The 40,900-nt window shown below is 50.6% G+C and carries 56 protein-coding genes and 2 pseudogenes; 44 read left to right on the forward strand and 14 right to left on the reverse strand.

All coding sequences use genetic code 11. The features are described 5' to 3' along the window. Positions 1-19 precede the first annotated feature (19 nt). The 12 genes from MELB17_RS26575 to MELB17_RS19835 all read left to right on the forward strand — a co-directional run bounded on the left by MELB17_RS26575 (position 20) and on the right by MELB17_RS19835 (position 4,374). Positions 20-250, forward strand: a complete 231-nt coding sequence (locus tag MELB17_RS26575) for a DUF202 domain-containing protein (RefSeq protein ID WP_007352122.1) — start codon at positions 20-22, stop codon at positions 248-250. Between the two features lie 280 nt (positions 251-530). Then, positions 531-758, forward strand: a complete 228-nt coding sequence (locus MELB17_RS19780) for a hypothetical protein (protein ID WP_007352123.1) — start codon at positions 531-533, stop codon at positions 756-758. A gap of 48 nt (positions 759-806) precedes the next feature. Beyond that, the gene (locus tag MELB17_RS19785) at positions 807-1,046 is read left to right on the forward strand and encodes a hypothetical protein (protein ID WP_007352124.1); all 240 of its coding nucleotides are present in this window, start codon (positions 807-809) and stop codon (positions 1,044-1,046) included. Positions 1,047-1,068: 22 nt separating this feature from the next. After that, positions 1,069-1,329 (forward strand): hypothetical protein, encoded by a 261-nt coding sequence (locus tag MELB17_RS19790; protein ID WP_007352125.1) that lies wholly within the window; start codon positions 1,069-1,071, stop codon positions 1,327-1,329. Positions 1,330-1,348: 19 nt separating this feature from the next. After that, positions 1,349-1,630, forward strand: a complete 282-nt coding sequence (locus MELB17_RS19795) for a hypothetical protein (RefSeq protein WP_007352126.1) — start codon at positions 1,349-1,351, stop codon at positions 1,628-1,630. Between the two features lie 38 nt (positions 1,631-1,668). Further along, positions 1,669-1,896, forward strand: coding sequence for a hypothetical protein (locus MELB17_RS19800; protein ID WP_007352127.1), 228 nt, complete (start codon positions 1,669-1,671; stop codon positions 1,894-1,896). A 304-nt stretch (positions 1,897-2,200) separates the two neighbouring features. Next, the gene (locus tag MELB17_RS19810) at positions 2,201-2,473 is read left to right on the forward strand and encodes a hypothetical protein (RefSeq protein ID WP_007352129.1); all 273 of its coding nucleotides are present in this window, start codon (positions 2,201-2,203) and stop codon (positions 2,471-2,473) included. Between the two features lie 240 nt (positions 2,474-2,713). Further along, a complete protein-coding gene (locus MELB17_RS19815; protein WP_007352130.1) occupies positions 2,714-2,902 on the forward strand; it encodes a hypothetical protein in 189 nt (62 codons plus the stop codon). 19 nt (positions 2,903-2,921) lie between these two features. Continuing rightward, positions 2,922-3,308: a hypothetical protein gene (locus tag MELB17_RS19820; RefSeq protein WP_007352131.1), complete on the forward strand. Its 387-nt coding sequence runs from the start codon at positions 2,922-2,924 to the stop codon at positions 3,306-3,308. A 161-nt stretch (positions 3,309-3,469) separates the two neighbouring features. Next, a complete protein-coding gene (locus MELB17_RS19825) occupies positions 3,470-3,715 on the forward strand; it encodes an AbrB/MazE/SpoVT family DNA-binding domain-containing protein (protein ID WP_007352132.1) in 246 nt (81 codons plus the stop codon). After that, the gene (locus MELB17_RS19830; protein WP_007352133.1) at positions 3,712-4,119 is read left to right on the forward strand and encodes a PIN domain-containing protein; all 408 of its coding nucleotides are present in this window, start codon (positions 3,712-3,714) and stop codon (positions 4,117-4,119) included. Before MELB17_RS19825 ends, MELB17_RS19830 begins: the two co-directional genes overlap by 4 nt. A 33-nt stretch (positions 4,120-4,152) precedes the next feature. Next, positions 4,153-4,374: a hypothetical protein gene (locus MELB17_RS19835; protein ID WP_007352134.1), complete on the forward strand. Its 222-nt coding sequence runs from the start codon at positions 4,153-4,155 to the stop codon at positions 4,372-4,374. 322 nt (positions 4,375-4,696) lie between these two features. Here the strand turns inward: MELB17_RS19835 and istB (MELB17_RS19840) are convergent, their stop codons facing one another. The 5 genes and pseudogenes from istB (MELB17_RS19840) to istA (MELB17_RS19860) form a co-directional block, all read right to left on the reverse strand. Then, positions 4,697-5,452 (reverse strand): IS21-like element helper ATPase IstB, encoded by a 756-nt coding sequence (gene istB, locus MELB17_RS19840; RefSeq protein ID WP_007352135.1) that lies wholly within the window; start codon positions 5,450-5,452, stop codon positions 4,697-4,699. 11 nt (positions 5,453-5,463) lie between these two features. After that, positions 5,464-5,925, reverse strand: a pseudogene (locus MELB17_RS19845) (IS21 family transposase); the annotation flags it as partial. 58 nt (positions 5,926-5,983) lie between these two features. Further along, positions 5,984-6,739 carry an IS21-like element helper ATPase IstB gene (gene istB / locus MELB17_RS19850; protein WP_007348516.1) on the reverse strand — a complete coding sequence of 252 codons (756 nt, stop codon included), beginning with the start codon at positions 6,737-6,739 and terminating at the stop codon, positions 5,984-5,986. Next, the gene (istA, locus tag MELB17_RS19855) at positions 6,736-8,202 is read right to left on the reverse strand and encodes an IS21 family transposase (protein WP_007352137.1); all 1,467 of its coding nucleotides are present in this window, start codon (positions 8,200-8,202) and stop codon (positions 6,736-6,738) included. The genes istB (MELB17_RS19850) and istA (MELB17_RS19855) overlap by 4 nt, the downstream gene beginning before the upstream one ends. Before the next feature lie 134 nt (positions 8,203-8,336). Then, positions 8,337-9,425, reverse strand: a pseudogene (istA, locus tag MELB17_RS19860) (IS21 family transposase); the annotation flags it as partial. A 213-nt stretch (positions 9,426-9,638) separates the two neighbouring features. Here istA (MELB17_RS19860) and MELB17_RS19865 point away from each other — a divergent pair. The 30 genes from MELB17_RS19865 to MELB17_RS20015 all read left to right on the forward strand — a co-directional run bounded on the left by MELB17_RS19865 (position 9,639) and on the right by MELB17_RS20015 (position 23,896). Continuing rightward, positions 9,639-9,827: a hypothetical protein gene (locus MELB17_RS19865; protein WP_007352139.1), complete on the forward strand. Its 189-nt coding sequence runs from the start codon at positions 9,639-9,641 to the stop codon at positions 9,825-9,827. A gap of 711 nt (positions 9,828-10,538) precedes the next feature. Then, positions 10,539-10,766, forward strand: a complete 228-nt coding sequence (locus tag MELB17_RS19875; RefSeq protein WP_007352123.1) for a hypothetical protein — start codon at positions 10,539-10,541, stop codon at positions 10,764-10,766. A gap of 645 nt (positions 10,767-11,411) precedes the next feature. Beyond that, entirely contained in the window at positions 11,412-11,705 is a 294-nt protein-coding gene (locus tag MELB17_RS19880) for a hypothetical protein (protein ID WP_007352143.1), read from the forward strand. 187 nt (positions 11,706-11,892) lie between these two features. Continuing rightward, on the forward strand, positions 11,893-12,147 hold the full coding sequence (locus MELB17_RS19885) for a hypothetical protein (protein WP_007352144.1): 255 nt from the start codon (positions 11,893-11,895) through the stop codon (positions 12,145-12,147). A 92-nt stretch (positions 12,148-12,239) separates the two neighbouring features. Continuing rightward, a complete protein-coding gene (locus tag MELB17_RS19890; protein ID WP_007352145.1) occupies positions 12,240-12,518 on the forward strand; it encodes a hypothetical protein in 279 nt (92 codons plus the stop codon). Between the two features lie 60 nt (positions 12,519-12,578). Next, positions 12,579-12,854 (forward strand): helix-turn-helix domain-containing protein, encoded by a 276-nt coding sequence (locus tag MELB17_RS19895; protein ID WP_007352146.1) that lies wholly within the window; start codon positions 12,579-12,581, stop codon positions 12,852-12,854. A gap of 29 nt (positions 12,855-12,883) precedes the next feature. Beyond that, positions 12,884-13,339, forward strand: coding sequence for a hypothetical protein (locus MELB17_RS19900; protein ID WP_007352147.1), 456 nt, complete (start codon positions 12,884-12,886; stop codon positions 13,337-13,339). A 350-nt stretch (positions 13,340-13,689) separates the two neighbouring features. After that, positions 13,690-13,989 (forward strand): hypothetical protein, encoded by a 300-nt coding sequence (locus tag MELB17_RS19905; RefSeq protein WP_007352148.1) that lies wholly within the window; start codon positions 13,690-13,692, stop codon positions 13,987-13,989. Between the two features lie 24 nt (positions 13,990-14,013). Next, complete coding sequence (locus MELB17_RS19910; protein ID WP_007352149.1) at positions 14,014-14,268, forward strand: hypothetical protein; 255 nt, start codon at positions 14,014-14,016, stop codon at positions 14,266-14,268. A 26-nt stretch (positions 14,269-14,294) separates the two neighbouring features. Further along, the gene (locus tag MELB17_RS19915) at positions 14,295-14,498 is read left to right on the forward strand and encodes a hypothetical protein (RefSeq protein WP_157133361.1); all 204 of its coding nucleotides are present in this window, start codon (positions 14,295-14,297) and stop codon (positions 14,496-14,498) included. Positions 14,499-15,032: 534 nt separating this feature from the next. Continuing rightward, on the forward strand, positions 15,033-15,308 hold the full coding sequence (locus tag MELB17_RS19920) for a helix-turn-helix domain-containing protein (RefSeq protein ID WP_007352152.1): 276 nt from the start codon (positions 15,033-15,035) through the stop codon (positions 15,306-15,308). A gap of 310 nt (positions 15,309-15,618) precedes the next feature. Then, positions 15,619-15,903 (forward strand): hypothetical protein, encoded by a 285-nt coding sequence (locus MELB17_RS19930; protein WP_007352154.1) that lies wholly within the window; start codon positions 15,619-15,621, stop codon positions 15,901-15,903. 17 nt (positions 15,904-15,920) lie between these two features. Next, positions 15,921-16,130 carry a hypothetical protein gene (locus MELB17_RS19935; RefSeq protein WP_157133362.1) on the forward strand — a complete coding sequence of 70 codons (210 nt, stop codon included), beginning with the start codon at positions 15,921-15,923 and terminating at the stop codon, positions 16,128-16,130. Positions 16,131-16,948: 818 nt separating this feature from the next. Beyond that, on the forward strand, positions 16,949-17,176 hold the full coding sequence (locus tag MELB17_RS19945; RefSeq protein WP_007352123.1) for a hypothetical protein: 228 nt from the start codon (positions 16,949-16,951) through the stop codon (positions 17,174-17,176). 56 nt (positions 17,177-17,232) lie between these two features. Continuing rightward, positions 17,233-17,469 carry a hypothetical protein gene (locus MELB17_RS19950; RefSeq protein ID WP_157133363.1) on the forward strand — a complete coding sequence of 79 codons (237 nt, stop codon included), beginning with the start codon at positions 17,233-17,235 and terminating at the stop codon, positions 17,467-17,469. Positions 17,470-17,500: 31 nt separating this feature from the next. Next, a complete protein-coding gene (locus MELB17_RS19955; protein WP_007352158.1) occupies positions 17,501-17,947 on the forward strand; it encodes a hypothetical protein in 447 nt (148 codons plus the stop codon). A 180-nt stretch (positions 17,948-18,127) separates the two neighbouring features. After that, entirely contained in the window at positions 18,128-18,613 is a 486-nt protein-coding gene (locus MELB17_RS19960; protein ID WP_007352159.1) for a hypothetical protein, read from the forward strand. Between the two features lie 166 nt (positions 18,614-18,779). Further along, a complete protein-coding gene (locus MELB17_RS19965) occupies positions 18,780-19,052 on the forward strand; it encodes a hypothetical protein (protein WP_007352160.1) in 273 nt (90 codons plus the stop codon). 17 nt (positions 19,053-19,069) lie between these two features. Then, a complete protein-coding gene (locus tag MELB17_RS24740; RefSeq protein ID WP_007352161.1) occupies positions 19,070-19,219 on the forward strand; it encodes a hypothetical protein in 150 nt (49 codons plus the stop codon). Between the two features lie 26 nt (positions 19,220-19,245). Beyond that, on the forward strand, positions 19,246-19,578 hold the full coding sequence (locus MELB17_RS19970; protein WP_007352162.1) for a hypothetical protein: 333 nt from the start codon (positions 19,246-19,248) through the stop codon (positions 19,576-19,578). Between the two features lie 24 nt (positions 19,579-19,602). Further along, entirely contained in the window at positions 19,603-19,842 is a 240-nt protein-coding gene (locus MELB17_RS19975; protein WP_007352163.1) for a hypothetical protein, read from the forward strand. Between the two features lie 118 nt (positions 19,843-19,960). After that, a complete protein-coding gene (locus MELB17_RS19980) occupies positions 19,961-20,215 on the forward strand; it encodes a hypothetical protein (protein ID WP_007352144.1) in 255 nt (84 codons plus the stop codon). Between the two features lie 15 nt (positions 20,216-20,230). Continuing rightward, positions 20,231-20,428, forward strand: a complete 198-nt coding sequence (locus MELB17_RS19985; protein ID WP_007352164.1) for a hypothetical protein — start codon at positions 20,231-20,233, stop codon at positions 20,426-20,428. Between the two features lie 18 nt (positions 20,429-20,446). Continuing rightward, a complete protein-coding gene (locus MELB17_RS24745) occupies positions 20,447-20,836 on the forward strand; it encodes a hypothetical protein (RefSeq protein WP_157133364.1) in 390 nt (129 codons plus the stop codon). 244 nt (positions 20,837-21,080) lie between these two features. Next, positions 21,081-21,347, forward strand: a complete 267-nt coding sequence (locus MELB17_RS19990) for a hypothetical protein (protein WP_007352165.1) — start codon at positions 21,081-21,083, stop codon at positions 21,345-21,347. A gap of 30 nt (positions 21,348-21,377) precedes the next feature. Then, positions 21,378-21,662: a hypothetical protein gene (locus MELB17_RS19995; protein WP_007352166.1), complete on the forward strand. Its 285-nt coding sequence runs from the start codon at positions 21,378-21,380 to the stop codon at positions 21,660-21,662. Positions 21,663-21,702: 40 nt separating this feature from the next. Further along, a complete protein-coding gene (locus MELB17_RS20000; RefSeq protein WP_007352167.1) occupies positions 21,703-21,939 on the forward strand; it encodes a hypothetical protein in 237 nt (78 codons plus the stop codon). Positions 21,940-21,989: 50 nt separating this feature from the next. Then, on the forward strand, positions 21,990-22,526 hold the full coding sequence (abiEi, locus tag MELB17_RS26580) for a type IV toxin-antitoxin system AbiEi family antitoxin (protein ID WP_007352168.1): 537 nt from the start codon (positions 21,990-21,992) through the stop codon (positions 22,524-22,526). A 1-nt stretch (position 22,527) separates the two neighbouring features. After that, complete coding sequence (locus MELB17_RS20010; RefSeq protein ID WP_007352169.1) at positions 22,528-23,436, forward strand: nucleotidyl transferase AbiEii/AbiGii toxin family protein; 909 nt, start codon at positions 22,528-22,530, stop codon at positions 23,434-23,436. Positions 23,437-23,524: 88 nt separating this feature from the next. After that, a complete protein-coding gene (locus MELB17_RS20015) occupies positions 23,525-23,896 on the forward strand; it encodes a hypothetical protein (RefSeq protein WP_007352170.1) in 372 nt (123 codons plus the stop codon). A gap of 271 nt (positions 23,897-24,167) precedes the next feature. Here MELB17_RS20015 and MELB17_RS20020 read toward each other — a convergent pair whose 3' ends face one another. After that, on the reverse strand, positions 24,168-28,556 hold the full coding sequence (locus MELB17_RS20020; RefSeq protein ID WP_227498994.1) for an LPD23 domain-containing protein: 4,389 nt from the start codon (positions 28,554-28,556) through the stop codon (positions 24,168-24,170). A 294-nt stretch (positions 28,557-28,850) separates the two neighbouring features. On the opposite strand from MELB17_RS20020, the gene MELB17_RS20025 reads away from it, so the two are divergent. Then, on the forward strand, positions 28,851-29,321 hold the full coding sequence (locus MELB17_RS20025; RefSeq protein WP_007352172.1) for a hypothetical protein: 471 nt from the start codon (positions 28,851-28,853) through the stop codon (positions 29,319-29,321). Between the two features lie 46 nt (positions 29,322-29,367). On the opposite strand, the gene MELB17_RS20030 is transcribed toward MELB17_RS20025, so the two are convergent. The 7 genes from MELB17_RS20030 to MELB17_RS20065 form a co-directional block, all read right to left on the reverse strand. Next, positions 29,368-29,808 (reverse strand): hypothetical protein, encoded by a 441-nt coding sequence (locus MELB17_RS20030; protein ID WP_007352173.1) that lies wholly within the window; start codon positions 29,806-29,808, stop codon positions 29,368-29,370. A gap of 30 nt (positions 29,809-29,838) precedes the next feature. Beyond that, complete coding sequence (locus tag MELB17_RS20035; RefSeq protein WP_007352174.1) at positions 29,839-30,255, reverse strand: hypothetical protein; 417 nt, start codon at positions 30,253-30,255, stop codon at positions 29,839-29,841. 217 nt (positions 30,256-30,472) lie between these two features. Next, positions 30,473-35,488: a DEAD/DEAH box helicase gene (locus tag MELB17_RS20040; protein WP_036185691.1), complete on the reverse strand. Its 5,016-nt coding sequence runs from the start codon at positions 35,486-35,488 to the stop codon at positions 30,473-30,475. Positions 35,489-35,554: 66 nt separating this feature from the next. Next, entirely contained in the window at positions 35,555-36,121 is a 567-nt protein-coding gene (locus MELB17_RS20045; protein WP_007352176.1) for a hypothetical protein, read from the reverse strand. Positions 36,122-36,134: 13 nt separating this feature from the next. Further along, positions 36,135-37,397 (reverse strand): tyrosine-type recombinase/integrase, encoded by a 1,263-nt coding sequence (locus MELB17_RS20050; RefSeq protein WP_007352177.1) that lies wholly within the window; start codon positions 37,395-37,397, stop codon positions 36,135-36,137. Positions 37,398-37,464: 67 nt separating this feature from the next. Continuing rightward, the gene (locus MELB17_RS20055; protein WP_227498993.1) at positions 37,465-37,755 is read right to left on the reverse strand and encodes a hypothetical protein; all 291 of its coding nucleotides are present in this window, start codon (positions 37,753-37,755) and stop codon (positions 37,465-37,467) included. Between the two features lie 552 nt (positions 37,756-38,307). Beyond that, entirely contained in the window at positions 38,308-38,529 is a 222-nt protein-coding gene (locus MELB17_RS20065) for a hypothetical protein (protein ID WP_036185694.1), read from the reverse strand. Between the two features lie 234 nt (positions 38,530-38,763). On the opposite strand from MELB17_RS20065, the gene MELB17_RS20070 reads away from it, so the two are divergent. Then, positions 38,764-39,786, forward strand: a complete 1,023-nt coding sequence (locus MELB17_RS20070; RefSeq protein WP_007352180.1) for a hypothetical protein — start codon at positions 38,764-38,766, stop codon at positions 39,784-39,786. A 253-nt stretch (positions 39,787-40,039) separates the two neighbouring features. Here MELB17_RS20070 and istB (MELB17_RS20075) read toward each other — a convergent pair whose 3' ends face one another. Continuing rightward, positions 40,040-40,795: an IS21-like element helper ATPase IstB gene (istB, locus tag MELB17_RS20075; protein ID WP_007348516.1), complete on the reverse strand. Its 756-nt coding sequence runs from the start codon at positions 40,793-40,795 to the stop codon at positions 40,040-40,042. Positions 40,796-40,900 lie beyond the last annotated feature (105 nt).

Below are 40,900 nucleotides of genomic sequence, written 5' to 3' on the forward strand. Positions count from 1 at the left end.
ACTCGAATAGGTGATCGAAATGAGAGCAGATGATAAAGCAATAAGGACCCTGTCGGCCCACATGCGGACTGCATTAGCCATTTCTGTGGCAGGTACTGTACTTGCTGCACTTTTTGGGCTGACCAACTCCGAGGGGCCAACAGTGATTTCCTTATTAATCCTCGCGGGGGCAATCACCGCAACTGGAATCGTTATTTTCCGAGGTATTGCCAGATCAAAGAAAATTGCGAGAGGCGAGCGGCGAATCTGACCCTTAACACCATGGGAAACTGAGGTTTGTAATGACTAATAACACCCAAAAGATTAGAGGGCCGGGTGTACGACGAAGTTCATATTAAACTGGGCTACCCAGCTGCAAATGATCGAGATCGAATACTGGTTCGTCCGTGGCGAGGCTTTAAATCCCAGAATATCGAACACAAACACTTCGGACCTGGCGAAAAGCCGTATATGCGATCCGGGTCAACTAATGGGAGATCGTACAACGTGCCAATAATCGGATATCTAATAGTTAAATCGAGGGCGATGGCATGAGCTACGAAACCCAATATGCAGCACGAATGATGATGAAAGGGCAGCATGCTGAGGAATCCCCGGCTGCCAATGAACGGAGACGACTGGAAAATATTGCGCTGGATCTGGCCGAGGCTGACGTAAAAAGTGCCTTCTCATCCGGCATAACCCCTCATAACGCGAAAGAGATCTTAACGTATCAACGCAACCGGATTGCCATCCGAAAATCAGAACTGGGGTTTTGACCCCTTTATTTTGGGGGAGAGCCAACATGGGAAGCCGGAGAGTTGTATATGAAGAAGCGTAAATTTTATCCACGCCAGGTAGCCAAAAGCTTGACTGGCAAAAGTCCAGAATCACTCACATTCGGTGAGCGTGCCGCGCTCCGTTTTTTTAAGATGAAAGGTCGCAAGATGGGCGTCGGAATCCAGATCGCACAAACCGAACTCGCTGATTTAAAAAGTTCTGGCCCTAAAGAATCGGCGGCGATTCTCGACAACGCGAATTCGCGAATTTTGATGACCATTCGGTGATGTGAAACCGGAGAAATCAGGAATGACAAAAAAGAAGAAAGCACTACAAATGGCAGTTTTTGTCGGAGTGATGGTGCTTGTATTCACTTCATTCACGCTTTGGGAGCTATTCATTCGGATTGGCCTAACAGGGAATGACAATGAACTAATGGGCGCTATTCTACCTTTCACGCCGCTTGTGTTGTCCGGCGCATTCAGTCTAGTAGCTTTTAGTTTGGCTCATCAGATATTTCGAGGTCATGTAGAAAAGAAAACTGACCTCGAAACCAGCGACAACGATTGATTAGAAACCGGAGAATTGAATGAAACAGAATGACTTTGAGATAGGCAAGACCTACAAACTCGTTATCCATCGATCTGCCGTTGCGGGTGAAGTCATCCCATCGACAGAAATTCTGAGAAAGGTGCTTGAGCCTGCATCAAAGGATAATACTGGCTATGACGACGGATCGACGGTGCCCGATGAAACGTTGTCGCAATGGTCGCAAGAGTTGCGCGTTGAAAACCCTGAGACCGGGCAGCGTCATATCTTGGGGCTGAGATCCATCAGGTCAGCAACACCTGTTTATCAAGTGACAAAATAGCATTGGAATCCGAAGGTTCTGGAAAGAAGGAAACACGAATGGCGATTGATGATTTTTTTGCAGGCTCAGCGGAAACAGTCGAGATCCTTGAGAACTCTGATGAAGCAGTTAAAGCGTTCACAAAGCATCTCGATACACACGGCAACACCAAGGTGGAACTGACCCCCGCTCACATTGAGGCGCTTCAAAAGGGCAAGTGCATCGCGGTTTACGATGGTGAATTTTCGACGTTCTTAACAGCGAAGGTTCCAGAAATATCAGATTAGAATCCAGAAAATGAGTAATTTTCAAGGAACGATTCGATTAATACTCACTACGTTTGTCATTACGGTCGCAGCATCTATCGGCTTTTTAGGTTTTCAGGATGCCTTACCGGTTCTTTTGATAATGTCACTGATTTTTTTACCGATCGTGATTATTTGGGGGCGGCATTACGTGAAATTTAGGAAATCGAAATTCCGTACATTTGAGGCATTCTGGCAAGCCGAACAACTAAAGTAACTATAGTGGAACTCGGATGAGTGAACACCAAGATCAAAGCGACTAAAGTAACTACAGTGGAAACCGCCAATGATTGAATTAAAGATATTAGCGCTTGCCATAGCCTGTTTGCTGATGGTTTCACAGTTGCTGGGCAAGAAGAACCGTCCAGTTGCCTTGGCGGGAAATACTTTGTTCTGGATAGGTGGAGTCACTGCTGTTATCCAGCGTCCAGATCCCTCCAGTACCGTTGCCATCAACGTTGCATTAGGATTAGTGGTGGTTGGCCTGGCCTTGGGAATCTGCTGGACGGGCCTGAACCTATGGTCGCCTTTCAAATCCGGTAGCCAGCAACGCAACTGAACGTGGGAGTCCGACTATGACCGACGATAACTGCAATGTTGTCGAGATAGATCGACCCCGCTGTAGCAGATGCGGTGCTGATCGGATGCTTGACGAGCTGAGCGGCTATGACCCACTTGCGGCTGTTGGTCAGCGCTACCGTGAAGCGTACTGTCGGAAGTTGGCTGACTGTCAAAGCCCGGAGGCAGCAGCCTTCTTGGCTGATCTTGTTAAACACATTCGATAGCTGGAAACTGCGCAATGAGAACCAGGATCACCGAAGAATACATCGAGGAAAAGGTAGAGGCCTATAACGTGGCTATCGAAGCTCTTCGTGAACATGAGCCAATGTCAGATGGTGATCCGAAAATGGCAAAGAAATTGCGCGAACAGTTGGCGAACAAACTTGATCGGGAGATCTACCGGTGGCTTGCCGAACACGGCCGCTGAAACAGTATAGGGAACCGGTATGACAGAAAAAGTAGCAACCAATACTCCACCGCCCCACCCGCTTTTCATTGTGGGGCTTTTGGCGATACCTAGCAGCTTCCTCTGGGGTCCGCTGATCATCCTATCCCTCTGCTGCCTGGGGTGGTGGTGTCACAGCATCGAGAAGCCAAGACTGCTCGAACGCCATAAAACTGAGGCTGAAGGTGAAAGTATCGACTTAGGGAAGTACCAATACCCCCTCACCGATTGCTCGATGACGCGACCGATGTTCTCCTATTTCCAACATGGATTTCCGCAAGTGAGACAACTGGTCACCCTGCAACACATGGATAGTGGAACAGTTCAGCAGTTCTGGCTCATAACTAGAACAGCTGGGCCGACCACACTGCATCCGATTATCTTTTAAGAAGTTGCGCTACCGCTCAAAATGATGATCTGCGCTACAGGTGAGCAGCGTGTATGCCTGATCACCGGCTCGCTTATGTAGTCACTTACAGATTGTCTTACGATTAGTAAGACGGTATACTTTGAGTGTTGCATGAAATCATTCAGACAGGAGATTGCGAAATGATCAGGGGTGAATCAACAGTCAGTGAAAAAGGCCAGTTAGTCATCCCTCGGGAGATCCGACACGCACTCGATGTTCAGAGGGGGGACAAGCTGGCATGGGTAGTGGAGGATGACGGCACTCTAAGGGTAACGATAGCCAAGGGTGACCTGATGGCGCTCAAGGGTCGGATCAAGAGTGGTGGGCGTTCTGTATCTATAGAGGAAATGGACGACGCTATTAAGTCCGGAGTTGTCTGCGAATGAAGGCTTTGGATACCAATGTTTTGGTTCGGTTTCTGGTCGATGCTGAAGGCGACCCCGAGCAGCACATCATCGCTGCGGATTTCATCGAGACTCACTGCACCGCAGACTCCCCGTGCGCCGTTTCAACCATTGCGCTCTGTGAGTTGGCCTGGGTTCTGCAACGAGCATACAAAGTATCCAGAGCGGATATAGCCGACCAAATCGCCGCATTACTTGATGCGCAGCAATTGGCGGTAATGGACAGAGAGTTGGTGCGTCGTGCCGTAGTCGATTACCGAAAATCCAATGCCGACTTTCCGGACCATCTAATTGCTTGGTTCGGGAAAGCCGCCGGGGCAGATGAGACAGCTACGTTCGACAAGAAAGCCGGGAAAACACCGCTTTTCCAATACATCGGCAAGTGAGTAAAAGCAGGAAAACGATCACAGGATTAATACATGACACTTAAAAACGATTATGACTTTTACTTTACCACCTGGATGTTTCGGGCTTGCCTTGTTTTGGGCGTCATAGTTTTCGGCTACCTGATTTACGAGATTCTAGCCAACTCTATAGACCGTGTGATTATCGGGATGATCGGTATTGTCGTCATCGGTTTCTTTTGGGTAAGCGCAGCTTGCGGTAGTGCTGCAAGAAAAATCAGACGGAATAATCTTTGAGATATGGGAATTCGACTATGACCGACGATAACTGCAATGTTGTCGAGATAGATCGACCCCGCTGTAGCAGATGCGGTGCTGATCGGATGCTTGACGAGTTGAACGGCTATGACCCACTTGCGGCTGTTGGTCAGCGCTACCGTGAAGCGTACTGTCGGAAGTTGGCTGACTGTCAAAGCCCGGAGGCAGCAGCCTTCTTGGCTGATCTTGTTAAACACTGCGTAAACCGCTGAAGGTTGCCACCCATTCCACCTGAAGCCTGCCACCCGGACCGGAGCAAGGCTGCCACCCATCGGAGCTTAGCGACGCGGGGATTTCATTGTTACTCCGAAGCTGTGGTGCCCGTCAACTTTGCTTGTCGTTTTCGCATGGATTCACCCCTGAGGTTGATCTTGTAGGCGTTGTGAACCAGCCGATCCAGAATGGCATCCGCCAGAGTGGCGTCACCGATGACGTCATGCCATTCCTCGATAGGGAGTTGGCTGGTGGCGATGGTGGAACGACGGCCATACCGGTCTTCCAGCACTTCCAGCAAGTCTCTTCGGTTCTCTGCGCTCAGTTTCATGAGCCCCCAATCGTCCAGGATCAGCACATCGACTTTGGCGAGGTTGGTCAGGAGTTTGGGGTACTGGCCGTCTCCTTTGGCGATGGTCAGTTCTCGTAGCAGCCGGGTCAGGCGAACGTACTGTGCGGTGTAGCCTTCCCGACAGGCTTTGTGCGCCAGGGCACAGGCCAGCCAGGTTTTGCCAACGCCGGTGGGGCCGGTGATGAGCACATTCAGGTGTTCCTTCACCCATTGGCAGCTTGCCAGGGATTGGATTAATCCCTTATCCAGGCCGCGTGAGTTCCGGTAATCCAGGTCTTCGAGAACGGCGGTGTGTCGCAGTCCAGCCCGGCGCAGCCGGCTGGTCAGGCGTCGGTTATCTCGTTCGGTCATCTCCCGATCGACCAGCAGTCCAAGGCGTTCCTCGAAGCTCAGTTCCGTGATGTCAGTCGTGGCCGACTGATCAGCCAGTGCGGCGGCCATGCCGGTCAATTTGAGGGCATGGAGTTTGTCCAGAGTCGGATGTTTCAGCATGTCAGGTTCCCTCAGTGGTAGTAGGTTGGGCCGCGGATGTTGTCGTGGGTATCCGGTAAGGCCAGCTCTTGCTGTTCTTCCAGGGGCTTCTGGTCCAGGCGGTGTTTGAGAATGGATTCAATGCTTTTGTAGCGGCAGCTACCCAGCATTAAGGCGCGCTGGCAGGCGGCTTCCAATCGTGCCTCGCCGTAGCTCTTTCCCAGCCGGAGAATGCCCAGGCAGGAGCGGTAGGCCTGCTGCGGGTGTTTGCGGGCACCCAGTGCGGTGCGGATGAGCTTTTCCGTCGCGGGTCCGGTCTTGGCCGCCCAGGCAGTGAGCCGTTCCGGCGACCACTCACCCGCCTGCCGATGGGATTCGGGCATATGGGCGGCGATGGTGGTATGCCGCCCCTTCTGGTCAGAGCGACGGTGGCTGGCGATCCGGTTGCCCCGGTAAAAACACTCAATGGTGTTGTGGGTGATCCGAACCTCCATGTTCGGCGTCAACTATCCTGTCCGGTCCGCGACAACTATGATGGCCGGTTGGGTGGTCTTACTTCTTACTCTTTGCAGCCTGCTTGAGATGCTGCTGTCTTCGGTAACTTTCCCCCTCTAATTCGATAATAGTTGCGTGGTGTATCAGCCGGTCTATGGCCGCTACAGTCATCATGCTGTCTGGGAAGATTTGATCCCACTCACTAAATGGTTGGTTGGCTGTGACGATTAGACTGCCACTCTCATAGCGATGGGCGATGAACTCGAACAGTACCTGGGTTTCTGCATCCGTCTTTTTTACATAACCGATGTCATCGATGATGACGACCCTGTATTTATCCAGCCGTGTCATGGCTGTCATCAAGTCGAGATCGCGCTTGGCCTGTTGTAAGTGCTGAACCAGCGCTATGGCAGGGAACAGTTTGCAGCGTACCCCCTGTTCGGTGAGTTGATGACCCAGTGCATTAGCGATATGGGTTTTGCCAGTGCCGCTGGGGCCAATCAACAGCACATTGTCGGCATGGTGTGCCCAGTCACTGTCTTGTTGCAGCCTTGCCAGTGCGGTGTTGCAGGGGCGGCTGAACGCGCTTTGATCAAGCGCTGAGAAGGTCTTGTTGGCGGCAAGTTTTGCCTCGCGTACCCACTTCTGGGTCCGGCGCTGGTAGCGGTCTGAGAGCTCGTACTCACACAATGCCGCTAGGTAATCGGTGTGTGACCAGTTCTTCTCAATGGCGGTTTCCCAGAGCGATTGGTAATGACGGTGGAAGGCCGGCAGACGGAGTTCTTTTAACAGTAAAGCGACAGAGCCTGTCATATCTGTGCCTCCTGACTGTTGATCGAGGACAGTAGCTCGTCGTAGCTCACTAAGGTGTGTTGGCTTGATGCAGAGCACTTGAGGTCTGGGTTGCCGCGAAGGTAGCGTGACTGGATCTCGGTAATGGACGCGAACCGGCCTGCTTGGGCCTCAATCAGCAGATCCTCCCCCAGCGACTGTTCATCATCGTACTCGAAGGCCAGTCGCAATGTTGTCACGATCCATTTGCAGGCTTCTCGGGCTTCAAGGTGCGTATCCGCAAGCTGCCAGAGTTGACGGTAGTTGTCGTCCGGGAGTAAGTCATCACGCAACTGAGAGTAACGGAAGGCCTGCGGCTTCGAGGCCAGCGAGCGGATAACGTGCCGGTAATTGACGCTGCGGGCGCGATTCTCGCCAGGTTTGGGGTAAATGCGCGGTAATGTCAGTGCCGGCTGCTGTCCGACGAACAGCACCAGCTTGTCGTGGTGCAACCGGATTTGTACCGACTCTCCAATCAGCCGCGATGGCACGGTGTAAACAACGCGCCGGACTTCGATCGTTGAGCTGCGCGTCACCTTAAAGTGGAGGGTCTGATACTCGGCCGCCGTAAACTCCGGCAGAGGCTGCAAGGCCGCCTGCTCTTCAAGCGCGCGCGATCGGTTGCGCTGATTGAGCTTGTCGACAACGCGATCAATAAAAGCCTGATAGTGCGCAACACCGTCGAAGTCACTGTGACCGCGCAATAACAACTGTTGTGCCAAGCGTTTCTTGAGCGAGCCATTGGCGCACTCCACTACGCCGTTTTCATGGGACTGCCCCAGATTATTGCGAGTGGGTGTCATGCGGTAATGCTGGCACAGCTCGCTATAAGCCTCAGTCCACACGTTTTGACGGTTATTGCGTGCCGCGCTTAAGCTGTCGGTGCGGTGCTCAATGGGACTGCCACCCACCTGTTGTAAGGCTCGCTGCAAGCCCGCCGCCAGAGCCGCATAACTCTCACCACCTTGAACGACGGTAACCGAGCGCCAACCGCTGTAGGCCAATCGAAATTGATAGAGCAGGTGTGGAAAGGTCTTGGATTGAATCGTAACCGGGTTGTCGGGGTGGGTAAAATCAGAAAACCCCTGTTGCGCCACAACCGCCTGCTGGCGAAAAATGACCTCGCGTTCCGGCCCGTGTAGCGCCCGCCAGAGCTTCACACGGCGTTGCAGGGTGCGCAGAATGGTCTGATCGTAGTGCTCAGGGTAATGCTCTTGCAGATAATCAAGCAGAGTTGTACCGGTCAGCTTAGGCTCATTTTCTAACAGATGGAGCAACTCTGTTTCCCAAACCGCTTCCAGTGGATCTTCTCGGGTACGCCATTGCCGCTCGGTGTCAAGGCAGGGTTTTTGTGCTGATGTCTCGATGCGTCGCCCAGATCGGACAGAAACGCCTGCCTTGGCGGCAGCTACTTCTTGGCTTGCGCCATTTTGTCGGTGCTGCATGTACAGCTCCTCTTGTCGGTTGGTTATGTGTTGACCAGGCACCTTGTGCTCCACAGTGGAAAACAAAGTACCGATTGTTACACCCAACCGGCCAAGATAATTGTCGTTAACCGGTCATCCTAATTGTCGCCGAACACCTCCACTTCCTTCTTGATCAGGGTGTAGGGTACCGAGTAGTAATGCCCGTCAACGGCTATGTGGTAGTCGATGTTCACCCGAGCCTTCTTCCACTCTGCGTAGACATACGGCTCTGCCGGTAGCGGCTGTAGAACGGGCTTGTCCAGTTGTTCGAAGTGGTCACGCCGGCAGCCGGGTAACTTCCGGAAGGGGCGGTTGTTGAGTTTCTCCAGCAGCTCACGGAGGGTTGCATTGAGCTGCCCGAGCGAGAAGTGCTGACGGTGGCGCAGCGCCGCCAGGATCCAGCGTTCGACGATCAGCACACCGCCTTCCACCTTGGCTTTATCACGTGGCTTTCGGACCCTCGTAGGGACAACGGCCACGCCGTAATGGGCGGCCATGTCCTGGTAGGTCGGGTTGAGATCCGGCTCGTATCGGTGAGCTTTGGTCACACCGGATTTTAGGTTATCCGGAATTACCAGTTCAGGCACTCCCATGAGGAATTCGAAGACCCGGATGTGGGAGCCAATCCAGTCCGGCAGCTTCTGGCTCCAGGTGGCTTCGGCGTAGGTGTAATTGGAAGCGCCCATAACCGCCACAAAGATCTGCGCCTCGTGGATCTCTCCGGTGGTGCGGTCAATGACGGGCACGGTCTGGCCGGCGTAGTCCACAAACAGCTTCTCACCCGCTCTATGGTCTTGGCGCATCACCAGGTCCAACTTGCCCTGCCAGGCCCGGTAGCGCTCGCAGAACCAGCTGTACTGATACCCCTCTGGGTTTGCCTGCCGGTACTCCTGCCAGAGCAGGAACAGAGTGACGTATTTACCCTTCAGTTCATCGTGAATCTGCTTCCAGTCCGGTATGCCTCGGACCTGAGCCGGCAAGTCTGGGGGTGGCGGAAACAGCATTTGTTCTAGGCGAGCCTCCCCCAGATCCTCCGGCAATGGCCAGTTCAGACCGGCTTCGGCCAAACGCCGAAGATACTCGCTTACCGTGGGGCGGCTGACGCCGCAGGCCGCCGCAATCTGTCGGTTGCTTAGCCCTCGCTCCCATTTCAGGCGAAGGACTTCTTTGATCTTACGCATGGATAACCTCTTTGCTGGCATCTGATCTTCTCCGGATGAAAAGACTCAGAGTACCGTTAAGTTATCCCGCGTCGGACGGTTTCGATGGGGCGGACCAGGCAACCTGCCGGGGTGGCAGCTTTGCCGTGGAATCAGTGGCAGCTTTCGCGTGGAATGGGTGGCAGGCTTCGTCTGGAATCAGTGGCAACCTTGGTCTGGAATACGCAAACACATTCGATAGCTGGAAACTGCGCAATGAGAACCAGGATCACCGAAGAATACATCGAGGAAAAGGTAGAGGCCTATAACGTGGCTATCGAAGCTCTTCGTGAACATGAGCCAATGTCAGATGGTGATCCGAAAATGGCAAAGAAATTGCGCGAACAGTTGGCGAACAAACTTGATCGGGAGATCAACCGGTGGCTTGCCGAACACGGACGCTGAAACAGCATAGGGAACCGATCATGTCTGGATCTATTAATGTGAAGTGTCCGCATTGCGGTAAGTCAGCGCTATGCAGCCCGAGTAAAGGCATTTGGTGTTCTCATTGCAAAAACGGTCACGCCTAATTTCCATGGGAAAACGTTGCCGAGGCTTTGGTATGGGTCAGGTTGGGAGTGACGCTCTTGTCCTTTCGTCAACAGGATTTCACAGCAAGCAACACATCGGCAGCGTGGGTGTCGCGGTAATGCGCTTGTCGGCCACGGGCACTATTCGATGGGTGCTTCGCTTTTCATCAAGTCTACTTAGCAATGAAGAAGGTTTATACGATGACAATGAGCTGCAATGGATCTGAAATAGCAGTAGAACGTCATGCCAGTCCGTAAGCGGATTTTGCACCTTCCAGTAAAAGCCGAATACGATCAAATGAAGGACGGTGCCAAGCTCTTTGAGTACCGATTACAGACAGACTACTGGCGGAAAAGATTAGAGGGCCGGGTGTACGACGAAGTTCATATTAAACTGGGCTACCCAGCGGCAAATGATCGAGATCGAATACTGGTTCGTCCGTGGCGAGGCTTTAAATCCCAGAATATCGAACACAAACACTTCGGACCTGGCGAAAAAGCCGTATATGCGATCCGGGTCAACTAATGGGAGATCGTACAACGTGCCAATAATCGGATATCTAATAGTTAAATCGAGGGCGATGCCATGAGCTACGAAACCCAATATGCAGCACGAATGATGATGAAAGGGCAGCATGCTGAGGAATCCCCGGCTGCCAATGAACGGAGACGACTGGAAAATATTGCGCTGGATCTGGCCGAGGCTGACGTAAAAAGTGCCTTCTCATCCGGCATAACCCCTCATAACGCGAAAGAGATCTTAACGTATCAACGCAACCGGATTGCCATCCGAAAATCAGAACTGGGGTTTTGACCCCTTTATTTTGGGGGAGAGCCAACATGGGAAGCCGAGGTTTCCGAGCCGGCGACCCAAAAATCTGTCCTACTTTGTCGATCGATCGACTATGGCATACTGAGGGAAATCACGCAGACAAGGATTATAAACATGGAAATCGAAATGACTTTTGAAGAATTCAAGGCATCCGGCAATCTAGTGCATTTCAACGACCTTACTTACTGAAGAACAGAAGGACTGGGCCGTTAATTATGATGGCTGCGAGGTGATCTTATACCTGAACGGGAGCGGGCCAGCGTTGTGTAAAGAAGGCGACGTGTACTGGTTCGAGGACTATAAAGAGCGGTTCACAGGAAGCAAGGAAGATATGGAACGCAAGTATTTCGATTTCTGCCGGGAAATGATTGTCTCCGACACGGAGTAGCGTTTCAAGCAAGCCTGATTCAGCGGCCCGACTGGCCTGAATAGTTAACGAAAATGCCAAACCGATCCTAAGCCATTTAGCTTAATTGTGGCGGGATTTTTTCCAGCCTCAGCATTTCCGTGAGGGTAGATATCGCATTCTTTCAGATACTGAAAACTTATATAATGGGCATGTAATGTAATAGAAAGATAAAGAGCCAGTTGGCTGGGAAAAATCTAAACCTTATAGTGAGAGTGATTATGACAATTGATCGTAAGTTTGAAATTGCAGCTAAAAATCCAGTTAATGGAAAGACGTACACCCATAAGGATTCCTTGTTGCTTTGCGCTAAAGACCGCGCAGTTCCTGCGGCACTTCGCACTTACAAAGAGGAGTGTGTAAAGCTGGGCTCTAATCCAGAGCACGTTGAGAGCATTGATCTTTTAATTGCTCGCGTTGAGCAGTATCAAAAGGATATTGAATCCAAAATACCAGACACGCTTGGCGCGGAGCTTGAACGCTGCATCGGTGGGGTTGGCGTCGAAAGCGAATAAAAGTGAGTGGTCGTCCTTCCGCATTAACAGGGGACAAGAAATTAACATTCGGTTGTCTGCAGATAGCATTGGAAATCGGTATCGAGCCAATAATTACGTCGTTGTAAGACTTGCAGGTTTTGAAAGTCGTGTGACGATTTAATGCAAAATCAACTGATAAATAGTTGCGTGAAAAACGGAGAAGTGGATGTCGATAAATTTCAAAACCACCCTGTTGCTTATATTGACCCCATTCTTGATCTTTTGGGGCTGGCAAGTTGGTATTGGTTTAGCGGGCTTGCTGTTTGGCTCTGGGACTGAATTATTCATCGTGGCGCCGTCTCACTTCGGTTGGTATATCGCTGCGCTTATTCTGGTCAGCCTCAAGCTGATCGCAATTACTGCGAACTCAGCACGGCTCTGGGTGTTCAACTGGATCAGCGATGACCAGGCAAATAATTAGGATTGGAAATCGGCGTCCTGCCCCCGGCTGATATTTAACGGGTTGTGATGCGCTGACATACAGTGACAGGTAGGAAGTTTGGGAGAGGGATTATGGGCGATCAGAAAAGCCACGGACTGGTGCCGACCCAGTGGATTGAAACCAAGACTGGGGCCAGGATCGAGCGCACGTCGCGGCCGGAGGATACCCCAACTTTTGCGGTTCGGATGCATGGTAACTGCTTAAGTCGTGATGGTGAATGGGAGTTGGAGCCACAACCATCCAGCCGCGACGACGAGTTTTTGGAAAAGCATCGGTGGACTGACCTTTCGGAAGCCGAAAAGGCTCTCCGAGACGCAGATTATTCACCATTCTTTGGCCCAGCGGCTTAATTGGAATTCGCCGGCCCGACCGCCTGTATCGACATTCATTAGTCAGGAGACTCGCTAAGCGTGAGCAAGACACAATCCAGCTTCTATCGTCGTCTTTACGTCGCCCACCTCATTGACACTGGCGTGAGCACCGTGCCGGCGATTATGCGGGTAACAGGCATGCCTAGGCGCACTGCGCAGGGCACGATCGCTGCGCTGGGCGAAATCGGAGTTGTCTGTGAGTTCGTCGGCCCGACCAAGACCGGAAATTACAGAATTAACGACTGGGGCCCGATCAAGGAAGAATGGATTCGAAATCACTTGCAGCACCTTATTGAAGTGCTACAATATCCATAAATTGATTGTTGGAATTCGGGAGAATTTGAATGAGTAGTAAACAGATGAGTTTTGGTAAATTTATCGCCACCGGCAGCGTTGCGATTGTGGCCGCCCTAGCCGTTCTTCATTTTACCTGGGCAGGCCCCCAAATTGAGCAGAAGGAGAAAATGATCGCGCTGGTCAACTCGGCTCACGCCGTTCAAATCATGGCCATTCAGAATTACGCGCTTATGCCTGACGCCAGCGCCTCATCCATTGACTTGAACAGAGCATTCCCGAACACGAACTCGATGAACAATCTCCTTCGCCTATCCGGCGAGACAGGTATCAGAATAAAAACCGAGTTTGGTGAAAGCTCCATGGGCAACGCGCTTGCATTATCTAACTACGTTCTGACGGGAAATGGTCAGCCGCAGTTTTTGGAATTAGAAGAACTTCGAGATGTGATCAGTGAACGCCGAGAGCGTTTAATGGATTCGGTGCCGCTTTGGCCTTGGTCGTAACATGGGAATCCGGGGTTCGATTTTGTCTGATGACTAAGAAATTCAGTTAGATGATCTCCGGCAACGGGTGTGGGTACATTGCTCTGACGGATCGACGGTTGCTCGGTTTGACAGTCGGTTCGGAATGGATATCCATAGGTCGGTAACTGAGCAGTTGGCTGGGGCGTCACAGTGTCTCTATTGCACACATGAGCAACCCTCTTTGTCTGACTGGGAAACGTTTCGGTGCAAAGTAGAGCAACATTTTGGGGTGCTGGTTCCGGCCAGTGCAGTCGAGATTAACTTGTGAGGCCGGGAGATCAACCGCTGGGCTACTGAACATAGCAATTAAACAATATTGGAAATTCAGTATGACTGACGACAAAAATCATCTGCCCTTTGGACATCTGAGCGACGAGCTAACGATGGCAGGCGGCATATATGCAACACCTGAGCTATCCAAAGTTCTGAATATGGCTCGTGGAGGTTACCGGCCCGAAGTTGATATGCAAAAGCTTATCGATGGAAAATTTACGACAGGTGAAGGTGTTCTAATAATAAACCCTGATCTGGACGATGCAGCTATAGCTACTGATATTCGTCGGGCTTTAGAGGCGGCCAAAGGCAAACCATTCCGGGTTGTTCAAGCGCCCGGATCGATCAAAGACTAACGTGGAAATACGAAGAGGTTGGTTATGGCTACGAAAAACGCTGCATTTTACAGCTGCAAAGCTGGGCGTCCAGACACAATCAAGAGTCACCGGGCCCAAGCAGCGGCACAGGCCGTAGCTGGTGAGTTAGGGCAGATTTGGATCACCGAATCAGGCAAGCAGCGCCAGGTGCATATGTCTTCCGCTGGAACCTGGATGACCGTTGAGCCCGATAGATATCTCGCAGTTGATTTGAAGGCAGCGCTAAAAACAGAAGGGCTGATCGAGTCGAATATATAATGGGAATACGGGTGCGGGAGTTCGGCATGAACTACGAAGAAGGCGAGACGGTTAGCTGGGAATACGGACACGCTTATTTGAAGGTGGTCAAAATCATTAGGATCGAAGCGTCTCGCGTCAGGCTGCGTGGAATTACATCCGAATACTGGATGAAAAGAACCACATTCGATAAGAACCTTGGCAAACCTGTGCCAAGAGCTTCATCGATGGCCACCGCGAATACGCTTTAACACCATGGGAATTCGGTTTCAGGGAGATGGCTCGATTAAAGTAAGCACAAAAGCCAAGATGATGCGTGTAGTCGAGATAGATCGACCCCACTGTAGCAAATGCGATACGGATCGGACGATAGGCCAACTGAACGGCTACGATCCACTTGCACCTGTTGGTCAACGCTACCGGAATGCGTACTGCCGGAAGCTGACTGGCTGCAAAAGCCCACAAGCATCGGGTTTACTGGCCGACCTTGTTAAACATCTTAGATAGTTGGAAACCGGATGAGTAGACATCAAGATCAAAACGACCCACTTAATGGCCCTCAATATCAAACTGGCAAGCCCTGCGTTGAGCCTGGCTGTGATCGGCCAGCGGGAACGCATTGGTCGCCGCATTGGTGCCAACAATGCAATTCCGAACGAATAAGCCGGATTGGCTCGTTTTTGGAACAGGAAGTGGCCAAAGTGCAGAGCCAAAAAAAGTAACAATGGGAATTCGTCGTTCCGACCCACCGCATCGAGATTCATTAGCCAGGAGATTCGCTAAGCGTGAGCAAGACACAATCCAGCTTCTACCGGCGGCTTTACGTTGCCTATCTCATTGACACTGGCGTGAGCACTGTTCCGGCGATCATGCGGGTCACAGGCATGCCCAGGCGCACTGCGCAGGGCACGATCGCTGCGCTGGGCGAAATCGGGGTTGTGTGTGAGTTCATTGGCGCGACAAAGACCGGAAATTACAAGATTAACGATTGGGGTCCGATCAAAGAAGAGTGGATTCGAAATCACTTGCAGCACCTCTGTGATGTGCTACAATACCCTTAAATTCATTATTGGAATTCGGAGTAATCATTATGAATACAGACAAGCAGGCGATCAATTTCTGTATCAACCACCTCATCGGGGCCCTGGTCGCTGCAATCGCTTTCATATTCACCGCAGATTGGGTTGGGCTTAGAGCCCCGGAGGGTCCAACTGCGCTATCCATCATTCTTGTTGCAACAGGAGTGGTAGTCGCTGGGGTGGTAATTTATCGCGGAGTAACGGTCTCAAAAAAGATCGCCAGATGCTCGCCCAAACACTCTCAGTAATATTGGAAACAACACAATGAAGATGGCAACACAACCGGTGTTTGATGGCCCACCCAAGTGCCAACTACGAATATCTGGCGCGTGAGCAACTGAAACTGGGCATTGACTGGAGCTTGGAGTCGATTGCAGCAGCAGTTCCAGTGGGCATAGAGGATCAGATCGACCGCTTAGAATCGGACGATGAACTTGATGATGGCGCGCGGTGGCGGGGACTCGAAGTGAGTGGTGCGCCTATGGCATGGTTGCCTAAAGGACTGGTGCTTATCACGATGAGAAAGCGCGACGATGGCGAGATCAAAACCAAAGCATGCTTTATACAAGTTCAATAATGGGAGTTCAGTTAGTGATGAGCGATAGTAGAAATAAAGGTCTGTATGGCAAGTATCACGTTGAACGTAACGACGGCAAGCCGCTAAATGACGGCTGTATTGTGCTGGAGTGGGGAGACGCCAATGCACGAAAAGGGATTGAAGCCTTTGCTCGGGCTGTGCGTGAAGATGGGTACGGATCTCTCGCCGATGATCTGGGAAAGAAGCTGGCCACATACACCAGATGAACAATATGGGAGAACGGAATGATGATTGGTGAAATGAATAATCTGCTTCAACCACAATTTCTCGTTACAACAGTGATCAGCGTTCTTGTACTTCTTTACTCCTTAGTTGCAAGGCGCCAATCAGTGCAAGAGCGCAACAGGGTTAAGGCATTGGCACTAGTGACGCGCCAGTGGGAGGGTGAGAATTACTCTCCAGAGCGGATCGCGTGGCTAGACAGGCACGCTGGACGACCGTCTGTAATGGATGACTAGATTCTGTACGAAAAGCACTAAATGAGAGTATGGGAACTCGAATAGGTGATCGAAATGAGAGCAGATGATAAAGCAATAAGGACCCTGTCGGCCCACATGCGGACTGCATTAGCCATTTCTGTGGCAGGTACTGTACTTGCTGCACTTTTGGGGCTGACCAACTCCGAGGGGCCAACAGTGATTTCCTTATTAATCCTCTCGGGGGCAATCACCGCAACTGGAATCGTTATTTTCCGAGGTATTGCCAGATCAAAGAAAATTGCGAGAGGCGAGCGGCGAATCTGACCCTTAACACCATGGGAAACTGAGGTTTGTAATGACTAATAACACCCAAAAGATTAGAGGGCCGGGTGTACGACGAAGTTCATATTAAACTGGGCTACCCAGCGGCAAATGATCGAGATCGAATACTGGTTCGTCCGTGGCGAGGCTTTAAATCCCAGAATATCGAACACAAACACTTCGGACCTGGCGAAAAAGCCGTATATGCGATCCGGGTCAACTAATGGGAGATCGTACAACGTGCCAATAATCGGATATCTAATAGTTAAATCGAGGGCGATGCCATGAGCTACGAAACCCAATATGCAGCACGAATGATGATGAAAGGGCAGCATGCTGAGGAATCCCCGGCTGCCAATGAACGGAGACGACTGGAAAATATTGCGCTGGATCTGGCCGAGGCTGACGTAAAAAGTGCCTTCTCATCCGGCATAACCCCTCATAACGCGAAAGAGATCTTAACGTATCAACGCAACCGGATTGCCATCCGAAAATCAGAACTGGGGTTTTGACCCCTTTATTTTGGGGGAGAGCCAACATGGGAAAACGGTTCCAAGAGGACGCAAGAATGAGCTTTAAATCTGAATATCCGCTCGGGGCTGCTGACGTTGAGATTATAGATAAATCTCTGGAGTCACGGGGGGCCTTTGAAAAACGCACTAGCTCTTGCGCCAGTACCCATTTGTTATTAACGCCCGAGCACCAGAGTGCGCTCAAGCAGGGCAAGTGCATAGCTGTTTATGACGGTGAATATGCGATATTCATTGCCAATTCGTGTGACAGCGATAACGACAAAAATATTTAATGGCTACATTGGAAAATGGAGAACTTTGGCTATGAGTAGAAAGATGGGTTTTTGGAATTTTATTGCTATCGGATGCCTCGGAATTTTGGTTGGCATCGCGGTTTTTCATTTTGCCTGGTCAGCTCCCCAGGTCGAACGAAAAGGAAAAATGAGTGAGGTCGTTAATGCCGCTCACTCTGTTCAGTTGGCGGCAATCCAACATTACGCTCTAATGCCCGGCGCGAACGCATCCAACATTGACTTGGAGCAGAACTTTCCCGATAAGGGGGCCGCAAGCCGCCTCCTAGCGCTATCAACCGAAACGGGAATATACACCGATACTGGTTTTGTTAAAGGAACCTTCGGGAACGCGCTCGCTCTATCCAACTTCGTGCTGATGGGGAATAGTAACCCTCAATTTTTAACGGTTACCGAGATGAAAAGTGTAATTACTCAGCGACGCAACAATTTGATGAATTCGGTGCCGCTTTGGCCCTGAGTGTGCCAGGAAAATTCCGCCTGGCAACAATACGCACCGAGATTCTATTTCGACGGCCCCCTATCATGAACTCAGCTACCTAGTGGCCGTTCCGGGTAAAACGTCGAAGTTGGGCGGGAGGCTTTTCTGGTGTTCGAATTCAAATCTAAACTCACAAAATAATTATGGGACACCAGAGAGATGACCGATAATGCTAAACAAGCCTTCCTTAAAAAGAAGACGCTATTAGATAACTCCCATCAGCAAAATGATTGGCGTAATAGCAAATTAAAAGTTGTATTGATCGGTTTTGCGGTCTTTATATTAATGTGGATTGGCATGATCAATGAACTGCTAGTGAAAGCATCTATAGATCGCTCCCGTGCTTTCCTAAGTCTGCAAGAAGACTTGACTGAAGCCTGCGCCATAAGAAAACCTTGTGGTTGGATGGTATTGGATGTCGTTCGTGAGGGAATGTTTGCTTCCCTTGCCGACATTGAGACGCTTCGCTTAGGTGACGACTACAACATCGTAGTGTCAGAAGATGGGGTGAGTGTCACTGCAATGCCCAAAGGATTTTTCTGGGGCTATGCTCCAAGCGACAAAAATGTTGATAGGGCGTATGAGGTAGCGGCTATGTCGAGCGACGATTTCAATACTGCCCCAGCAATCTTCACTCACTATTAGTAATTGCAATCGGACGCAACGATCCAGAACGCTTTCGTGCCGTCGATCAGTTTCTGAATGAACTAACCGAAAAATATGAAGCCATTGTGAATGGCTGAATCATGGGAACCCGGATGAGTGAACACCAAGATCAAAGCGACTAAAGTAACTACAGTGGAAACCGCCAATGATTGAATTAAAGATATTAGCGCTTGCCATAGCCTGTTTGCTGATGGTTTCACAGTTGCTGGGCAAGAAGAACCGTCCAGTTGCCTTGGCGGGAAATACTTTGTTCTGGATAGGTGGAGTCACTGCTGTTATCCAGCTTCCAGATCCCTCCAGTACCGTTGCCATCAACGTTTCATTAGGGTTAGTGGTGGTTGGCCTGGCCTTGGGAATCTGCTGGGCGGGCCTGAACCTATGGTCGCCTTTCAAATCCGGTAGCCAGCAACGCAACTGAACGTGGGAATGCGGACTATGGATGCTGAAGTACAGATTGCGCAGGACACTCACGGTTTTTATTTTATCCGGATTGAAGATGCCGAGGGTGTAAAAGAGGTTCGGCTGACTCCGGAAGAGTTCGCGAAAGCGATCACTGGCAAGTTGGCCAAGGCAACAACAAACTGAACATTGGAAATCGGAGCACAGCGCCAATGAGTTCAGAACAAATAGTCGAAATTTCACACAAGCTGTACACATGTCGAAAACAAGCGATTTTTTTGAAAGGAGAGGACGGGTTCAGGCAAGAAGTGGAGAAGTGGGAGCCCACTTTTAAGGCGGCGATGGCGAAACTTGATTGCGATATTCTGCCTGCTCTGTCGGGATTGCTGGAAGCAGCGAAAGGAAAGCCTGATGAGGGGCTGCTTATGCATGTTCTCTGCGCCGTTGGGTGTGAGTTGGCCGAGCCTTCTTTAGACCGATCAAAAACCTATGTCTTGGCGGTCGATGATGAGGAACGTCAAGAGCCTGGCCCTTCGCCGGGCTGAAAATTGGAATTCGGAGAGTTGTATATGAAGAAGCGTAAATTTTATCCACGCCAGGTAGCCAAAAGCTTGACTGGCAAAAGTCCAGAATCACTCACATTCGGTGAGCGTGCCGCGCTCCGTTTTTTTAAGATGAAAGGTCGCAAGATGGGCGTCGGAATCCAGATCGCACAAACCGAACTCGCTGATTTAAAAAGTTCTGGCCCTGAAGAATCGGCGGCGATTCTCGACAACGCGAATTCGCGAATTTTGATGACCATTCGGTGATGGGAATCGGTATCGAGCCAATAATTACGTCGTTGTAAGACTTGCAGGTTTTGAAAGTCGTGTGACGATTTAATGCAAAATCAACTGATAAATAGTTGCGTGAAAAACGGAGAAGTGGATGTCGATAAATTTCAAAACCACCCTGTTGCTTATATTGACCCCATTCTTGATCTTTTGGGGCTGGCAAGTTGGTATTGGTTTAGCGGGCTTGCTGTTTGGCTCTGGGACTGAATTATTCATCGTGGCGCCGTCTCACTTCGGTTGGTATATCGCTGCGCTTATTCTGGTCAGCCTCAAGCTGATCGCAATTACTGCGAACTCAGCACGGCTCTGGGTGTTCAACTGGATCAGCGATGACCAGGCAAATAATTAGGATTGGAAATCGGCCATGAAACAAAAGACTGAGAGCCCAAATGAAGATCTGCCGGCCGATGAAGGGCATCAGGCCTTCCGGGGCAGAAAGACACCGGATGATAACCCGTACCAGGAAGACGACTGGCGTCATAGTGAATGGCAGTTCGGTTGGGACTGTGATGAGCAGTCAAATCCTGACTTGTTTGACTGGCCAACTGGCAAATTCAAGTAATGGGAATACGGACAAGTGATGACAATTGAATCTTATAAAAACATACCTGACGAACAGCGCTATTCAGGTGAGTTTAGTGCGGCGACCATTGAGAGTCACCTGAAGCTATCGCGAACAGGGTTTTTGGTGCGCTTGTGGTCTGGAGTGAAGAAAAGCGCGGTTCGGCATATTGGTAGTTTTCTATGCGCATGTGCAGTTCTTTACGGTTTAGCGTCTGGATACGACGCTGGCTTAGAACAGATCCAGCCGTTGTTGCGCTTTCTTTTCGCGATGTGGACGACCTCATTTATTTGTGCGAGTTTAGTTCGAGTGGTCGCATACCCGACACGAAGAAGCGCAAAAGAGGATTTATTGCTGATCAGGTCTACCTATCTGGAACATGCCCCTGATCACCCGCTAAAAGCGTAATGGGAAAACGACTATGACCGACGATAACTGCAATGTTGTCGAGATAGATCGACCCCGCTGTAGCAGATGCGGTGCTGATCGGACGCTTGACGAGCTGAACGGCTATGACCCACTTGCGTCCGTTGGTCAGCGCTACCGCGAAGCGTACTGTCGGAAGTTGGCTGACTGCCAAAGTCCGGAGGCAGCAGCCTCCCTGGCTGATCTTGCTAAACACATTTGATAGTTGGAAACCGGAGCTTCCGAGATGATAGCAACACAGCCGATGTTTGATGACCCAAGTGCCAACTACGAATATCTGGCGCGTGAGCAACTAAAACTGTGCGATGACTGGGTCCTAGAGTCGATTGCAACAGCTGTTCCAGTGGGCATAGAGGATCAGATCGACCGCTTAGAATCGGACGATGAACTTGACGATGGAGCGCGGTGGCGAGAACTCGATGTAAATGGTGCGCCTATGGCATGGTTTCCTAAAGGACTGGTGCTTATTACCGGCCCTAACGCCCAAGTATAAATCAAGGGAGAATTCAATTGGAGGTAGATCATGGACCTAAAGCCTGGAAAGGATTTTACTAAGTCGCCATTGCTTTGGAGGTTACTTGCCATGCTATTAGTTGCAGTAGCCCTTTTCGCGATCGGCAAAGGAGTTCAAGAGGGTATGCGCGGTGAGGCTCTTTGGTGGTGGCATGTAGGAGTTGGTATGTTTGCCCTAGCAGTCTCTATTGTGCCATTCATGTTCGCATCTTTTTTTGCAGAAGATAAAATGGATCGCGTCCAACGCGAAAGTACAACAGCCAATCTAATTCAGAACGCTCCTGGGCGTTCATAATCTGCCAAAATTGACTGAGCAACGATAAGCGAGGCACATCGTGCAACAGAAACTGAGCATCTGGACTATCTACGAAAATACCAAGGACTTCCCAGGCAAATTTGTTGCGCGGAGATTTGAGCTCGACCAGCCCACCAGAGATCACTTCGTGGGCGCCAGTGCCGAGGCTGTCCGTGACTGGGTGCAAGAGGAAGCCGCTAAGATGGGGCAGGGCGTGCCTTACCGCCTGCCGAGACAACCAGAAGACGACACCGTAATTCTAGAAAGTTGGGTTTGATTTAGGTCTGCGTTTTGTTACGCTAAGCGAAACAAAGCGCGGAGCGCAGTATGCAGCCTATACAGCAGCTAGAACAGTGGCTATTACGAACAAAGTCTGGAATCAATGCGTACCTGTATTCAGCCGCGGCTTTTCGATCTCTCTTCCCAGACCTTAGTGCAGGCGCCTATCGATCGCTACTTCGTCGTGCTGAAAAGCGCGGATTGCTTGAGCGCGTGTGTAAAGGCATCTACCAATATGCGGGAAATCCTGACAGCAGCGGTTCAATCCTTTTTCACGCAGCTGCGCTTTTACGTGCTCGAAATTTTAATTACATCAGCCTTGAAACCGCGCTCAGCGAAGCGGGGCTGATCTCTCAAGTTCCGATAGCCTGGATTACGATTGTAAGCACTGCGAGGTCAGCCACAATTAATTGCGGTCGCTTTGGAACAATAGAGTTTCTGCACACCGAACGTGCAATGTCCGAGATAGCAGGCGAGCTGAATTACGACGTCAGCCGGCACTTATTCCTGGCCTCACCCACATTGGCACTGGCGGACATGCAGCGATTTAACCGGCCCACCATCAACCTTGTTACGGAGGTTTAGGATGACGCTATTTGACACATTGGTTAGCGAGGCCATCAGGAACCAGCGTGAGCTAATTGCGCTGCGCCCTGTTGTCATCAAAGAAATATTACATCACGATATTCTGCGCGAGTTAAGCCATGCAGATCTTCTCAAAAAACTGACCTTCATAGGCGGAACCTGCCTCCGCGCCTGTTATGGTTCTAGCAGGCTAAGCGAGGATCTGGATTTTACGGGCGGAGCTGGTTTCAACAAGGATGAGCTGGATAAGCTGAAGGTCACGCTGGAAGTGCGGTTAACTGAGAAATACGAACTGCCGATCTCTGTAACAGAACCCAAAGCTGAGAAGCAGGGAAATGTAGATACTTGGAAACTCCAAGTAAACACACAACCTGAGCGTCCAGATATGCCAGCTCAAAGAATTCACTTAGACATTTGCGCGGTACCCAGCTACCAGATCACCCCACGGACGCTTCAGAACCACTACGGGATCAATCTTGGTACAGAATCATTAATAATTAAGGCCCAGACGCGCGAGGAAATCTTTGCAGACAAGCTGCTCGCATTTGCTATGCGGCCAGGACGAATCAAGTATCGAGACGTATGGGACATTGGCTGGCTAGCCCAAAATGGCATTGAGCCTGCACTTGACCTTCTCAACGCCAAGCTGGCGGATCACGGGGAACTGGAAGATGACTTTCTGATTCGGTCGGACGAACGGTTAGGGCAACTGGTAAACGATGAACAGCAACACAGAGATTTTGTTTTTGAAATGACGCGATTTATCCCTCCTGATCGCCTAGACCAAACACTTAGGCAGGAAGGGTTCTGGACGTACCTCTCCAACACGGTCATAGAGAAGGTGCGCCAGGCACAAAATCGGGTTGAGAGTGACGCCACTCATGACACAGGCCCTTCATTCTTGATGTAGGCTCGCGAAAGAAAATCGAAAATCTAAATTGAAATTCAGGGAGATTAATGATGTTGACCACCCAGCTGGGACTTAATGGTGACCGAACATGACGATAAACCGAAAAAATAAATTACAGGAAATTGTAAACAAGATCATCGACGGCCGGGAAGCTGCATACAGCCGTCAAAGTGCCCTTGTAGACGAATTAGAGCGCCTGATTGAATACGCCATGCTCAACGGTGACCCTCGCCCCGTTCACCCTTCAGAAGCCCAAGCCGCGCAACTGATCGCTAGCGCCATTAACGATCTTGGGTACCAGGCTGACGCTAACATAGGCCGGGATCTTTGGGAGCTTGTATCGGAAGACGCGCAGGCGCAATGGCTATACCCACCAGAGACGGTCGACGGCGTTTATAATGCCCTGGTAAATACCGCCGAGAACATGGTGAAGGGTTGGTGCAACATTCAGTTCGTGTGAGGTGGAAAGCCGATCGCACCTGACCATCAGGCGTAGAACGCCTATTTGCCAGGCGCTTGAAAGCAAAAATCTCGGTGAATCTGAGTTTGTAGCTAAAGCACTCGCCACACCCACCCTCATAAAGCCACAAATTTCAGTGACAACTCGGTCACGAGCCGTAAGGCGAGTCGGCCCCATAAGGGTGAGGGCGCAGCCTGACCCCGAATACGAAGCAAGGGCCAAAGCCCGCCCGAGGCGAAGCCTCCACCAAGCACCGCTTGTCAAAAGCGTATTAGCGCATGCCGGGGTCATATTGGGGGCTCGACTGTGAATGATCATTGACCAGCCCTGGATTGGCTGGCGGATAGGAGGAGAAAGGCAAGATCAGATCAGAATGACCGTAATCACGGAGATACTGGTCAAGCGCCTGACGACTGGCGCCATCAGAACCGTGGAGCACACTTGAAAAAATCGCACGGGATGCCGGTGCTCGTCGAATTTCATCTAAAGCATCCGCTATCAAATCATGCATAAATGGATAGTGGGCATCTAAAGGATCGTAAGGGGTATTATCATTATCCAGCGAGTCACTTGTGCACGACTGGCTGGCTTGCTCTGGCAGTTTGGCCATAATAGGTAAGCCAACCTTAATGACTTCCCCCAACCGAAAATCATAAGAGACCTCTTCACCGCTTTCCACAATCGCCTGACGAGTGAGCGCTAGCGAAGCCCAAACCGCGATAGAAGGCGCCGGGCAGTGGTCTTTGGTAAACCGTAAGCTATCAATGGCTCCCTGTTTAGCACGGGAGGCCCAATCGGTACCGGGTGTCTTAGAGTGTTGAGTGCTCTCAAAAGGAGGGTGCCCACAGCTCCACGCATCGAGACTCCGTTGTGCGCACTGAGCAACCACACCTGAACGACGAGTGGTTGCCTGAAGAAAGTTGGGGACTTCTTGAGTGATCTGATCAATGGCCTGCCAGGCTGAGCCTTTGATCGAATAACCATGGTAGGCCAGCTCTTTTGAATATCGATCTAACAAACGCCAACTCGAAAGGTCAAGACGCCGAGCTGTTGCGTCATGCTGATAAAAGTGCGCTTCATGGCTGGCTTTCCACTGATCGCTGAGTCGTTGTGAGTCACCATTTACACCGGCATTGGCATCAAACTCTGAGAGCTTATTAAGCATGAGGAATCGGTAGGCAAACAGAGCTTTGTCGTACAAATCCGCCAGCTTCGCATCTGAGACATTTTTAGGCGGGTCATACTCGTCCGGGGTAACCGCAAGCGCGGCCATAACAGCGGCTGCGTGATTTTGAAGCCTAGAGATTGGCGACTCGGGCACGACACCGCCAGCCTTGGCCAACTGATTATTAATGGCCTGAACTGAGACAACCGACTCATCCCAGATAACGTAGTTTCGCGTGGTATTGTCGGGGTTGGTGTGCCGACTATCACTGTCCAGATAACGCAAACCTGGAATGCCCAGCGATCCTAAATGCTCACTGACCTTGCGAGGGCACCCTAAGCGGGTTAAAAGATCGCTTTGAATGTCGGCACCCGTTCGGGAGAACACATTACGCTCGAAGAGTCCTTGGGGCGCGCCTCGCCAGCCATCGGTATCTCGGCCCATCACAGGACAGGCCGCCAGCTTGGCCTGCAATTCAATAGACTGCTCACTCAATGGGGCGTCCATATCAAGAAAGTGCTCATCGTCGGGTATCTCAACTTCATAAAGATGGCCACCCTGCACCGGCTCAACCACAAGTTGACGTACACACGGCCAGAGCTTTTCCATTTCATCGGCCGCGTCGTGACTTCCAAAGGCTCGGTAGTCCTCGATGCGCTTATAAAGCTCATCAAGAAGTGCCTCGGTTGAAAACTCCCGATCACCGATATTAAATAGCCTCACCATGCGTTCAGCATCGCGCTCTGGTGCGCCCGTGGCGCTCTGTACTGCCTTGGTTAAAGCCTCCCTGTCAATGTGACCACCCATAATGTTGGGTACCTCTTTGCCATTCACAGAGACTTGAGACGTACCAAGAACGCTTTGATACCACTGGGCAACGCCAGGATGCCCGGAAAAATACAAACCCCATCCGTACGCTTGAGCGCCCTCACCATTACCAACGGCATCCAGAGAAAATTGGTCAAACTGATGAGGGGAGCCGTGAAAGGCCCTCCGGAAACACACACTAGATGACCCAGGTTTGGCGATGCCACCGTTTTTAACAACAGCTTCAGCGCCCTGAAGAATGGCTTGGATATCTGGATCGGTTAGTGGGAGCTCAAAGCCAAGAGCGCGAAGCCCTGAACGAACGTCGCTGTTGTAACGGGCGCTTTGGGGAAGGGTTCGATAACCACCGGACTCAGCTAGGTGAGCCATGACCTCTTCTGCAACAAGCTGGCGGTCATCGGAGCTGCTTAAGTTGAACTGCCCGTCGGGAAAGTAGGTGGCGGCAATGTGGCGCCCCAGCTCTGTCTCGCCCGTGACGGTATAAATGTCTTCGAGGGTTTCATGGAAGCGATTGTCCAGAAATTTACGTAGTCCGAAGTGGCCGACGACCTCATGCAGCAGGACTTCCTCAAGGGAATGACGATCCGGCAAGCGAGAGGCCACCAGGTAGACAGACTCATCGTAGAAAGCAGCCTGTACGTCTTCAACCGCGCGTTTTTGGTAGATGTGTTGCTGCAACGCCGCTGGCAACTCTTTGATTTGATCAACCACATGAATAGGGGGCTTGCCGGCCCACGAAGTCATTAGCCCATCACAAATCGCTTGCGCCCGGTCTTTGTCCAGCCGTTTGGCTTTGGTCAGCGTGGCCCGAGTGCCGTGCACCGGTGAAACGCTGGCGGAACGAAACGGCACCTCAACGGTATAAGAGTTCCGGTTGCGAAAAATCACAATGGCTTCATTTTCGGACACATCGGCGGTGCGCTCGGGCATCGTAGCCCGACGCTCATCGTCGGTTAACGTGCGCCTAGCCTCGGTGTTTCGGGATTCTATTTCGCCGGCCAGGGATCGGTAGATCTCAAAAGGGGTGCTGTATCGATGCCGACTCTCCAAACCTTCTGCGGTTCTTTGGGCCTTATTTAAGTTGCGATAGGGCACGAGCTCATCACGGGCTTTTTCGGCGGACCGCTCCAACGACTTTAGAATGCTTTTAAGCTGGCGGTCATCTTGGCGGAAGGTAACTTGAACGGGGGAGGGTATAATGTCGCTCAACAGACGCGCACCCTCGGCACATTGCTCTCTTAAAAACCGATTGCGTGCAGGGAGATTGTGCCGCTTGGGCATGGCGTACCAGTTGCGGTCTAGCTCATCGAAATCTCGGGCAACATCGCTTTCGCGCACATTCGGATGGTAGGCCCAGCTCATTTCTGAGCGAATCAGCCGCAAAACCCCGCTGGGCTTGTCACGGTTGGCGTATGAGATAAGTCTTTGCATGGACTGGTACATCAGGCCATAGGTAATCATGGTGCTGGCGTCCTGCTCGCCTACCAGTTTATCGTTATGGTAGTGGGCCCATGCATCGACTTGATTCTTCTGCTCCTTGCTCAAACGCTCAAGATTGCGCTTTAGGCCGTCGGTAAAGGCCTTCTCAGGTTGACCGCCGTACGCAAACCCCTCGGTCTCCTGAACAGCATGTTGAACCTCGTGGAGAAGCGTCGAAAGGATGGCCTCATGAGGGCGGCTTGGATTAAGGGCAATACCTTCATCGTGTGAGAACGAGCCGCCCGTGTATTCTGGAAGCGAGGGATCGAATCGAACCATCATCTCCGCCAGTCTGGGATAGGCCGCGAACAGCGCCGGGTGATCCAAGAGCTGCTTCATTTCAAAAAAAGAGCTGCCCACGAGATCAATGGACTCGATGCCTTCAAATTCCTGGCGCACCAGATGAACTTTCAGGTTAGCCAGGGCTTCGTCATGCGAGTGCCCAAACGCGGCCAAATGGTTTGGGGTGTCACGGGCGTAGATAGCACTAACCATAGGTGGCCGATCAACGATTTCAGCGCTCGCATCAACGCGACGGGAAACGTCGTCCTTTAGCCAATCCGGTATTCCAAGCTTCAAGCTCGCATCGGTGTCGTTAATCTCATAACGCCATTTACCATCGACCCCTCGCATCCAGCCGGTTTCGTCCCAAATGTCTTGTTTGGAGACCATTTTCTTTTCAAGCTGGCGGGCGCGATCAAACAACTGCAGGTCAGACGTTTCGGATTGGGGTCCGACGAACATATACCGCGGGTCATTTCTGGAAAACCGTATGTCCGGGACAGTTGGATCAAACGTTCCTGAGTTTCCAACGGCTGATTTTATTTGCTCCGAATAGTAAGCCTGTACCTGATCGATGATTCCGGTCGACCGCTCGATGAGTATGGCTCCGTCGTAACCCTGGGCAGCCAGATCTTGCCGGTTAAAGCCCCGATAAACGAAATCATCCCAGGCGTCATCATCTGGGTCTGCGGTCACGATGAAGGGGTTTTTTATGGACAGGTAGACCGGCATGATCTGACCAGCGGAGCTTTCGTCACTAAATAGCTCGTTTGTGAATCCTTGGGCATACAAAGGGCAGGGCGAGAAATAAATGCCATCATAGTCAGGCTGATTGAATACGGTGAAATCCACACCGGGGCGGGTGCCGTGATACAGCGTTATTGGCTGGCCCTGATCGTCAGACAGATAGCTGCCTTCAAACCACTCGCGGAACGCCGGTGACTGAGTGTGCTCCGATAATGAACTTTAAGTAGCCAAAACTGCCTCCGTAAGATTTAAGCAATGATTAAGATACCAGACGTGAGGGCTTACGTGACCGAAAGGTACCGCTTTGCAGGGTATCTTGATGCCTGTTGTTCACCTTGGTTGGCACCGCTGGCGGGCAGGAAGTGGAGATTGTAAAGCTCCGCATGAAGTGTACTCGACAAAACTAGCAGAACGGGCGCGTCGAGCGTTGCAACGACATAAGCGAGATCATCGATGAGTGATAGCCTGGGAATGCGTGGTAAATGGGTAAGAGCTGCATTAGTAGGTTTTGGGCTGGCGGCATTGTCCGGCTGCTTGCAGGTTGGTAGCGATAGTGCTGATCTTGCCGGCACTGATGCGAACCAAAATGGCATTCGGGATGAGGTCGATAGCTACATTCGGATAGCTTATGCCGTAGGCCCGCAGCGTGACGCCGCGGAGCAATACGGTAGGGGTTTGCAGAAAGTCGTAATGATGAGCACACCCGATGAAGCAAAAAACCTAATTATAGAGGTGTCCCGCAGCATGTCGTGTCTTTACAGTGTGTTCGGCGGTGGCAATGGCGCAAATCACCCTGCGGCAGTATCCCAGAGCCTGGAAGACGAAACGTTCGATACGGATGCTCGGAAGAAAGCAAACGACCAATTCAGTGAGGCGCTGGATGGCAGAACATGGGGGCTACCACAGGGCGATACCTGTGAGTGACTTTTGAGCGTGGTTCTGGCCAGCCTTTCACCGAATGCCAGTATCACTACTCATCATCATCACCATCGTCCCAAGTCATTGTGTTCGACAGATCTTCCAGCCAATCGTAAAAGTCGTCGGGTAGTGGTGATGACAATTTAAAGGCAGTTCCATTCCGGTCGGTGGGTATGGCGGTGGCATTGTCGGAGCGTAGGGAGCGGAGAACACCGTGCGTTTCGACTACCTTGCCTCCGATCTTAAAGCGAAAAGCAATACTCTCGTCGGCCTCGTCGTAGATTCTTGTCAGCACGAGATCAACGGCAAGATTTTTATGCTGGTAGCGCCCAAGAATTAACGATGTTTTGATATCGTTTGCGAAGCTGAAAGAGAGGCCTAAGCCCATAGGCTCATCATCACGATCAACCTCCGTCTTTTCAGGAACGATAAGCTCCCATGTGTCGTCGCTACAAGCGTACGTGTAAAGCTCAAACATTGCTTTAGATTGCATTGGTCATCTCTCTTGTTAAGCGCGTGCGGGTTATGGCAACGTTTTCTGCAATTCACCGCGCAAGGTTTCAAGGTCACCTAAATCCACCTCATCACCCATGCCGCCGTTATCGGTCACCACGTACAAGCGGCCATTGTCCTGAGTCAGAAACAGCACTTTGCCGTAAAACGCTGGCGTATGACGCGACTTCCTGCGCGCATCCTTCAGGTCGTGCTTTGTTTCTACCAACCGTTGTTTAGGCGCCTGGCCGTCCACATGAGAAAGGCACACCACAAAGTCAGGGTAGAAGTAGTTTCGATGCTCTCCGCGCACCAACCGAACGGAATAGGGCTTTTTGTCGGGGTTACGGAACCACCATGTCACAAACTTGGCGCGATCCAAGGCTTCTGCAAAGGCAAGCTCGTCTTTGTTCATAGCAAAGCTGCTATCGAATTTACCGGTAATCATGACCTCCCCATCAATCCGCCATGCCTCATATCAGCGGTTTGAGTCATCCTGGCTCACCACTGCCAAGAATGCCCAGCAGATGGGACTCCTACCTAGCGTTGTCAAATGCTAAGAACGTGTTTAGCTTTTTTCCCGTATCAAATCCTGTCACCATAACCTCGATTATGCGCAGTACTGCGTGCGATCATTGCCATCCTTGGCTGTGCTGGGTCCTTCTTTACAGAATATCCAGCTTTGGTAAATTTCTAACAATTTCCTGGGTTTTCAGACTGACCGTAATCACACGCAGGAACAGCTCAAGCGGGTATCTCGGGTTGCCCATAGTCTCGGTAGCCCAATCATTAGCATCATTAGTGATACCGGAATTTTTGTCGGTGGTGACCGCCTGACGCTCCATGACCCACTCTAGCGCAGGCTTCCCGTTAACGACATAGTCGTAGGCTTCTTCTGGAATGTTCTCAATGGTGATCTTGCCGTTGTAGATGACCCTAGATTTATCACCTTTTTTGGCAAACTTCATTTTGGTCACGCTAAAGTCAGCATCTTCCCCGCCCTTGACACCTTGCCCGGTTATTTTCAGGCCTTTCAGTGACCCATTGAGAGTTGCCTGAGCGTTCAGCTCCACTGTCTCATAGTTGAGGTGCAGCTCTGCTAAATTACGGCCGGCCTGGGAGAAAGCTGAGAAGTCGGCATAGGTTTTCATTCGAGGAATGCGCGGCAACTGCTTCGTCAGGTTATCAGCATACTTCTCACGGTATTCCTCACTGTGCAGCAGGCCGTAGATGTAATAGAACAAATCCTCTTTGCCGATTTGGTTATTGGGATATGTAGACTGAAACCGCTCTAGCGCAGCATCATTCATAGCGTCTCTACGACGGCAGCCTTCCTGATCTGCTCCAGATTTATTGTTAGCAGCAAACAAATCCATTGCATCATCCGAACATTCCTCATCGCGCTCGTAGAGATAGAGTGGGAAGCACTGGCCTTTTGAGATCATTTCAAAGTCTGGAAGTGTATCTGTAATCAAAGCTGAAAATTCTTTGGTTGAGCCTCGTCCAGTCACGGAAATCACCAAATTCTTGGCCTCTGCATCCGGAAAGATATGCCGCATCTGGTAGATCATCTCATTGAAATTGCGATTGAAGTACATCCACTGCTTGGTGAAGGGGCGATAGAGACTGCAAACTACAGAATCAGACTCAAATGTTCTGCCTTTGGCTAATTCTTGTTTCAGAGAGCGTGTCCAACTGATCTTCCCCGGATCAGTATCGATGAAGTCATTGATTGCGGCTCTCCGGGCCTTGATGTCCGCTCCAGCATGTGATGCATCGAAGCGCCCAACTTCTGAGTTATAGAAGTCGATCATGCGGCCTATATTGGCCTCCTGTTTGGCGCGACTGGCGTTGTAAACCCAGGTGTCACGGGCTGTTAGTACACCCTGTGAGTAGTTGTTGAACAGTTTGGGTTGGTCGGTTTTCTTATCACCTAGCACAAAGTAATTATTAAAGTTAGGGTCACGCTGGTTCAGCCAGTCTCCAAACTCATCCGGCTCAATGGTCTCCCAGCCTTTATTCTGGGTAACACCCGCGATGCTCTTGAACTCCGAAACAATCTCCAGCTTTTTCTCACGACTCAGGTAATCACCGATGTCATGGAAATATATTTTTCCATGTTCGCTGGATTGAGGATTCTTAACCAAGATGGAGATGGCGATTGGCGCACGGCTACCCGATCCGAAAATCTTCCCGCCTTCTTTGCGAGAACGCTCGCCTGAGGTGCGTTGGTTGCCACGCAAGTGGAACAAATACAGGCTGCTAAATTCTTCAACTAGACATCGGCGCAGGCCATCCATTGAGTTCCCATCTAAAAAGCTTGCGTTTGTTACATACGCAACAACTCCCTGTTCCCCAACTCGGTCACTTGCCCAACGAATAGCACGGATGTAACTGTCATATAGATTTTTTTGGAGTGTTGCGTTCGAATAATGCGCGTATGTACTACCTATTCGTTCATCTAGGTTGGAATATTTAACGTTTTGATTCGCATCGTTTTCGCTTGTTTGCCCCGCGGAATAAGGCGGGTTGCCAACAATGACCCGTATATCCAGATTTTTTTGATGTTTGCGTCGTGAACTGTTTTCTTCTAGCAACTCATCAATCATGTCTTCGCTTTCGTACATCTGGAATGTATCGGTGAGGCAAATCCCAGTAAATGGCTCATACGGTACTTCAAATATTTGGTCGGTATATTCGTCACCGGCCACGTTGTTATTCATGATGCCGTGATAGGTCGCTTCAATGTTGATGGCTGCGATGTAGTAGGCCAGCAGGACAATTTCATTGGCATGAATCTCGTGCTTATATTTATGCGCCAGCTTATCTTTGGGAATGATGCCACTTTGGAGCAAACGTACAGGGAAGGTTCCCGTCCCAGTAAAACCATCAAGGATATGGACGTTTGGCTCTGCAAGGCTTGAGTTAAACTCAGAGCGCATTACATCTTCAACACTGTGCAAAATGAAGTCTACGACCTCAATAGGCGTATAGACGATACCCAGCCGGTCGGTCATTCGTGGAAAAGCATTCTTAAAGAATTTGTCGTATAGCTCAACAATAATGCGCTGTTTACCCTCGGCACTCTCAACACCCTGCGCTCGCATTTTTACCGACTCGTAGAATGAACGGAGTGTATCAGCCTCCTTGTCGATATTGTGTCCCTTTAACTGCTCGGTAAGGGCCTGCATAGCAAGAGACATAGGATTGTGTTCGGTGAAGTTGTACCCCTCAAACAGCGCATCAAACACCGGCTTGGTGATTAGGTGCTGAGCCAGCATTTCAATGATCTCGTCATCGGTCACGGCCTTGTTTAGATCATCACGCAGTTCCGCAGCAAATGCATTGAACGCCGCAATTTCTACGGTGTGATTTTCATCTTCCAAGATGGCTCTAATACGATCGATATGGGTATTGGCAATCTTGGCAATGTCATTCGCCCAGTCTTCCCAATGGTGCCGGTTGCCACACTTTTTGACGATCTTGGCATACAGCGCACGTTCAATGTCGCCGACCTCAAAGACCAGTTCCGCCTGCTCTGCCGAGGGATTCGGCTCCTTCGATCCAATCCCGCGCCCGCCGCGAGCTTGGCCAGCCTTGCGTTCTTTTGTGGATTTTTTGGTGGCCTTTGGAGTCACCTTGTCAGCCACAGCCACCACTTCCATTTTGGAGGGCATGCTGCCGTTGAATTCCAGCTTGTTGATCATGGCGTCAAAGCGGTCATCGTGTGACCGCAGTGCGTTTAAAACCTGCCAGACAACTTTGTAGGTTTCGTTTCTGTTCAGCGCCTCTTCTGGCTCGACACCGGCAGGAATCACCACGGGAAGAATGACGTAACCCAGTTCTTTCCCTGGAGCTAGCCGCATTACGCGGCCCACAGACTGCACAACATCAACCTGAGAAGAACGGGGCGTTAAGAACAGCACAGCATCGAGTGCAGGCACATCAACGCCTTCCGACAAGCAGCGTACGTTGGATAGGATTCGGCAGGTGTTGTCTTCAGTGGTGGCTTTTAGCCACTCCAGCTTGGCTTCTTTCTGGCTGGCATTCATCGTGCCGTCTACATGCTCGGCGGCACAAAGCATGGTCAATGCTGAATCCAGAGGGGCGTCAGGATCTTTTTCGCGTATGGATGCGATTTCCGCTTCCTGGTATTGGGCGACCACAGCACCAAACATTTCTGAGATTAACTTGGAACTGACCTTGTGGTTTTTGCCCTTATACTCTTTATCAATGACCTGGCAGAAAGCCACGGCGCGCTTCATCGGATTAGCCTGCTGACCGGCTACTTCAAACAAACCCTGCTTAGAAAGCGCTTTCCAACATCCCACGATTTTTGCCGCATCATCGACTTTAAGCGAGTTGTCAGCGTCTTTAAGCAGGCTTTGCAGGCGCCGGTTAACGTGTGCTTCTTCAACCGCTAAAACGATGACCTTGTAGTCCACCAAAAGCTTACGGGCGACGGCTTCAGAGAAGGTGATAACATACAGCTCTTCACCGTACAGCGTCTTATCATCCATCGAGCACAAGGTGACGTTTTCAGTTTGCTTGGCATCTTCGCCGTAGATTCTCGGCGTAGCGGTCATATAGATACGCTTAGCGCCCTGAATGTGGCTGTTGTAATGAATCTTGACGAACGCGGATTCTATTTCGTTCTCAAAGGTGGCGCCCGTAGTCCGGTGCGCCTCGTCACAAATGATCAGGTCGAACTCTGGGATAGGCTGACTGCCTGTGGTCTGCGCTTCGTTTATCCTGCCAATTGAATGATACGTTGAGAACACCACCGTCATCGCATCTTCAGCGTGGTGGGTAGCCATCTGCTTTTGCAATGACAAGGCATTGGTTGTTGCCGGGTATTGAAGATCGCTGATGCCCGAAATCACACGGTCATCGTCCTTGCCTTGGCGTTTGCCCACGTCACTGTCCGAGCAGACGGCAAAGCTCTTTAGCGGAACGGCAGATTCTTGAGTCCATTCCGTCAATGTTTGGCCCATCAAAGAAAGGCTGGGGACGAGGAATAAAACGCGCTTTCCTTTGCCCGCGATGTCCTCGGCGATTTTTAATGACGTAAACGTCTTGCCCGTACCACAGGCCATGATGAGCTTGCCGCGGTCCGCCGTTTTAAGACCAGACAACGCACCGTTAAGAGCATCAACCTGGTGTTCGCGCAGCGTCTTCTGAGCCCTCAGAACAGGTTTGGTGTCCTCACGGTATTGCGACCAATCGATGACACTATTTTCGAGACTGTGCAGATCAATCTTGAATACCGGTGGATTCTGGCTTCCCAAGGCGTCCTGCGCATTGGCAGTCCATCGATCGGTGGTCGTAACGATGATTCTGTAGGTGAAAAAGCTTTTTCCTGACGCCGTAAAAAAGCTATCAATGTCATTCTTGCGGATAGAGTAATCGGGCGAGTAGTTCTTACACTGAATGGCGTGGAACTGACCATCACTGGTGATTGCGACCAGGTCGATCCCGGTGTCTTTTTTCGTACTAACACCAAGCTCGGCACCGTACTGTTCAACCCAGCCCGAGTATGACAGCACGTCGGCGTACTGCTGTTTATAGGCGGGCTCTGTTTTGAAATATTGAACCATCAGGTTCTCAAAGCTCGTGCCCTTGTCGCGTTCGGATAGGGTCATTTCCCTGAATTGGGCCAGTATCGTTTGTAGTGGGGTCATCATCATTCCTTAATAAAAGTGCCCTATCAGCAGTCCAGGACTACCAATCGTTTAAATCTAATTTGATCAACCGGATCTGGTGGTTAAAACAGTGATCCACTGATTGACAGCCATTTCCGACCTGCCAAGAACGCCATAGCGCTTCGCGGCGTATTGTGTTGCTGCCACCATGGAAAGTTTTTTTTCATAAACCATAGCAAGCGCCCAGTGTCCGGCGACCGCAAGGGCTTGAAGCTTAGATTGTGCGTCCAATACGGATGGCTCAGGCCTTTGTGGAGCCGAAGGGCCTGCAGTGGAAACCGTTACGGACTCCCGATGTGGGCAGTCATAATCAGGTAGAACCGGACTATGTGATAACGACACGAGGCTGCTTGGTGCAGGAATGACCACATCAACGGTGTGGCGAGCCTCCAAGTACCAACCAAGCAGCCCTTCGATCAGGGGCTTGGCGACCTTATACCGCCTTGCCGCTGTCGCTATCCCTTCCTGTGTGGACAGCTTCTTTTTCCCAAGCATTAATTCGGCGGCAAGCCCGGCCGCTTTACCTAACTTTTGTGTACTGGCGAGCTTGCTTAATTTAGCCCTGGCATCCATAACCCGAGGCAAAGGTTCCGGTTTTGTTGTTAATGCCATACAACTCTCCTTGTCAGATCGATCGATCTCGGTTGGCCAAACGCCGCCTGGTTTCGTCAGCGTTAACGTAGACAGCCTCGGTAAACGCCGCGCTGGCATGACCAAGCTCTTCCGAAATATGCCGAATATCAACGCCAGCTTCGATCGCCATACTGGCGCCGGTATGCCGTAGATAGTGTGTCTCGTTTTTGATGGCCAGCAGGCGCGCGGCCTCTTCCGTCAGATTTTCATTGTCCATACGTTCTGCAGTCAGCTCAATGGCGGACTCAAAGGCCCGCTGAACCTGGCGCTTACCTAAAGCCCCGCCGCCGCGGTTTGACGGCAGAATAGGGTGGTTGTCGGTAGGCAGCGGCAGCGAGGGGACCAACCCCAAGTGCTCACGCCAGCGGCGCAGAAACGGCAGGTAGCCGGTTGGCAAAGTCACACTGCGGGTTTTGTCACCCTTGCCAAATACGGTGTATGACCAGTATTCCTCACCCTGAACGTTCTTAATGCGGAAATCCGAAAAGAGAGGCACACGCTCTACGCCATCATCCATTGGCCGCGGAGCAAGCTCACCCACACGTAAAAACAGACTTTTCATGGTAACAACCACAAAAAGTTCACGCTCATAGGCAGGATCTTCATTTGCGGCCTCCTGCAATGTTTTGAGCAGGTATGACCACTGCCAGTTGTTGAGTCGCCGAGCTGTCTTTTCATCAACATTGACAACCCCAGTCTTGGCTCGTTGATCACGTCGACGTAGGTTGGGCATCGGGTTTTTGGCCAGGTAATCTCTCTGTACCAGAAAGATGAAATACCGCTGCAGGACCGTACGGCTGGAATTTAGCGTGGCTTGAGTGGCGTGGTACCGGGCTTTCTCATCTTGCGTACGCAGGGCAAAGGGGCGCCATTTAGGATTGGGCACCCTTAACCCCTCTTTTTCCAGAAAGCCAGGGTAGATACCGCGAGAAACCCACGGAGAAGGTGGGGTTCTGAGCATTTTGAAGTAGGACTGCACTACCTCTTCATCAACCTGTGCTAACGATCGCTTAGCGGTCACCCACAGGTAATTGAGGAAGCGTTGAACTTCACCGCGAAAGCGATTGAATGTGCCTGGGGTATCCGAGTAGTCAGACACGAATCGCAGGCTCAGCTGGAAATCCCGCAAAAGGTCTTCGGTTGGCGGCTGCAACTGCTCAAGAAACTCTCGAATAGACGGGTGAAACTCAAACTCGGCTTGAGAATCCAGATAGTCTTTGGTGTCGATGAGTGGATGCCCACGGAATTTAGACATAGAGCGTTTTGTCCTAGTTATTCAATAATGTGCCGGGAGCTGGCGGGTGCACTGTTAAACACCGTCCTTAACGGGCTTGGCCAATAAACAGGCCCTTTTTGTAGAGCTTCCACATGGCAGTGAACTGCGCTATCAGTAAACCAATGACCACCACACTCAAAATAATTGCACCGGCCAAGGTAACCGGCAACTCACCCCAAAAGAGATAGCCAATACCGAGAAGACTGCATCCCGAGAACAGCAAGACAAAAATCCATGGCCACGGCGAGTCAGCCTTTTCTTGATTTTTACTTGGGTACGGCTTTCGATTCCGATTAACGATCATCGCTTTGTATTCCTTCAATAAGTGGCTGGCCAAAAATTCTCTGGCAGCAAAGGTTGCCCTGGTTCATACAGGCGCCGGATACGCCAGTGCTTGTATTTAGACGGATCGAATTCACTCAAGAGGGCTTCGTATTCAGCACGAAATTGAATGGCCGACCGGAAAGCGTGAAGCATTTGATCCGGCGTAGAATCCAGCGCCAAATGAAACGTCTTTGAGCATGGCCGATTGTTTTTTCTCCAACTGACCTGATACCGCCAAGACCAGATTTGCCGGCGACTATCGAGATATGGTGCACCAGCGACACCCACGACACCGGTTGTGCCGCCTTTCCGCCGCTCAGTTCTAACCGCGGGCTTACCATTAGGTTTGCGCCTGAATTGCTCGCGCAAGGCCTTGTTGTCATCTATAGCGGCCCTAACTGCATCCCGAATACTGCCAAATCTTGTGTATGGGTAAGAGCCGCCTAAGTCTATGCGGTTTCGCTTAAAACGCATCTGGCAAAAGCTAGGCGCCGGAAACGAAAGGCCGTATCGGGTACTGGACAGAAGATCGCGGACTTCCTCGGGAATATGGGAGTCGGGCATGTTAGCTAAAATCCTGCATTGTGGATTGAAGTGAAGGCTCACCCCGACTTAACCGATCCTGCTCGCCAGCCCGGTAAGCCTCCTGCCATATCTCGCCCGTCCAATGATCAACAGGGTAGGGGCTTGCGGTTATGGGAGTGGCACCCGAGAAACCAGCCTGGCGGCCACGACTAAAAATTCCTGGGCCATCGACTGCATAATCCAGATTCTGTTGATCACTCATGCCGATCCATGCCCATTCGATGTTTTGATGGGCGAACTATAGCGCGGTTAAATATCGGTGTCCACTACCAAAAAAGAGTAGACATATAAGATTTCTATGACCAGCATTTACGCGTTTCGTGAAAGAAAGGGAGCCGCTATTGTTACAGGTAAGAAAAATCGTATAGACTCCCATATTCTATAGTGATAATGCCACAAGAAATAACTTGACGATATATTAATAAAGGTGTGCCTAATGACCGAACTGAGCCTTGAAGTAAACGTAGAAAATAACACTTCTAATACTTGCGAACTGATCGAAGAGTCGGCCAGATCAATCGTAGTAGCAGTAAAAAATAAGTTTCTAGCCATTCCAGAAAATTTGCACGATGCCCTTGATGAAGGAACGTTCAATATATGTGAACTAGACAAAATTAACAGCGATATATCAAAATTAATGACATTAAGGCCTGAGCATGAACGCGTGGCTTTGCCGACTTATAATGAAAAAATATACGAATTTCTTCGAGAGTTTCATTGTGAAAACCTGTCAGATTATGGAGAAATAGTTGATTATTTTCCGGAATTGATTATATCAATATACGATCTTGATGGAGAGTCTGGTACAACTCTTTTCGGTATCGATGGACAAAGCGAAGTCTTGAATAAATTACGAAGCTTCAAAGTAGAAAGGAAATTAATAAAAGATTCAGGTGCAAAAACCTGCATTTCCACGGGCACACCGGAAAACCAAAGTGGAAATAGCAACTTGTTTGATGTCGATGTCTGGCTTGGAAGCGTCACTAATAAAATAGCTTCCGACATTAAGAGTAAGTTTCTTGCAATTCCAGAGCACCTGACCGACGCTTATAATGATAATTTTTTTAGTGTAGTTAAGCTTAATGAAATAAACAAAAAAATGGAAACGCTAAAAAAATTAAACACTAATTATAAAGCAGTGCGTATTCCAGGAAGAAAAAACAAGCTATTTAAAATCCTTGGCGCACTACACTGTGAGGAGCTGGCAGATTACGACGTCGAGTTGGTTAATGGTCTTCCGGAAATTATTGTCTTGGCATACGATCTTAACGGAAAATCTGGCGAAACCCTTTTTGGCATTGATGGTCAAGCTGAGGTTTTAGAAAAATTGAGAGAATTCAGATGCAAAAAAACACATTTAATTAACGGATTTTCAAAATCAAAGCTACTTTATTCTTCGTTGGCTATTTTTTCTTTGTCAATTATTGGTTATTTCATCATCCGTAATATTTATTTTTGAATGCAGGAAAGATGCGTGACACAGGGCCGCAAACAAATCGGCAAGGAAGCCTGAAAACACCCGGTAAACGCTGACTTTATCGATTGTAGTGCGTCAGCTAGCGAGAGTTTCTATGGAATTTTTTATACGGAACCACACTATTTGTGCCAACTGCCTGGATGAAAGAGCAGTCCTGTCGTCAGCAAAAACCACGCTGTTCGGCGTCAACTATCCTGTCCGGTCCGCGACAACTATGATGGCCGGTTGGGTGGTCTTACTTCTTACTCTTTGCAGCCTGCTTGAGATGCTGCTGTCTTCGGTAACTTTCCCCCTCTAATTCGATAATAGTTGCGTGGTGTATCAGCCGGTCTATGGCCGCTACAGTCATCATGCTGTCTGGGAAGATTTGATCCCACTCACTAAATGGTTGGTTGGCTGTGACGATTAGACTGCCACTCTCATAGCGATGGGCGATGAACTCGAACAGTACCTGGGTTTCTGCATCCGTCTTTTTTACATAACCGATGTCATCGATGATGACGACCCTGTATTTATCCAGCCGTGTCATGGCTGTCATCAAGTCGAGATCGCGCTTGGCCTGTTGTAAGTGCTGAACCAGCGCTATGGCAGGGAACAGTTTGCAGCGTACCCCCTGTTCGGTGAGTTGATGACCCAGTGCATTAGCGATATGGGTTTTGCCAGTGCCGCTGGGGCCAATCAACAGCACATTGTCGGCATGGTGTGCCCAGTCACTGTCTTGTTGCAGCCTTGCCAGTGCGGTGTTGCAGGGGCGGCTGAACGCGCTTTGATCAAGCGCTGAGAAGGTCTTGTTGGCGGCAAGTTTTGCCTCGCGTACCCACTTCTGGGTCCGGCGCTGGTAGCGGTCTGAGAGCTCGTACTCACACAATGCCGCTAGGTAATCGGTGTGTGACCAGTTCTTCTCAATGGCGGTTTCCCAGAGCGATTGGTAATGACGGTGGAAGGCCGGCAGACGGAGTTCTTTTAACAGTAAAGCGACAGAGCCTGTCATATCTGTGCCTCCTGACTGTTGATCGAGGACAGTAGCTCGTCGTAGCTCACTAAGGTGTGTTGGCTTGATGCAGAGCACTTGAGGTCTGGGTTGCCGCGAAGGTAG

This window comes from Marinobacter sp. ELB17 (genome assembly GCF_000169375.1).
GTDB lineage: Bacteria > Pseudomonadota > Gammaproteobacteria > Pseudomonadales > Oleiphilaceae > Marinobacter.

What these genes read in the sequence shown, in the direction of transcription:
- MELB17_RS20025 (WP_007352172.1), top strand. Translation starts at nt 28,851, where the DNA reads ATGAGTGATAGCCTGGGAATGCGTGGTAAATGGGTAAGAGCTGCATTA.
- MELB17_RS20040 (WP_036185691.1), bottom strand. Translation starts at nt 35,488, where the DNA reads ATGACCCCACTACAAACGATACTGGCCCAATTCAGGGAAATGACCCTA.
- MELB17_RS19820 (WP_007352131.1), top strand. Translation starts at nt 2,922, where the DNA reads ATGACAGAAAAAGTAGCAACCAATACTCCACCGCCCCACCCGCTTTTC.
- MELB17_RS19950 (WP_157133363.1), top strand. Translation starts at nt 17,233, where the DNA reads ATGAGCTTTAAATCTGAATATCCGCTCGGGGCTGCTGACGTTGAGATT.
- MELB17_RS19985 (WP_007352164.1), top strand. Translation starts at nt 20,231, where the DNA reads ATGAAACAAAAGACTGAGAGCCCAAATGAAGATCTGCCGGCCGATGAA.
- MELB17_RS26575 (WP_007352122.1), top strand. Translation starts at nt 20, where the DNA reads ATGAGAGCAGATGATAAAGCAATAAGGACCCTGTCGGCCCACATGCGG.
- MELB17_RS19865 (WP_007352139.1), top strand. Translation starts at nt 9,639, where the DNA reads ATGAGAACCAGGATCACCGAAGAATACATCGAGGAAAAGGTAGAGGCC.
- MELB17_RS19825 (WP_007352132.1), top strand. Translation starts at nt 3,470, where the DNA reads ATGATCAGGGGTGAATCAACAGTCAGTGAAAAAGGCCAGTTAGTCATC.
- MELB17_RS19900 (WP_007352147.1), top strand. Translation starts at nt 12,884, where the DNA reads ATGAGTAGTAAACAGATGAGTTTTGGTAAATTTATCGCCACCGGCAGC.
- MELB17_RS19960 (WP_007352159.1), top strand. Translation starts at nt 18,128, where the DNA reads ATGACCGATAATGCTAAACAAGCCTTCCTTAAAAAGAAGACGCTATTA.
- MELB17_RS19835 (WP_007352134.1), top strand. Translation starts at nt 4,153, where the DNA reads ATGACACTTAAAAACGATTATGACTTTTACTTTACCACCTGGATGTTT.
- MELB17_RS19890 (WP_007352145.1), top strand. Translation starts at nt 12,240, where the DNA reads ATGGGCGATCAGAAAAGCCACGGACTGGTGCCGACCCAGTGGATTGAA.
- istB (WP_007348516.1), bottom strand. Translation starts at nt 40,795, where the DNA reads ATGACAGGCTCTGTCGCTTTACTGTTAAAAGAACTCCGTCTGCCGGCC.
- MELB17_RS19970 (WP_007352162.1), top strand. Translation starts at nt 19,246, where the DNA reads ATGAGTTCAGAACAAATAGTCGAAATTTCACACAAGCTGTACACATGT.
- MELB17_RS24740 (WP_007352161.1), top strand. Translation starts at nt 19,070, where the DNA reads ATGGATGCTGAAGTACAGATTGCGCAGGACACTCACGGTTTTTATTTT.
- MELB17_RS20070 (WP_007352180.1), top strand. Translation starts at nt 38,764, where the DNA reads ATGACCGAACTGAGCCTTGAAGTAAACGTAGAAAATAACACTTCTAAT.
- MELB17_RS19980 (WP_007352144.1), top strand. Translation starts at nt 19,961, where the DNA reads ATGTCGATAAATTTCAAAACCACCCTGTTGCTTATATTGACCCCATTC.
- MELB17_RS19830 (WP_007352133.1), top strand. Translation starts at nt 3,712, where the DNA reads ATGAAGGCTTTGGATACCAATGTTTTGGTTCGGTTTCTGGTCGATGCT.
- MELB17_RS20010 (WP_007352169.1), top strand. Translation starts at nt 22,528, where the DNA reads ATGACGCTATTTGACACATTGGTTAGCGAGGCCATCAGGAACCAGCGT.
- MELB17_RS20015 (WP_007352170.1), top strand. Translation starts at nt 23,525, where the DNA reads ATGACGATAAACCGAAAAAATAAATTACAGGAAATTGTAAACAAGATC.
- MELB17_RS19800 (WP_007352127.1), top strand. Translation starts at nt 1,669, where the DNA reads ATGGCGATTGATGATTTTTTTGCAGGCTCAGCGGAAACAGTCGAGATC.
- MELB17_RS19875 (WP_007352123.1), top strand. Translation starts at nt 10,539, where the DNA reads ATGAGCTACGAAACCCAATATGCAGCACGAATGATGATGAAAGGGCAG.
- istA (WP_007352137.1), bottom strand. Translation starts at nt 8,202, where the DNA reads ATGCAGCACCGACAAAATGGCGCAAGCCAAGAAGTAGCTGCCGCCAAG.
- MELB17_RS19935 (WP_157133362.1), top strand. Translation starts at nt 15,921, where the DNA reads ATGAGCGATAGTAGAAATAAAGGTCTGTATGGCAAGTATCACGTTGAA.
- MELB17_RS19945 (WP_007352123.1), top strand. Translation starts at nt 16,949, where the DNA reads ATGAGCTACGAAACCCAATATGCAGCACGAATGATGATGAAAGGGCAG.
- abiEi (WP_007352168.1), top strand. Translation starts at nt 21,990, where the DNA reads ATGCAGCCTATACAGCAGCTAGAACAGTGGCTATTACGAACAAAGTCT.
- MELB17_RS19955 (WP_007352158.1), top strand. Translation starts at nt 17,501, where the DNA reads ATGAGTAGAAAGATGGGTTTTTGGAATTTTATTGCTATCGGATGCCTC.
- MELB17_RS19905 (WP_007352148.1), top strand. Translation starts at nt 13,690, where the DNA reads ATGACTGACGACAAAAATCATCTGCCCTTTGGACATCTGAGCGACGAG.
- MELB17_RS19965 (WP_007352160.1), top strand. Translation starts at nt 18,780, where the DNA reads ATGATTGAATTAAAGATATTAGCGCTTGCCATAGCCTGTTTGCTGATG.
- MELB17_RS19880 (WP_007352143.1), top strand. Translation starts at nt 11,412, where the DNA reads ATGACAATTGATCGTAAGTTTGAAATTGCAGCTAAAAATCCAGTTAAT.
- MELB17_RS20050 (WP_007352177.1), bottom strand. Translation starts at nt 37,397, where the DNA reads ATGTCTAAATTCCGTGGGCATCCACTCATCGACACCAAAGACTATCTG.
- MELB17_RS19990 (WP_007352165.1), top strand. Translation starts at nt 21,081, where the DNA reads ATGATAGCAACACAGCCGATGTTTGATGACCCAAGTGCCAACTACGAA.
- istB (WP_007352135.1), bottom strand. Translation starts at nt 5,452, where the DNA reads ATGCTGAAACATCCGACTCTGGACAAACTCCATGCCCTCAAATTGACC.
- MELB17_RS19785 (WP_007352124.1), top strand. Translation starts at nt 807, where the DNA reads ATGAAGAAGCGTAAATTTTATCCACGCCAGGTAGCCAAAAGCTTGACT.
- MELB17_RS19885 (WP_007352144.1), top strand. Translation starts at nt 11,893, where the DNA reads ATGTCGATAAATTTCAAAACCACCCTGTTGCTTATATTGACCCCATTC.
- MELB17_RS20065 (WP_036185694.1), bottom strand. Translation starts at nt 38,529, where the DNA reads ATGAGTGATCAACAGAATCTGGATTATGCAGTCGATGGCCCAGGAATT.
- MELB17_RS24745 (WP_157133364.1), top strand. Translation starts at nt 20,447, where the DNA reads ATGACAATTGAATCTTATAAAAACATACCTGACGAACAGCGCTATTCA.
- MELB17_RS20030 (WP_007352173.1), bottom strand. Translation starts at nt 29,808, where the DNA reads ATGCAATCTAAAGCAATGTTTGAGCTTTACACGTACGCTTGTAGCGAC.
- MELB17_RS19815 (WP_007352130.1), top strand. Translation starts at nt 2,714, where the DNA reads ATGAGAACCAGGATCACCGAAGAATACATCGAGGAAAAGGTAGAGGCC.
- MELB17_RS19790 (WP_007352125.1), top strand. Translation starts at nt 1,069, where the DNA reads ATGACAAAAAAGAAGAAAGCACTACAAATGGCAGTTTTTGTCGGAGTG.
- MELB17_RS19975 (WP_007352163.1), top strand. Translation starts at nt 19,603, where the DNA reads ATGAAGAAGCGTAAATTTTATCCACGCCAGGTAGCCAAAAGCTTGACT.
- MELB17_RS20035 (WP_007352174.1), bottom strand. Translation starts at nt 30,255, where the DNA reads ATGATTACCGGTAAATTCGATAGCAGCTTTGCTATGAACAAAGACGAG.
- istB (WP_007348516.1), bottom strand. Translation starts at nt 6,739, where the DNA reads ATGACAGGCTCTGTCGCTTTACTGTTAAAAGAACTCCGTCTGCCGGCC.
- MELB17_RS20045 (WP_007352176.1), bottom strand. Translation starts at nt 36,121, where the DNA reads ATGGCATTAACAACAAAACCGGAACCTTTGCCTCGGGTTATGGATGCC.
- MELB17_RS19995 (WP_007352166.1), top strand. Translation starts at nt 21,378, where the DNA reads ATGGACCTAAAGCCTGGAAAGGATTTTACTAAGTCGCCATTGCTTTGG.
- MELB17_RS19780 (WP_007352123.1), top strand. Translation starts at nt 531, where the DNA reads ATGAGCTACGAAACCCAATATGCAGCACGAATGATGATGAAAGGGCAG.
- MELB17_RS19915 (WP_157133361.1), top strand. Translation starts at nt 14,295, where the DNA reads ATGAACTACGAAGAAGGCGAGACGGTTAGCTGGGAATACGGACACGCT.
- MELB17_RS19810 (WP_007352129.1), top strand. Translation starts at nt 2,201, where the DNA reads ATGATTGAATTAAAGATATTAGCGCTTGCCATAGCCTGTTTGCTGATG.
- MELB17_RS19795 (WP_007352126.1), top strand. Translation starts at nt 1,349, where the DNA reads ATGAAACAGAATGACTTTGAGATAGGCAAGACCTACAAACTCGTTATC.
- MELB17_RS19930 (WP_007352154.1), top strand. Translation starts at nt 15,619, where the DNA reads ATGGCCCACCCAAGTGCCAACTACGAATATCTGGCGCGTGAGCAACTG.
- MELB17_RS19910 (WP_007352149.1), top strand. Translation starts at nt 14,014, where the DNA reads ATGGCTACGAAAAACGCTGCATTTTACAGCTGCAAAGCTGGGCGTCCA.